We start from the raw sequence: 57,529 nt of genomic DNA on the forward strand, positions 1-57,529 counted from the left end.
CAGGCGCAGGTGCGCCGGGGAGCCGCCCTGCGCGGCGACCAGCGCGAGCTCCCGGCGCCGCCGCCGGAGGCCGACCGCGAAGGCGGGACCGGCGAGCAGCACCACCTCCAGCACGATCATGACCCCGGCGAGCCCGATCCCGGCGATCTGGTTCTCGTCGTACGAGGTGCTGAGGAACTCGTCGCCGTCGGGCGGATTCTCGACGACGGCACGGGACACGGCCAGGAGACCGGCCGCGTTCAGCCTCTGGACGACGGCCCAGGTGACCGGTCCGGGGGTGTCGGCCAGCCAGCCGGTGCCCTGGGTGGTGCCCGGCCTGTCGAAGAGGAGCGTGCCGGGAAGGCCGACGATCTCCGCCTCACGGACCCTGTGCGGAGGTTCGACCACGCCGACGACCCTCATCGGTTTCCTGTCCCGCGTGACCTCCAGCGGGGCGCCGAGGCGAGCCCCTCGCTCCAGGATCTCGGGGGTCACCGCGATCTCCTGGGCGGAGACCGGGGTGCGGCCCCTGGCCAGGCGGTACATGCCCGCCGTCAGGGGGTCCCGCAGGTCCACCTCCAGCGCGGAGACGTGATCACGGCCGTCCCGGGCCATGTAGTCGACACTGCCCTCGTACACCGGAAGGAGCCGGGTTCCGGGCTCCAGGAGCCTCGCCACCGCGGCTTCCGTCCAGGGCCGCGTCAGAGCGGTGGAGGAGCCGCTGGGACTCATCCACGTTTTTCCACTTATGTTCTGTTTCAGCTTTCCCTGGACCGCGGTCATTCTGATCCGCGCGTCGGCCGCGCCGATGTCCGCTGTGAGACCCTCCCTGGGGTTGATGTCCGCGGTCGCCACGAGGACGACGAAGGCCGTGATGACGAGGACGGGAAGTCCGATCATCAGCATGATCAGGGCGCTGCGGCCCCTGGCGCGCCGGGCGTCCCCGCGGGAGATCCGCAGCGCGGCGAGGAGGGCGCTCACCTGACGGCTCCCGTCCGCCCAAGGTCCGCGAGCGCGCCCCGAGGGTCCGTTCGCTCGCTCATCGGGCGCTCTCCAGGGGGGTGGCGGTGGAGTCGGCGATCTCGCCGTCGCGCAGGAAGACCACCCGGTCGGCCCAGGCCGCGTAGCGGGGTTCGTGGGTGACGAGCAGCACGGCGGCTCCCGCGTCGCAGCGGGTGCGCAGGAGCTGGAGGATGTCGTCACCGGTCGGGGTGTCGAGCGCGCCGGTGGGCTCGTCGGCCAGGATGAGCCGTCGCTCCCCCACCAGCGCGCGGGCGATGGCGACCCGCTGGCGCTGGCCGCCGGAGATCTCGTCGGGGAGGCGGCCGGCGACCTCGCCGAGACCGATCTCCGCGAGCACCTTCATCGCCTCGCGGCGGGCGTTCTTGAAGGCGATCCCGTCCAGCTCGCGCGGGAGGGTCACGTTCTCCAGCGCGGTGAGCGACGGGATCAGGTTGAGGTCCTGGAAGACGTAGCCCACGTGCCTGCGCCGGAGAGCTGCCAGTTCCCTGGCCGGCAGGCTCGCCAGCGGCGTGCCCTCCACGACCACGGAGCCGGAGGTGGGCAGGTCGAGCCCCCCGGCGAGGTTGAGCAGGGTGGACTTGCCGGACCCCGAGGGGCCCATCACCGCGACGAGCTCTCCGGCGCCGACGTCGAGGCTCACCCCGCGCAGCGCCGCCACGCTCCGCGGTCCGTCGCCGTGCGTGCGGGTCACGTCCGCGAGCCGTACGACCGGGTCGAGGGTCATCTGACTCCCTCCGGTGCGCGGATCGCCGAGCTGAGTTTCGGGAAGGATGTCAACTGTCTGTCTCCTGCGTCTGAGGATCCTGCGCCTGGGAACCCTGCGTCCGGGAACCCTGCGCCTGGGAATCCGGTGTGCGGGGGGAGGCCGTGAGTACGGCCTCGCAGTGGTCGAGCCAGCGTTGCTCGGCCTCGGCCTGGAAGATCATCGAGTCGAGCACCAGCCGCTGGGCGGGGCTCTCGACGCTCGCGCGCTTGGCGCGGACGAACTCCTGCAGCGTGCGCATGGTCGCGGTGCGCTGGGCCTGAATGATCGGCCGCACGTCCGCGGCGGCGGTGACCGCGAGGGCGAGCTTGATGACCAGTTCGTCCCGAGGCCGGTCCGCCTGGGCGACGGGGGTGCCGAACCATCGCGCCATCTCGGCCAGACCGGCCTCGGTGATCGAGTAGACGACCCGGCCCTGCTCGTCCTGCTCGCCGGGGCTCACCAGCCCGTCGCGTTCCAGACGGGAGAGCGTCGTGTAGACCTGGCCGATGTTGAGCGGCCATGTCGCCCCCGTCGACGCCTCGAACTCGGCACGCAACTGGTAGCCGTAACGGGGCCCCTGACTCAGCAGGGCCAGCAGCCCCTGTCGGATCGCCATGGATACCGAGTATGCATACGCAGTATCCACGGTGCAAGAGATCTGCATATTCTGGACAGGTTCCGCCCCTGGGGCCGATACTCGGAGGATGAGCTCGACGCATCCCCCGGCCCGCGCCTCCGACGGGGACCGCGATCGCGCGATCAACGAGCTTCGTGACCGTGCCGTCGAGGGACACCTGTCGCACGACACCTTCCTTGGCCGCGTCGACATGGCCCTGCGCGCACGCAACCAGGGCGAGCTCGACAATCTGGTCGCCGACCTGCCGCAGCGCGGCCGGTTCCGCCGCATGGTCACCGAGGCCGTCGCCTCCGCCTCCGACTTCACCAAGCGCGTGGAGTCGGCCTGGCGGCGCCCGCGACTACCCCGGCTCGCGCTGCCGGGCGACGGCAGGACCCGCTACGTGGTGGGCAGGGGCTCCGCCTGCGATCTGGTCCTCGCCGACCTGACCGTCTCCCGGATGCACGCCGAGCTGCGCCGCGACGAGGAGGGCTGGGTCCTGGTCGACCTCGGCTCGCTGAACGGCACCCGGCTGAACGACTGGCGCCTGGTCGGCCCGGCCAAGGTCCGGCCGGGCGACGTCGTCTCCTTCGGCGACTGCGGCTTCCTGATGATCACGCCTCAGTTGCCCTGAACGACCGCTGCTCCGAACGACCACTGCTCCGAATGGCCGCGCCACGGTCACCTCGGGCCGTGGCGCGTCGTAGCGCGTTCCTGGAACGGGAGCCGTCTCAGCCGCCCTGGGTCCCTGCGGCCTCGGCCTCCCTGATCTTCGTCGCCGTCAGCGTGTAGCGCATGGTCAGCAGGATGCCGACCCCCATCATGAACGCGGGCAGCAGCGTCGAGCCGTACAGTGCCGCCGCGGTCGCCGACGCGGGCTGGGCGACCGGCGTGGAGGGGTCGGACTCGACGAACCCGGTCGCGCCCAGCAACCAGCCGAGCACGAGCGCGCCGAACGCGAAGACCACGGTCTCCGCGGCCGTCCAGAGGCCGGTGAACACCCCGGCCCGGCGCTTGCCGGTGACCAGGGCGTCGTGGACGATCACGTCGGAGAGCATCGAGAACTGCAGCAGCTGGAATCCCGCGTAGCCGATGCCGACGAGGAGCACGCACACGTGCGCGTACGCCCAGCCGAGCGGGCCGGAGAAGGCCATCCCGACGGCGCCCGCCATGAACAGCGCCGACGCCAGGACCATCGCGCCGCGCTTGTCGTAGCGCTTGGACAGCCAGACCCAGAGCGGCATGGTGATCAGCAACGGGCCGACGATTCCCAGGAAGAGCGTGGTGGTCGCCTCCGGGTCGCCCAGCGTGTAGGTGGCGAAGTACGGGGAGCCGGCCAGCATGGTCCCGGCGGCGAACATCTGGGCGCAGCTCAGGCCGAGCAGCACCATGAACGTCGGATTCGAGCGGGCGGCGGCGAACTGGGCCCGGATCGACGGCTCCGCCTCGGCCCGCGCGATCATCGGGGCGCGAGCCGTGCCGAAGAAGGCGGCGAGCATCGACAGCAGCAGCGCGGCGCCGACGACCACCCCCATGGTCCGGTAGCCGGAGACCTCGGTGCCCGCGATCACCGGCGCGACGGCCCCGGAGAGCAGGATCCCCAGGCCGACGAAGACCATCTTCCACTGCAGGAGCGAGGAGCGCTCGTGGTAGTCGTCGGTCATCTCCGCCGGCATCGCCTTGTACGGGACCTCGTAGAAGGCGTAGGCCGTCGCGGTGAGGAAGTAGAAGAAGGCGACGTACAGGGCGGCGGAGAGGCCGGTGAGCGGGGGGCCCGCGAAGGTGAGGGCGAAGGTCACCGGCAGGGTGAGCGCGCCCAGGAGCATCCAGGGGCGGCGGGCGCCGAAGCGGGAGACCGTCCGGTCGGAGCGCTGGCCCACCCAGGGGTTGATGAACATGTCCCAGAGCTTGGGCAGGAAGACCACCACACCGGCGATCCAGGCGGGAACCGCGAGCACGTTCGTCATGTAGAACAGCAGCAGCAATCCGGGGACCGTGGAGAAGGTCGCGGTGCAGATCGAGCCGACACCGTAGCCGACGCGCACTCCGCGCGACACGGTGACGACGGCGGGGGAGGGCGCCGGGGAGACCATGCCACATTCAATCGCAGCGAGTGGACGCTTGGTAGGCCCCCGAACCCCATGATCTCCGGAAGACGAGAATATTCCAGATCTTTTCGGCACGGCACGCCGGGCGGCGGGGCCGCCCTCCGGCCCGCCTGAGCCCCCGCGACACCAACCCCTTCCGCGCGACATTTGTCCAGGCCAGACGGGCTATGAAGGGAAATATCCGGATTGATGAGCCCCTGGCGTTGACAGGAGGACCACCGGCCCCAGACGCCTGTCCGATCACTCTGGTTTACCTGGGACTCACAGTTAATGTCCGGAATTTGCTGACAAGACCGATCCGTCCCCGACAGAATGCGGAGTCATCCAGCGTCTAGCCAACCGGAGGAACCGACATGCGCAGACCGCTAGGGGCGTTGCTCTGCCTCGGGAGCCTGGCGGCCCTCAGCACGCCGATCGCCACGGCCCACGCCGCGGCCGCTCCCCAGGCCGAGTGCCGGGTGTACGCCGCCAAGCCGTACGTCACCGCGACGGGACGGATCCAGGCCTCCGCCGCCCGGCTGGGCTGCGACGACACCGCCCTGGTCCGCATCCGCGTCAAGCGCGCCGTTGCCGGGGCCGACCCGATCGTCAAGAGCGCGTCCCGCCAGGGGATCAACGGGCGAGTGACGGTGAGACTGCGCTGTGCCCCCGGCGTCTACTACGCCGTCGTCACCGACTACGAGGGAAACAGCGGCCGCTCCAAGCCCGTCAGGCTCGGCTGCTCCCCCACCGGAACCCCGGCCCCCACCCCCACCCCCGCGCCGCCGACCCCCGCGCCGACACCGGCCCCGTCGGCCAGCGCCACCCCCACCAGGCCGGCCACCCCCACCACGGCCCCCAGCTCCGCGCCGGGCTCCTCCGTGTCCGAGGAAGTGGTGCGCCTGACCAACGCCGAACGGCAGAAGGGCGGTTGCGGCCCCCTCGTCTCCGACCCGCAGCTGCGCTCGGCCGCGCAGGGCCACTCGGACGACATGGCGGCCAAGAACTACTTCAGCCACACCTCGCAGGACGGCCGTGACATGACCGCCCGCATCAAGGCGAGCGGGTTCAGCCCGATGCGGGCCTGGGCCGAGAACATCGCGATGGGCCAGCGCACCCCGGCCGAGGTGGTCACCGCCTGGATGAACAGCTCGGGTCACCGGGCCAACATCATGAACTGCGCCTACACCCACCTCGGGGTGGGCGTGGCCAACAGTTCCCGGGGCATCTACTGGACCCAGAACTTCGCCAGGCACTGAGCATCCCCGGACCGCCGGGCATCCCACCTGCCGCCCGGCGGAAAACGGCCCGTGCCCCTCGCGACGAGTTCACGTCGCGAGGGGCACGGGCCGTCGCCTTTCCCTCGGCGCCTCCTGCTCGGGCGGGCGCCGTTACTTGAGCCAGCTCATCATCGGGCGGAGCTTCGCGCCGGTCTTCTCGATCGGGTGCTCGGCGAGCTCGTCACGGTAGGCGGTGAACTTCTTCTGGCCGCCGTCGAACTCGTCCACCAGCTCCTTGGCGAACTCGCCGGACTGGATCTCGGCGAGGATGCGCTGCATCTCCTTCTTCGTCTCCTGCGTCACGATGCGCGGGCCACGGGAGTAGCCGCCGTACTCGGCGGTGTCGGAGACCGACCAGTACATCTTGTGGATGCCGCCCTCGTACATCAGGTCGACGATCAGCTTCATCTCGTGCAGGCACTCGAAGTAGGCGACCTCGGGCTGGTAGCCCGCCTCGATCAGGGTCTCGAAACCGGCCTTGATCAGCTCGGACACGCCGCCGCACAGCACGGCCTGCTCACCGAACAGGTCGGTCTCGGTCTCCTCCTTGAACGTCGTCTTCAGCGCGCCGGCGCGGGTGCCGCCGATGCCCTTGGCGTACGACAGGGCGAGGTCCAGGGCGCTGCCGCTGGCGTCCTTCTCCACCGCGACGAGACACGGCACGCCGCGACCCGCCGTGTACTGGCGACGCACGAGGTGACCCGGCCCCTTGGGAGCGACCATGGCCACGTCCACGCCCTCGGGCGCCTCGATAAGGCCGTAGCGGATGTTGAGGCCGTGCCCGAAGAAGAGCGCGTCGCCCTCGACCAGGTTCGGGGCCACGTGGTCGGCGTACAGGTGGCGCTGGATGTGGTCCGGCGCGAGGATCATGGTCAGGTCGGCCTCTTCGACGGCCTCCGAGGGCGTGAGCACGCGCAGGCCGTCGGCCTCCGCCTTCTCCCGGCTCTTGGAGCCCTCGGGCAGGCCGACCCGGACGTCCACGCCGGAGTCGCGCAGCGAGAGCGCGTGGGCGTGGCCCTGGCTGCCGTATCCCAGAACGGCGACGTGCCGGCCCTGGATGATCGACAGGTCGGCCTGGTCGTCGTAGAAGATCTCAGTCACTTGCTTAACCTTTCGGGTTTCTCGTACGCGTTACGCGGTCCGGTCCAGGGCCCGGAGAGAGCGGTCGGTGATGGAACGGGCGCCGCGGCCGATGGCCACCATGCCCGACTGGACAAGCTCCTTGATGCCGAACGGCTCCAGGACCTTGATGAAGGCCTGCAGCTTGTCCGGTGTGCCGGTGACCTCGATGGTCACCGCGTCCGAGGACACGTCGACGCAACGCGCCCGGAACAGGTTGACCAGCTCCAGCACGCTGGAACGGTTGTCCGCGTCGGCCCGCACCTTGATCAGCGTGAGCTCGCGCTGCACCGACTGCGCCGGGTCGAGCTCCACGATCTTCAGCACGTTGACGAGCTTGTTGAGCTGCTTGGTGACCTGCTCGAGCGGCAGGTCGGCGACGTTGACCACGATGGTCATCCGGGAGATGTCCGCGTGCTCGGTCGGGCCGACCGCCAGCGAGTCGATGTTGAACCCCCTGCGGCTGAACAACGACGCGACGCGCGCGAGCACGCCCGGCTTGTTCTCCACCAACACGGAGAGCGTGTGCCTGCTCATGCCTAGTCCTCGCTGTCCCAGACGGGCGCCATGTCGCGCGCGAACTTGATCTCGTCGTTGCTCGTCCCGGCCGCGACCATCGGCCACACCATGGCGTCCTGGTGCACCACGAAGTCGACGACCACCGGCACGTCGTTGATCTCCATGGCCTTCTTGATCGTCGCGTCCACGTCCTCCGGGCGCTCACACCGCAGCCCCACGCAACCGTACGCCTCGGCGAGCTTGACGAAGTCGGGGATCCGGCGGACCGTCTGCAGGTCGGTGTTGGAGTAACGCTCGTTGTAGAACAGCGTCTGCCACTGCCTGACCATGCCCAGGTTACCGTTGTTGATGATCGCGACCTTGATCGGCACACCCTCGATCGTGCAGGTGGCGAGCTCCTGGTTGGTCATCTGGAAGCAGCCGTCGCCGTCGATCGCCCACACCGTGGTGTCGGGACGGCCCATCTTGGCCCCCATCGCCGCCGGGAGGGAGAAGCCCATCGTGCCCGCGCCGCCGGAGTTGATGAACGTGCCGGGGTTCTCGTAGCCGATGAACTGCGCGGCCCACATCTGGTGCTGGCCGACGCCCGCGGTGTAGATCGCGTCCGGGCCGACCAGCGCGCCCAGCCGCTCCATGACGTACTGCGGGGCGAGGGAGCCGTCCTCGAACTCGGTGTAGCCCAGCGGGTAGGTCGCCTTGTAGGCGTTGAGCGCCGTCCACCAGTCGGCGTAGTCGCCCTTGCGCTCCTCGTTGCGCACCGCGGTGATCAGGTCGGAGATGACCTCCTTGCAGTCACCCACGATCGGGACGTCCGCGTGCCGGTTCTTGGAGATCTCCGCCGGGTCGATGTCCGCGTGGACGACCTTCGCGTACGGCGCGAAGGTGGACAGCTGGCCGGTGACGCGGTCGTCGAAGCGGACCCCGAGCCCGATGATCAGATCGGACCTCTGCAGCGCGCCGACCGCCGACACCGAGCCGTGCATGCCGGGCATGCCCATGTGCTGCGGGTGGCTGTCGGGGAAGGTGCCCCGCGCCATCAGGGTGGTGACCACCGGGATCCCGGTCAGCTCGGCGAACTCCAGCAGCTGCGCCGACGCCCCCGCCCGGTGCACACCGCCCCCCACGTAGAGCACCGGCCGCCTCGACTCGGCGATCAGCTTCGCCGCCTCGCGGATCTGCTTGGAGTGCGGCCGGGTCACCGGACGGTAGCCGGGCAGCTGCATCACGACCGGCCACTGGAAGGTCGTCTTCGCCTGGAGCGCGTCCTTGGCGATGTCGACCAGCACCGGCCCCGGACGCCCCGTCGAGGCGATGTGGAAGGCCTCCACGATCGTCCTGGGGATGTCGTCCGGGTCGGTGACCAGGAAGTTGTGCTTCGTGATCGGCATGGTGATGCCGGAGATGTCGGCTTCCTGGAAGGCGTCGGTGCCGATGGCGCCGCTCGGCACCTGGCCGGTGATCGCGACCATCGGGACCGAGTCCATGTAGGCGTCGGCGATCGGGGTGACCAGGTTGGTGGCACCGGGACCGCTGGTCGCCATGCAGACCCCGACCTTCCCGGTCGCCTGCGCGTACCCCTGCGCCGCGTGCCCCGCGCCCTGCTCGTGCCGTACGAGCACGTGCCGGACCTTGGTCGAGTCGTAGAGGGGATCGTAGGCGGGGAGAATCGCGCCGCCCGGGATCCCGAACACGGTGTCGACCCCGACGTGCTCCAGCGCCCTCACGAGGGCCTGGGCTCCTGTCATCTGTTCGGTCATCGGCTCGTTCCTTGTGGCTGAGCATGCTTGATGGCATAAAAAATGCCCCATTCCGCCTGGTCGGCGGAGCTGGGGCGGCGCGCGGGTCGGAGTACTCGGCTCAGCGACCAGCGCGCCAGCGAAGTACTACCAGGATCCCACGGTGAAGCTGCATGGCTCCACCATGGCCGACGGAACACCCTCGCGTCAAATTCATGGGACACATATCTCAGAGTCCGAGATGTGAGGTCACGCGGGAGTGCCGAGACTGGAGAGGCTGGTGCGCATCAGCGAGTCGACGCCGCGCGCGGCCATCGGGCGCGCCACCAGGAATCCCTGGCCCCGGGTGCAGCCCATCTCGCGCAGCAGCTCCAGCTGCTCGGGCCGCTCGATGCCCTCGGCGACCACGATCAGCCCCAGGTCGTGACCGAGCCGGACGATCGTACGGGTCAGCAGGGTCAGCGTCTCGTCACGGCCGAGCCCGGACACGAAGGACGGATCGATCTTGATCATGTCGACCGGGAGCTGCCGCAGGAACGCCAGCGAGGCGTAACCGGTGCCGAAGTCGTCGATGGCGAGCCGGACCCCGAGGTTGCGCAGCTCGGAAAGCCGGGTGATGGTCTCCTCCGCGTCCTCGACCAGCATCTCCTCGATGACCTCCAGGGTGAGCGCGCTGGGCGGCAGCCCGCTCTCGACCAGGGCCGCCTCGACGGTCTCCACGAAACGCGGCGCCATGATCTGCCGGGCCGACAGGTTGAGCGAGAGCCCGATCTCCCAGGCGGAGGCACGCCAGGCGGCCACCTCCCGGCAGGACTCGCGCAGGATCCACTCGCTCAGCGGCACGATCAGGCCGGTGTCCTCGGCCGGGCCGAGGAACTGCTCCGGCGGCACGAAGTCACCGCCCCGGCACCAGCGCACCAGCGCCTCGACGGCGGTGACCCGCGAGGTGGCCAGGTCGACCACCGGCTGGTACTCGATCGCGAACTGGTCCTCCAGCAGCGCCCGCTGCAGGTCCGCGGCGAGCTCCAGGCGCCGCACCACGTCGGCGTGCATGTGCGCGGCGAACACCTCGACCCTGCGCCCGCCCAGCTCCTTCGCCCTCGCCATCGCCACGTCGGCGTTGCGGATCAGGTCGGCGGAGGAGACGTCGTCGGCGGCGAAGGCCACCCCGACGCTCGCGGTCAGCGCGATGTCACGGTCGGCGACCCGGAACGGCTCGGACGAGACCGTACGGACCAGCCGCTCGGCCAGGTCGACCGCCGTCTGGGCGTCGACCGGCGCCTCCAGCAGCACCGCGAACTCGTCGCCGCCCCAGCGCGCCAGGGTGTCGTCGGCCCGCACGGCGGCGCGGAGCCTGCGGGCCGCCTGGCCGAGCAGGTAGTCGCCGCTGGCGTGGCCGACCGAGTCGTTCACCGCGGTGAAGCCGTCCAGGTCCAGGAAGACCACGGCGACGTTGCTCGCGCCCGGACGGGCCAGCACCTCCCGGGTGCGCTCCTCGAAGTAGGCCCGGTTGGGCAGGCCCGTGATGCCGTCGTGGAAGGTCAGGTGGGCGACCTGGCTGCGCAGGGCCTCCTGGTCGCTGATGTCGCGGGTGGTGACCAGGAGCAGGTCGTCGCCGCGCACGTGCCGGGTGGCCACCGACTCGGCGGGCCGCCAGGTCCCGTCGGAGGCCCGGACCCGGCAGGCGACCATGCACGCGCCCGGCCCCTCCTCGGCCTCCTCCTCCGGGCTCATCGCGCTCAGCGCCGCCTGGATCCCCGGCACGTCCTCGGGGTGGATGTAGTCGAAGATCTTCCTGCCGACCAGGTCCTCGGGGCGGTAGCCGTACGTGATCTCGACGCCCTCGCCGATCTGCCGTACCACGCCGTCGTAGTCGCACAGCATGACCACGTCCCCGGCGCTCTCGGCGAGGTCCTGCAGCTGCCGCTCGCCGAGATGGAGCAGGCTGCGCAGCCGCCCGGTCTCCATCAGCATCACGAACAGGCGCACCACCAGGACGGCGACGATCGACGCGCACACCGAGGCGAGGACCACCGGAGGTCCCTGCACCCCGCCGCTGATCACGCGGAGGAGCACGACGACGGTGGCCACGGCCACGAGGAAGAGCGGCACCGCCGCGATCAGCGAGGACGTGCTCTCGCGGACGAACGGCTCGTCGTCCGCGGGCTCGACAGACCGCGTCGCGGGCCCGCTCCACGGGACCGCGGCGAGCACGAGGAACGCGGCGGGAGCCAGCCACACCCAGGTCAGGGATGGCGTGTCACCGCTCACCCGCGCCAGCGCGGTGATCGTCTCGGAGGTCGCGACGGCGGCGAGCACGGCGAGCGCGGCGAGGCCGACCGGCCAGGCCGAGCGCCGGATCGGCACCACCGCGGGGCCCACGACGCAGGCGAGGATCAGGCAGAACAGGGGCGAGGCGAAGGTGACCGCGGCGTCTCCCGCGTCACCGCCGTCGCCGTAGACCGGCCCCACCAGCGACACCCAGATGATCACCATGATGGCGGCGGCGCACACGTAGGAGTCGGCGAGGTCGCGCAGCAGGGCGTGCCCGCGCGCGGGCCTGGCCGCCGACAGCGCGGTGCCGACCGCGAGCATGGCCGTACCCGCCAGGAGCACCAGATCGGCGAAGGTCACCACGAAGGGCGCGCCGTCCGCGATCGGCCGCACCCCCATCCCGGCCAGCCAGGTGACCGAGCCTCCCGCCAGCCAGCGCCAGGCCAGCGCCCTGCGCCGGTCGGTCACCCTGGAGGCGGCGGCGAACAGCGAGCCCGCGGCGGCCGCGGCGGTGACGACGCCCGCCACCGCCTCGACGACCACGGCGGGAGCGCCGCTGACCAGAGCGGCCACGAGCCCCACCACGCCGATGGCGGCGGCGGTCAGCGGTACCCGGGGGTCACGCCAGCGGATCAATGTCGTCTGCCCATCAGTGTCGTCGGGTGTCTCGTCGGTGTGTTTCGCTTTCGCAGCATCCCTTGCTCGCCGCACTCGCGCTGCCGCCGCGAGCACGTCGTCCTTCGTCCTCGGCGCTCGCACCGGCACAGGGCCAGTGTGTGCCGTCCGGCCCGCCCGGGTGGCGACAACGCCGTAGTCGTCACCGATCTGATAACCGCGCGGGCGACGGAGATCGCTTTTACCGACGGTACGCACCGCAGGTCACGAGGTAGCCACGGTCCGGATTCCTTTGCCGGTCAGTAGGAACCCGTGATCACATTTTTGAGCGGCTCGCCCGCGAGGTAGCGCAGCAACTGGGAGCGGAGCAGCTTCAGTGTGCGCCGTACGGAGGCCGGATTGCTGCCCGCGACGTGCGGGGTGATGAGAACTCCCGGCGCCGTCCACAGCGGGTGGTCCCCGGGCAGGGGCTCGGGGTGGGTGACGTCGAGCGCGGCGAGGATCCGGCCCCCCTGCAGCTCGGCGACGAGCGCGTCCGTGTCGACCACCGTGCCCCTGGCCGCGTTCACCAGGAGGGCGCCGTCCCTCATCGCCGCCAGGAACCCGGCGTCCACCATGCCGGTGGTCTCGGGCGTCGAGGGGACGAGCAGCACCACCACGTCCGCTTCCGGCAGCAGGCGGGGCAGCTCGTCCAGGCCGTGCACGCCGGGCCTGGCGGTCCTGGCCACCCGGACGACGTCGACCTCGAAACCGTCGAGCCGCCGCTCCAGCGCCTCACCGATCGAGCCGTGGCCGACGATCAGGACCGTGGAGTCGGCCAGCACCCCGGTGTGGTGGTAGGTCCACTCGCCCTCGCGCTGCGCGCGGACGAACCCGGGAAACTCCCGGAGCATGGAGATCATGGCTCCGACCGCCCACTCGGCGGTGCCCGCGTCGTGCACGCCCCGGGCGTTGCACAGCGTCACCCCCTCCCGCAGGTGCGGCCGGTAGGCGTCGACACCGGCCGTGACGGTCTGCAGCAGCCGCAGGCCGGTCATCCGGGAGAGCAGCCCGGGAAGGTCCGCCACCGGCATCAGCGGCGGGATCCAGACCTCGGCCTCCTCGGCCCCCTCGGGCACCGGCTCCGTGCCGTCGTAGACGACGCACTCCACTTCCGGGAGGTCGCACAGGACATCGGCGGCGGCTTTGGAGGGGACCCAGATCTTCATGGACGCATTATCCAGCCGCCCCGCCCATGACGCCGCCCCGCCGACCGCCCCGTCCCGGGGGGACGCCGTTCCCGAGGACACACCGTTCCCGGGAGCACATAGCTCCTGGGGGGCACACCGCTCCCGGTCCCGGGGGGCACATCGTGAGGGCGTGTCGGCCTCGCGGCTATTCAGGCACGCACTTCAGGTCGAGTTCGGGGCGGTAGACCGTGGTCTTCTTGACGCGCTTGATCTCCTTGCCGTCCTGCTTGAAGACGCGCCAGACGTCGATCGTGAAACCGTTCTGGCCGACCATCGGGATGCAGTCGGGGCCGCTGTCGGTCTCGCTCTTGAACGGGGTGACGTTGTATCTCTCGGAGGAGATCGACTCGACCTCGTAACGCTTGGTGCTCCAGAAGCCGACGGTGACCCCGCTGTCGTTGAAGGAGGTCTTCACCAGCACCCCGTACGGCGAGTCGTTCTTCCAGCGGAAGTCGGGCTCCGGCCAGGAGACCGTGGACTCGCGCCCGGCCGGGTAGCGGGAGATGTAGAACTCGTGCGCCACGTGCTGGACGTCCTCAAGGCCGCCGAAGAACACCGCGTTGTACATGGTGGTGACGAACTGGGAGATGCCGCCGCCGACCGAGTCGATCAGCCTGCCGCCCTGGATCATGGGGGCGGGGACGAAGCCGCGGGCCGTGTCGCGCTGGCCGATGACGCCGTTGAGGGAGAAGGTCTCGCCCGGCTTCACCAGGTAGCCGTCCAGGAGCCTGGCGATCGTCCTGATGTTGGTCACCCTGGGCGGGCAGCACTCGTAGGGCGTGGTGAACTGGCTGATCCGCTCCTTGATGCCCAGCTTGCGCGCCTCGGCGTCGGACATCCTCGGCTTCACGGTGGCCAGGAGCACCGGGATCGTCCGGTCGCCGTCGCGGGCGACCATCTCGGCCACGTCCGCGGCGAGCCGCCCGTCGTTGATGCCCTTCCCCTTGCGGCCGGGCACCAGCTTCGGCCTTCCCCCGACGATCTGGAACGTGGGGTCGCGCGGGGCCAGGACCGGATCGACCAGGTCCTTCTCCACGGAGGCCACGGCGCTCTTGGCGTCGAACTTCGGGCTCATGCCGCCGGAGCTGTCCGGCTCGAAGGACAGGTGGGCGGCGAGGGTCTCCACCGGCAGCTGGACTCGCTTACCGGCGAAGGTCAGCGTGACCGGCCCGGACAGGGCCTTCTCCGCGTCGGCGGCGGCCTTCTCGACCATCTCCTTCCCGGCTATCGGCTTGATCACCGAGACCGGGAGGCGGACCTCCTTCGCCGGGCCGAGGAAGGCCTTCGTGATCGCGGCGATCGCGGCCTCCCGCTCCAGCTCCCGGCCGTCGCGGGGCATCACGACGACGGGCTTGACGCCCTCGAACGTGACAGAGCCCTCGCGGACCTTGAGGTCGATCCTCCTGGCCAGGCCCGCGACCGCGGTCGTCATGCTCTCCAGGTCGGCGGAGACCTTGGGCTCCAGGTCGGTGCTGCCGGTGAGGGCCCGCCAGACCTCGGCGGGGTTGGGGAAGCCGCTGGGCGCCTGGTTGATGGTGGCGACCACGTCGAACTCCAGCCCCGACTTGCCGGGGTCGAAGTCGAAGCGCTTGCCAGCGGCCAGGAGGGTCATCTCCCCGGTGGCCTCACCCGCCAGGCGGTCCCTGAGCTTGTCGGCCGCCTCGGTCGCGGTCAGGCCGCCGATGTCGATGCCCCGCACGCTGGTGCCCGGCAGCATCTTGCCGGACATGACGACCGCGGGCACCGCGTAGGCGAGCCCGGCGACGAACAGCACGGCGAAGAGGATCAGGAAGAACCTGCGGGCCCCTCGGCGGGGCGGGGGCGGCTCCTCGTAGCGGAGCGCGTCGGGCTGCGGGAACCCTCCGTCGCCACCGGGGACGAGCGTGGGCTCGTCGCGCTGGAAGGGGCGTTCCGGCGGGGTGGCCATCTGCCAGGGCTGCGGGGGCTGGGCGGCGGGCGGGATCGTCGGCCCGCGGCCCGGCGCGGGGGAACCGCCCCGGCCGGGGGGTCCTCCGAGACCGGGGGATCCTCCAAGGCCGGTGGGGCCGAAGATGTCGGGCGAGACACCCGGGGGAAGGCGCGAGCCGCTCTGGGACTGGGCGACCTGCACTCCGGGAGGGAGCTGCGGGTCGCGGGCGCCCGGCGGGACGGGGTGTGAGGGAAGGGGCATCGCCTCAAAGGGGTCCGTCGGCGGGTTCACAGGCGCTCCGGCGTTCCGCACGGCCTCCGTATCCTCCTGCTTCGCAGCTTCCACCTCCGGCAACCTTAAACCACATTGGTCAGGCGCCGTCCACAATGGAATAACAAATCAGCCCGTCCAGCGGTAGCGGTGTTCGGGCCTTCCGGCGGTGCCGTACTTCGGGCGGAGCTCCGCCTGGCCCGCCGCGCACAGGTGTTCCAGATACCGGCGGGCGCTGACCCTGGAGAGACCGGTGATCGTCGCCGCCTCGGCCGCCGACAGGTCGCCGTCGCTCTCCCTGAGCGCCGCGGCGACCAGGGAGCACGTGGTGGCGGACAGCCCCTTGGGCAGTGGCGGCGGAACCCCCCTGACCGCGCCGAAGAGCCGGTCGATCTCGTCCTGGCGGGCCTCGTCCCCGAGGGTGGCGAGCCGTCTGCGGATCTCGGCGTACTGTTCGAGGCGCTCGGTCAGGGCGCGGGCGGTGAAGGGTTTGATCAGGTAGTTGACCGCGCCGCCGCGCATCGCCGCCCGGACCGTGGCCACGTCACGCGCGGCGGTGATCACCAGGATGTCCACCGGGTGCGCGGCTCCCCTGAGCTTCGTGAGGACGTCGAGTCCTGACATATCCGGCAGGTAGATGTCGAGCAGTACCAGATCGGGCCTGCGCGTGGCGGCCGACGCGATCGCGGCGCCCCCGGTGTGGACGACACCGGCGACCGTGAAGCCGGGCATCCTGGTGACGTAGCCGCCGTGGATCCTGGCCACCATGAAGTCGTCGTCCACGACCAGGACGCGGATGTCCCCCATGTGCGCGTCCCCGGTCACCTCGGCACCTTCCGTTCCGCGGGTTCCGCGGGTTCCGCGGATTTTCCGGGTTTCCCGGCGGGGGTCGGCGCGGGTTCACCGGTGCGGGACGAAGAGGGCTCTCCCCGGGGATCGCCGGTAAGCGGGAGCTCTCCCGGGGGTAAGGAGAACTCTCCGGTTGGCAGGAGCGCGGTGAAGACGGCGCCGCCCGCGTTGTGCACCCGCACCCAGCCACCCCGGCGCGCGCACGCCTGACGGGTCAGGGCCAGGCCCAGGCCGCGCGGCCCGGCGTGGGCGGCCTTGGTGGTGAAGCCCTCCCTGAACACCTCGTGGACCAGGCCCGGGGTGATCCCGGGGCCGGAGTCGCCGACCCGGACGTGCAGCCCGTCCGCCTCGGTACGGACCGAGACCTCCACCGTCCCCCCGGTCTCCTGCAGCGCGTCGAGGGCGTTGGCGACCAGGTTGCCGACGACCAGGACCGCGTCGTGCGGGTCGCCGAGCATGCCCTCCTCCACCCGGGAGTCGTCGGACAGCACCAGGGTGGCGCCCCGCTCGGCCGCCTCGGCCGACTTGGCCAGCAGCAGCGCGGCCAGCGTCGGGTCCGCGACCTTCTCCCTGACGCCCGAGGCGTGCCTGCTGTAGGCCTCGGTGGTCTGGGTGATGTAGCTGACGGCCGTCTCGTGCTCGCCGAGTTCCAGCAGGCCGACCACGGTGTGCATCCGGTTGGCGAACTCGTGGGCCTGCGCGCGCAGCGCGCCGGTGGTGGTGCTGGCCTGGTCGAGCTCGCGGGCCAGGCGCACCAGCTCGGTACGGTCCCGCAGGGTGACCACCCAGCCGCTCTGCCGTTCCCGTACCGCCACCGGGGTCCGGTTGAGCACCAGCACCCGGTCACGGTGGAGCACCACCCGGTCGTCACCGGCGTCCACGCCGTCCAGCACGTCCCGCATCCGGTCGGACAGGGGCATCTCCCGCAGGCTCCGGCCGACGTCGTGCTGGGAGAGGCCGAGCAGGTCGCGTGCCGCGTCGTTGACGAGGGTCACCCGTCCCTGGAGGTCGAGGGCGAGCACCCCCTCCTTGACGCCGTGCAGCACGCCCTCGCGCTGTTCGAGCAGGGCGGCGATCTCCCCCGGTTCCAGGCCGAACGTCTGGCGGCGTACCCTCCGGGCGATCAGCGCGGCGGCGGCCGACCCGGCGACGAGGACCGCGAGGACCGTCCACAGCAGCGGCGGGAGCGCCTCGCCGAGCTGGCCGGCGACGGTCCCCTCCAGGATCCCGACCGAGGCCAGGCCGATGACCCGCCCCGAGGAGTCGAGGATCGGGACCTTGCCGCGCACCGAGCGGCCGAGGGTGCCCGTCTGGATGCCGGTCCAGTGCTCCCCCTTCGTCATGACCTCGGAGCCATCGGTGGACAGCCTCTTGCCGATCAGGGCCGCGTTGGGGTGGGCGTAGCGGATCTGGTCGCGGTTCGCAATCACCACGTAGTCGGCGCCGGTGGCGGCCTGCACCCCGAGCGCGATCGGCTGCAGGCTCAGCTCGGGCCGGGGCAGGGCGAACGCCTCACGCACCTGGGGAAGCCCCGCCACCGACTCGGCGATCGCCAGGGCTCGCTGCTGGTACTGGCGGTCGAGGAGAACACGGGTGTGCTCCATCCAGACGCCCGCCGTACCACCGACCGCGAGGAACACGATCACGGTCTGCAACACGAAAAGCTGGGTGCCGAGCGAGGCGTTGAGTAAGCGTCGCACGAGTTAACTCCCTGGTCAGGGACCTCGATGAAAGCAGTCCGAGGTAACGGCGAGGTCGCGAGGAGGTGTGACCAATATGACCGATACGACGGCAAACACGCAAAGGATCGACAGGGTGGCCTCCTGAAGTAACCATCCTCACCACGTTTTATTTACGTTTGTTTGGAGCTGACCATGCGTCTTCGGAGACTGGCCGCCCTCGCGGTGCTGTCCCTCGCCGCCCTCACCGCCTGCGGTTCCGATGGCGCCTCGGGTACGAGCGCGCTGAGAATCATGGCTCCGGCCTCGCCCGGAGGCGGCTGGGACCAGACCTCCCGCGTCGCCGGCGAGGCGTTCAAGGCCGCCGACCCGTCCCGCAAGATCGAGGTCTACAACGTACCCGGGGCGGGCGGCACCATCGGCCTGGCCCAGCTCGCGGGCGAGAAGGGCAACGGCGACCTGCTGATGACCATGGGCCTGGTCATGGTCGGCGCGGTCGAGCAGAACAAGTCGAAGGTCACCCTGGCCGACACCACGCCGATCGCGAAGCTCACCGAGGAGTACGAGATCCTCGTGGTTCCCGCCGCGTCGCCGTACAAGACGCTCGGCGACCTGGTGACGGCGTGGAAGGCCGATCCGGCGAAGATCGCCATCGCGGGCGGCTCGGCCGGAGGCACCGACCACATCGTGGCGGGCCTGATGGCCAAGGCCGCGGGCATCGACCCCAAGCAGGTCAACTACATCGCCCACTCCGGGGGCGGCGAGGCGCTCAACGCGCTGCTCGGCGAGAAGGTCGCGATGGGGATCTCCGGCATCGGCGAGTTCGCCGAGCACGTGAAGTCCGGCAAGCTGCGCGCCCTCGGCGTCAGCTCCCCCGAGCGGCTCGCCAACGTGGACGCCCCCACCATCAAGGAGGCGGGCCTGGACGTGGAGCTGGCCAACTGGCGCGGCTTCGTCGCGCCCAGCGGGCTGGACGACGAGGCGAAGAAGAACCTCACCGACCTGGTCACCAAGATGCACGACTCCCCGGCGTGGAAGGACGCGGTGACCAAGAACGGCTGGGCCGACGTCTTCCAGACCGGTCAGCCGTTCGCCGACTTCCTCGCGGCGGAGCAGACCAAGGTCAAGGGCATCATCGCGGAGATGGGCCTCGTCTCCTGATGCCGCCAACCGAAGACCCGTCCGGCACCGGCGCCGCCGGTGCCGGTACCGGATCCGAACCCACCGCCGTCGCCCGCACGGGCGGCGGCGGTACCGGCCGTGACACCGGCGCCCCGCCCGGCCCCCCTCCCGCCCCGGACCCGGATTCCGTCCCGGGCTCCATCCCGGACTCCTTCCCGGATTCCGGAGGCGATCCGGACGCGCGTCCCGGCGCGGCGTCCGAGGCCGGGACCGGGTGGTCGTGGCGGCGGCCCGAGCTGGGGCTGGCCGTGCTGGTCCTCGCGCTGGGGGCGTTCGTGATCGTCGGAACCGCCGACGTGACCGCCGCGGGCTCCGCCCTCGGTCTCGGCCCCCGGTTCTTCCCCGCCCTGGTCGGGGGGGCGATGCTGCTGATCGGGCTGTTCTACGTGGTGGACGTGCTCAGGGGGGGCCACGGCGACCCCGAGGACGCCGAGGACGCCGACTCCGCCGCGCGGGCCGACTGGCGGACGGTCGCGCTGGTCAGCGTGATCTTCCTGGCCTTCGCCGGACTGCTCGACCTGCTCGGCTGGATCATCGCGGGCGCGCTGCTCTTCTTCGGCCTGTCCGTGACGCTCGGGGCGGCCCACCGGCTGCGCGCGGGCGTCATCGCGATCCTGCTGTCCACCCTCACCTACCTGATGTTCGTCAAGGGCCTCGGCGTGACGCTGCCGGCCGGGCTGCTGTCGGGGGTGATCTGAGTGGAGTCCTTCCAGCTGTTGATGGACGGCTTCGCGACCGCCCTCACCCCGGTCAACCTGCTCTACGCGCTGGCGGGCGTCACGCTGGGCACGCTGGTGGGCGTGCTGCCCGGCATCGGCCCGGCCATGACCGTGGCGCTGCTGTTGCCGATCACGTTCACCGTCCCCCCGGCGAGCGCGTTCATCATGTTCGCGGGCATCTACTACGGCGGCATGTACGGCGGGTCGACCACCTCGATCCTGCTCAACACGCCCGGCGAGAGCTCCTCGATGATCACCGCCCTCGAGGGCAACAAGATGGCCAAACGCGGCCGGGCGGCCCAGGCGCTGGCGACGGCCGCGATCGGCTCGTTCGTCGCGGGCACCATCGCCACCGCGCTGCTGGTCGTCGCTGCTCCCCTGGTGGTGGACTTCGCGATCTCCTTCGGTCCCGAGGACTACTTCGCGCTCGCCATCCTGGCCTTCACCGCGGTGTCGTCGGTGCTGTCCCGCTCCGTCGTGCGGGGGCTCGCCTCGCTGGGCCTCGGCCTGGTCATCGGGCTCGTCGGCATCGACCAGCAGACCGGGCAGGCGAGGCTGACCCTGGGCATCCCGCAACTGCTCGACGGCATCGACGTGGTGATCGTCGCGGTCGGGCTCTTCGCGGTCGGCGAGGTGCTCTACGTCGCCTCGCGGCTGCGGCACGGCCAGCCCGAGGTGATCCCGGTGGGCCGGGCGTTCCTCGGCCGCTCCGACTGGTCGCGTTCCTGGCGGCCGTGGCTGCGCGGCACCGCGCTCGGCTTCCCGTTCGGCGCGCTGCCCGGTGGCGGCGCGGAGATCCCCACGTTCCTGTCGTACTCGATCGAGAAGCGCCTGGCGCGCGGGGTCGCCCGCGAGGAGTACGGCAAGGGCGCCATCGAGGGGGTCGCCGGCCCCGAGGCCGCCAACAACGCCTCGGCGGCGGGCACGCTCGTCCCGCTGCTCACGCTGGGCCTGCCCACCTCGGCGACGGCCGCGATCCTGCTGGCGGCCTTCCAACAGTACGGGCTGCAGCCGGGCCCGCAGCTGTTCGACCACAACCCGGCGCTGGTCTGGGGCATGATCGCCTCACTGTTCGTGGGCAACACCATGCTGCTGGTGCTCAACCTGCCGCTCGCCCCGATCTGGGCCCGGGTGCTGCAGATCCCCCGGCCCTACCTCTACTCGGGGATCGTGCTGTTCGCGGCGCTCGGCGTCTACGCGCTGAACTCCTCCTGGGTGGAGCTGGTCATCCTCTACATCCTGGGCCTGCTCGGTTTCGCGATGCGCCGCTTCGGCCTGCCGGTGGCCCCGGCGGTGATCGGCCTGATCCTGGGCCCGATGGCCGAGATCCAGCTCCGCCGGGCCCTGGCCATCGGCGCGGGCGACGTGACGGTCCTGGTCAGGAGCCCGATCGCGGCGACGCTGCTGGTCATCTCGCTTCTGGCGCTGTTCACGCCGCTCATCAGGAAGGTGGCCGCCCGGCGCGGCGCCTGACCGGAACCGGCCGCACCGGGTGCGGCACACGCGGGCACGGACGGACGTCCGTGCCCGCTTCCGTTTCCGTGTTCTCCTACGCGGGCGTACGCCGTTCCTGACGCGGGCGTACGCCGCCCCTCGCGTGGGCCTACAAGGTTTCGCAACGCCGGGTGCTTCGTGACGCCGGAGGTCTCGTGATGGGAAACGGCCGCCCGGCCGTGGGGAACCGGGCGGCCGGGCCTGTCCCGGGAAGGGGGCTATTCCCGCAAAGTGTCGACGGCCGGACCGTCGAATTTCCGGCCGTCCTCCCTGGCCAGATAGGTGCACGAAACCCATCCCGTGGTGCCGGACGGCAGTCCCGAGGCCGACCTGGCGCCCAGCCGGAAGTTACACCAGCCGTTCGTCGAGGTCGGATTGAGAATCCGCCCGTAATCGCCGTAGTAGAGATAGCCGATAACCGTTGACCCTCCGGGACTCGACCGCAGGCGCACCCCGTCGGCGATGACCACCGCGTCCACGGCCGGAACCGCCGACAGGGTGAAAGCACTGCTCACAGGGGCCGCCTGAGCGGGAACGGCCGCTGTGGCCATTCCCGCGGCGACCGCCAACGTCGCGACGGCGAATACCAGGGACTTTTTCATTGGGTGTTCTTCCGATCGCGAGGTCAGGTCGTGCCGGAGTGAAAGGTGAGACTGTAGTGATTACTGTGCAAGCCATCAAGAATTTCGTCAATACCTATTCAGTTTCAGAAACATGAATTACCACATAAAAAAGGCCGTTCCGATTACAGGAATGAAAGCGACCGAAAGGATCTTCAACCTCCGTCGCACGGCCGGGAGCCCGGCGGGGCCGGCCCGGCCGCCGAGGCGACCACGCGCGCCGCAAGCGGGACACAAGTGGTCCACAAGTGATCATTCCTAGGTTCCTCCGCAGGACCGGGGACCGAAGGCAGGGATCCGGTGACCGGCTCTCGACACCGAGACCGGAAGCCAAGCGGGGGTCGCGGCGACGCGGCCGAGAGGAATGATCATGTCGAAGATCACGATTGACGACCTGCCCTTCGAGGGCGCCGAACTGGCCGAGGCCGAGCTGGGCCAGATCTCCGGTGGCAAGTGGTCGGTCAGCGCCTGGAAGAAGGACCTGCCGTGCGAGTGGTGGCAGTACTAGTCCGCGCACCTCACATGGCCGGACAGGAGTGATCATGTCGGAGATCACCACTGGCGGCCTGCCCTTCGAGGGCGCCGAGCCGGGCCAGGTCTCCGGCGGCCTCCCCGGTGGATGGGGGCCGACCCACCGCCCGGAGGGCCGCGTTCGCGAGTCCACCGGCTGATCGGGCCGACCCACCGGCACCGGGAGCCCGCCCGTCGCGAGACGGGCCGGGCTTTCGGCGGACGGCCGACGGCGTATCGAGCGCATCGGACGAACACGGCGCGGCGGAACGGGAGCGTTCCGCCGCGCCTTCGAGACGGGACCGGACAGTGATTCTGATCATCAGCAGGCGAGGGGACGGGGCGGTCGAGAGGGTCCTGACCGCGCTCCGGCGGCGCGGCGCTCGCCCGGTGGGACCGGTCGGCGACGCGGACACCACCGCGGACGGCCCCGGAACGCCGGTGCTGTGGTGGGACACCGGTGACTTCCCGGGCCGCAGCCGGATCACCGCGTCGTTCACCGGCGGGGAGCGACGGCTGCTGCTGGACACCGGTGCGGAGACGATCGACCTGTCCCGGATCACCGCGGTCTGGCGCAGCCGGCCGAGCGCGCCCTCCGCGGCCGGCAGCGTGACCGAGCCGAGTCACCGCGCGCACGTCGACCGGCAGGCGGAGTTCATGCTGGACGGGGTGTGGAGCCTCCTGCCCGCGCGCTGGCTGCCCGGCCGCCGGGCGGACGAGCGCCGCGCGCACAACAAGATCTTCCACATGGCACGGGCGATCGACCTGGGCTTCTCCGTACCCGACACGGTCTACACCAACGACCCCGAGGAGCTGGCGGGCGCGTACGAGTCGGCGGAACGGCTGGTCGCCAAGCAGATCACCGCCGAGCCGTTCCAGGTCGACGGCGCCGAGCACCGTGCGTTCACGACCGTGGTCACCCGCCGCCACCTGACCTCCCGGCACCGGGTGCGGCACGAGCCGGTGATCCTGCAGCCCTACGTTCCCAAGGCGGTCGAGCTGCGGGTGATCGTCGTGGGAGCGCGGGTGTTCGCCGCGGAGATCGACGTGTCGGCCTCCCGGACGGCCAGGGACGACTGGCGGCACTACGACAACGACCGGGTCAGGTACGGCGTGCACGAACTGCCCGCCGAGGTGGCGTCGCGCTGCGCCCGGCTGGTCGCCGACGTCGGCCTGACCTACGCGGCGCTGGACTTCATCGTCACCCCCGGCGGCGAGTACGTCTTCCTGGAGCTGAACTCCAGCGGCGCGTGGGGGTTCGTCGAGCTGTGGACCGGGCTGCCCGTCAGTGACGCGATCGCGGGCTGGCTCATGGATGGAGGAACACCGTGACCGATTTCGCGAGAGCCCTGCAATCCGGGGTCTCCCTGCTTCGTACGCTGCCCCGCCGAGGCGTGGGCGTCGCCGACGCCCACCGCGCGGTCGGCGAGTGGGCGGCGCGGTATCCGGAACTCCGGGCACAGCTCGTCGTCGACCGGCGCCCCGGAACCCCGGTGGTCGACTACGACCTGCTCCTCGACCATCCCGACGGTGGCACGGTCGCGCTGACCGCCTCTCCCGAGGACGGGGTGCCCTGGCTGATCGACCACTCGACGCACTGGGCGGCCGGGTATCTGGTCAGCGTCAACGACGTGGACGTGACGGTCCCCCAGGCACTGACCATGCTGCGCTCGCTCTCCCGGCCGGACGCGTCACCGTACCGGGAGATCGTCGACCAGTGCCTGCTCGTCGAGGCGGCCGACGACACCGAACCGCTCACCGCCGCCGACCTCCAGGCGACGGCCGACGAGTTCCGCAGGGGACGGGGGCTGCACGACCGCGAATCCACCCTGGCCTGGATGACCGAGGCCGGCATGTCGGGCGAGCGGTTCGAGGCGTACATCGCCGAGATCGCCCGCCGCCGCCGGTTCCGCCGGGACAAGGAGGCCGAACTCGCCCCGGGCCACCTGGCCGCGAACCCCGGCGACTTCGCCCGGGTCAGGGCCGTGTGGGTCACCTCCGGGGAGAGGGTGACCGCCGCCACCACGGCCGACCTCCTCGCCGTCCTGGCCTCACTCGGCGAGACGGCGTCGGCCTCGCCCGGAGAGATGGCGTCGGCCTCACCCAGCGAGACGGCACCGGCCTCGCCCGGAGAGGCGGCGTCAGCCCAGTCCGGCGAGACGGCCTCAGCCCCGCCTCGGGAAGCGGCGGGCTCCCCCGACGAGACGGCGCAGACTCCGCCCGTGGAGGTCGCGGTGACCTTGCCCGGGAAGGTCTCGGTGACCCCGTTCGGGGAGGCGGCGGTGACCTTCGCGACTCGCTGGGAGGCGGACCTACCGGCGGTACTGCGCGGTACGGAGTCCGGCCGGGTCGTCGGCCCGGTGGAGCTACCCGACGGCGGCTTCCTGACCGGCGCGGTCCTGTTCAGGAGCCCCGCCGTCGCCGACGCGGAGACGCTGGCCGCCGCCGGGCGCGCCGCGTTCACCGGCTGGCTGGCGGAGCGCCGCGCCGCGGCCACGATCGAGTGGCACTGGTCGTGATCGATCCGGACAGCACCCAGGCCGTCCCGGCCTCCGGCCGGCACAGGGTCAGGCACTGGGAGGACACCGAGGGGTACCGTACGCGGCCCCCCTACTCCCCTCCCCCGGCAGCCGCTACCGACCCCCGGGCACAATCCCCGGAGGCCGCCCCCACCACCCCGCCACGGCCCTCACCGACCGGCCCTCCCACGGGGAGCGGCCCTGGGCGGCTCGTCTACCGGGAGGAGGCGCTGCGCCGGCATGCCGAGGCCCGCGCCACCGCGCGGATGCCACTGGTGATCAGCGGCCCGTCGTTCCTGCTGCTGTGGATCGTGGTGGTCGCCGTCCTGGCGGCCGGTGCCGCGCTGGTCATGCTCGCGCTGGGAACAGGCGGACTGGGAGCGACCGGACTGGGGGCAGGCGGACTGGAAGCAAGCGGACTGGGGGCGGGCGGATGAGGAGCCGCGTACCCGTCCTGCTGCAGAACTCCGTCACCGAGTGCGGCGCGGCGTGCCTGGCGATGGTGCTCTGCCACCACGGCCACCGCACCACGCCGCACCAGGTGTCCGAACGGCTCCAGGTCGGCAGGGACGGGCTGAGCGCCAAGGCGATCGTGGAGGGCGCCCGCGAGCACGGCCTGAAGGCGCGCGCCTTCTCCCTCGCGCCCGAGGACCTGGCGCGGGTGCCGCTCCCCGCGGTCGCGCACTGGGAGTTCAACCACTTCGTGGTGGTCGAGCGCTGGTCGCCCGACCGGGTGGACCTCGTCGATCCCGGGCGGGGCCGCCGCCGCCTGACCTCGGAGGAGTTCGGCGCCGGGTTCACCGGCGTACTGCTGGTCTTCGAACCCGGCGAGGGGTTTCACCGCGGCACGTCCTCGATGGCGAGCGCCTGGCGGCGAGAGTTCGTCCGCACCCTGTTCCGGCGCCGTCGCGGCCTGCTCGCGCAGGTCATCGCGGCCTCGCTGCTGCTGCAACTGCTGGGGCTCGCCCTGCCCCTCCTCTCCCAGCTGCTGATCGACAGGGTCATCCCGTCGGGGGGAGCGGACCTGCTGCCCCTGCTGGGCGGGGCCGTGCTGCTGGCCGGGGTGGCCCAGTTCGTGATCGGCTACCTGCGGGCGGCGCTGCTGGTGGCGGTACGGGCCCGCGCCGACCAGGAGCTCACCGAGGGGGTGATCGGCCACCTGGTGTCGCTGCCCTACCGCTACTTCGCGCAGCGCGGCAAGGGCGACCTGCTGACCCGGGCCGCCAGCGTCTCCACGCTGCGCGACATCCTCACCGGCCAGATCGTCGCGGCGCTGCTGGACGGCCCGCTCGCCGTCGGCTACCTCGTGCTCGTGTACGTCTGGGATCCCGTCTTCGGGCTGGCGCTGACCGGGGTGGTCGTGGCCCAGGGGCTCCTGGTGCTGGTCACCACCCGCCGGATCGACCTGCTCACCCAGCAGGAGCTGGCCGCCTTCTCCGCGTCGCAGAGCAGCCTCATCCAGGCGATCACCGGGATCGAGACGCTGAAGGCGTCCGGCGCCGAGAACCGGGCGGTGGAGCAGTGGTCGGCCCACTTCACCCGGCGGCTCAACGCCGACGTACGCAGCGGCCTCACCCAGGGCCTGGTGGAGGCCGCGCTGTCCGCGATCCGGGTGGTCGCCCCGCTCGGCCTGCTGTGGCTCGGCACGTGGCGGGTCCTCGACGGGGAGCTGACCGTGGGTGCGCTGATCGCGCTCAACGCCATCGCGCTCGGCGCCCTGATCCCGCTGGGCTCGCTGATGACCGGCCTGCAGAGCCTGCAGCAGGCGGGCGCGCACTTCGACCGCCTGTCCGACATCCTGGCCTCGGAACCCGAGCCCGGCGACGGCATCGAGGTGCTGCGGCTGCGCGGCGCGGTGGAGCTGCGCGGCGTGGGCTTCCGGCACGACCCCCGAGGCCCGTGGGTGGTGCGGGACGTCTCGGTCTCCATCCGGCCGGGGCAGAAGGTCGCCCTGGTGGGCGCCTCGGGGTCGGGCAAGAGCACGCTGGCCAGGCTGCTGCTCACTCTGCACACCCCGGTGGAGGGCGAGATCCTGTACGACGGCGTCCCCGCCTCCGAGCTCAACCTGCGCACCCTGCGCCGCCAGTTCGGCGTGGTCGGCCAGGACCCCTCCCTGTTCAGCGGCTCGATCCGGGAGAACATCGCGCTGAACCTCCCCGACGCGTCCCTGGAACGGGTGGTCGCCGCGGCCGAGGTGGCGGCACTGCACGAGGAGATCATGGCCATGCCGATGAGGTACGAGACGATGCTGACCGACGGCGGCGGTCTCTCCGGCGGCCAGCGCCAGCGGCTCTCCCTGGCCCGCGCCATCCTGCCGCGCCCGAAGATCCTGCTGCTCGACGAGGCCACCAGCAACCTGGACAGCGCCACCGAGGCGACCATCGAGTCCAACCTGTTCTGGCTCACCCAGACCCGCATCGTGATCGCCCACCGGCTGAGCACGATCCGCGACGCGGACCTGATCCTGGTGGTCGACTCCGGCCGCGTCGTCGAACGCGGCACCCACGACGACCTGATGGCCGTCGGCGGCAGGTACGCGGACCTCGTCGCCGCCCAGACCGCCTCCGCCTGACCTCTCCACGCGACACGGAAGCGGTGCGCGGGGGCGGCCGTCCACGGTTCTCACCGCCGGCTCGGGGGGATCTGTGACATCGCCCGGCCGGGGTGTGTCCGCTCCCCCGGTGCCGGAACCATGACCCCGCCGAAGCGGCGGGGTCTCCGCGCGGGTTCCCCCGGAAACCCTTCGTGCCGGCCACCCACAGGCCCTTCACGTGAGCTTCCGGGAACCCCCGCGCGGGTGTCCGGGACACCGGCTACTCGGAGACGCCGAGGCGCTCCAGGATGAGTTCGCGGGCGCGGCCCGCGTCGGCCTTGCCCCTGCTGGCCTTCATGACGCCGCCGACCAGGGCGCCGACGGCGGCGACCTTGCCGTTGCGGACCTTGTCGGCCGCGTCGGCGTTGCTCGCCAGGACCTGGTCGATGATCTCCATGAGCTCGCCCTCGTCGTTGACGATCTGCAGGCCGCGGGCGGCCACCACCTCGTCGGGAGAGCCCTCGCCGTTCAGCACGCCCTCGAGCACCTGGCGGGCCAGCTTGTCGTTCAGCGCCCCCCCGGCGACCATCGCGCACACCCTGGCGATCTGGTCGGGGGTGATGCTCAGCGCGCTCAGCGGGAGGGCGGCCTCGTTGGCGCGGCGGGCCAGCTCGCCCATCCACCACTTGCGGGCGTCCGCGGGCGGGGCGCCCGCGGCGACCGTCGCCTCGACCAGGGAGATGGCGTCGGCGTTGTGCATGGCCGCCATGTCCAGGTCGGACACGCCCCACTCCTGCTGGAGCCGCTTGCGCCGCGTGCCCGGCAGCTCGGGCAGGTCGGCCTTGAGGGTGGCGACCCACGCCGGGTCGGGGGCGATCGGCACCAGGTCGGGCTCGGGGAAGTAGCGGTAGTCCTGCGCCTCCTCCTTGGACCGTCCCGAGGTGGTGGTGCCGGTGTTCTCGTGGAAGTGGCGGGTCTCCTGGATGATCCGGCCGCCGTCGGCCAGGATCGCGGCCTGGCGCTCGATCTCACCCCGTACGGAGCGCTCGACGCTGCGCAGCGAGTTGACGTTCTTGGTCTCGGTGCGGGTGCCCCACTCCGAGGAGCCGCGCGGCATGAGGGAGACGTTCACGTCGAAGCGCATGGAGCCCTCCTCCATGCGCACGTCCGAGACGCCGAGGCCGCGCACCAGCTCGCGCAGCTCGGTGCCGTAGGCGCGGGCGACCTCGGGGGCGAGCCTGTCGGTCCCCGGGATCGGCTTGGTGACGATCTCCACCAGCGGGATGCCCGCCCGGTTGTAGTCGACGATCGAGTAGTCGGCGCCGTGGATGCGGCCGGTCGCGCCGCCCACGTGGGTGGACTTGCCGGTGTCCTCCTCCAGGTGGACCCGCTCGATCTCGACCCTGACGGTCCTGCCGTCGACCTCGACGTCGAGGTAGCCGTCGAAGCAGAGCGGCTCGTCGTACTGGCTGATCTGGTAGTTCTTCGGCATGTCCGGATAGAAGTAGTTCTTCCGGGCGAAGCGGCACCACTCGGCGATGGAGCAGTTGAGCGCCAGGCCGATGCGGATGGTCGCCTCGATCGCGGCGGCGTTCGCCGTCGGCAGCGAGCCGGGCAGCGCCAGGCAGACCGGGCAGACGTGCGTGTTCGGCGGGGCGCCGAACGTGGTCGGGCACCCGCAGAACATCTTCGACGCCGTGCCCAGCTCGACGTGCGTCTCCAGGCCGAGCACCGGCTCGAAGCGCTCCAGCGCCTCGTCGTACGGCATCAACGTCTCAGCGCTCATTGTCGTTCACCACTTCCTGCCTCAGAGAAAACGTCATAGATAACCAAGTCCCTTCAACGCGTTCCTCGTCTCGGCCACCCAGTTCGCGTAGGTGGGCACCTGGGCCAGAACGGCGAGGTCGATGTTGCGTCCTATGTACTCGAAGTAGTCGCGGGCGGGCTTGCCGCGCCGGGGGACGGTCGTGGCCAGCACCCCGGCGGGGTCGGAGATCCTCTCGACGTCGCGGGGTCGCGCGGGTAGCCTGCTGAGGTCGCTGCCCTCCAGTTTCGCCCACGCGGCGGGGTCGGCGAGCAGCCAGCCCTCCGTCTCGCCCAGCCCGATCACCGGCACCAGGTAGTGGGAGTGGTAGCGCACCCCGTCCCTGCGGCGGCGCTCCCGCTCGTCGTCGTGCGTGAAGAGCAGGTGGCAGTCGGCGGCGAGCTCCTCCAGCGCGGTGACCAGGTGCTCCCGGTCGCAGGAGAGCACCTCCGTCGCCTCGACGTCGACGGCGTACGGCGACATCCAGGTGAGCTCGCGCAGCTGCCTGGAGATCACGATGCCGAGGAAGCCCTCGTCGGCCTCCCCCTCCGCGATGAGTCCCGGGACCAGCGGGCGGCTGCTCATGCCGCCGCGCCCAGGTATTTGCGGACCTGCCGGGGCGAGACGAACGTGCCCGGCTCGCCGTCCGGCTGGATCGGCTTGGCCACGGTCACCCGCGACACCCGGTCGTTGTCGGGGTCGACGCGGACCGCGGTGTCGAGGAACGTGAGCGCGTCCGGCTCGGTCCGGTAGACCTCCGCGACGACGATCGGGGACTGGCTGGTGAGGATGAGCTGCCGCAGCGGCTCGGCACCCCCCGGCACGGTGATCCGGCGGCGCACCCGCCGGAGCAGCTCGCCGAGACGAGCCGGATGGACGCCGTTCTCGATCTCCTCCACCAGCAGCGTGCCCGGGTGGTCGGGGTCGTGCAGGGCGGCGAGCAGGCCGAGGATCCGCAGGGTGCCGTCGGACAGCAGCGCCGCCGGGACCACCCCCTGGCCGTCGACGAGCAGGTCGAAGGAGCACTCCCCGCGCTCGACGCGCGGCACCAGCCCGATGACGTCGGGGACCACCCCCGCGAGGTCGGCCGCGAGGTCGGCCAGCGCCTCCGTACCGGCCATCCGCCCGAGCACCGCGGCCAGGTTCGCGCCGTCGGCCGCGAGCGGCCCCCGGTCGGCCGAGGGGCACCGGCGGCGCATCGCCGCCGGTGACGGTGAGTAGCGGCGCCACGACTGGACCGTACGGCGGGGCGTGCCCTCCGGGTCGGGGTCCTCGACCATGAGCTCCAGCAACTCCTCGGGGATCCGCTGGACCGCGTGGCTGACGACGGCCCCGCTGGATCTGGGGATCTTCAGCACCATCTCCGCGCCCACGTCGAACCTGATCGGCACCACGGAGCCCGGCTCCGGGGTGACCAGCGCCTCCACCGAGACGACGAACCCGGGCACCGCCGAGCCGTGGGCGACCCGGTGGAACTGCTCGCCCGGCAGCCCGCGGGCCGCCCCGAGCAGCCCGCCGGAGCCTTCGATCTCGGCCGCCACGAACCCCACGGCGTCGAAGAGGTTCGACTTGCCGCTCGCGTTGGGACCGACCAGCGCGAGGAAGGGCGGCACATCGAGATCGAAGCTCAAGAAGGACTTGAACCCGTCGATCTCGATCCGAGTGATCATGCCGCCGTTCTCCCTGTCACCTGTCGCCCCCTCGCCCTCGCCCCACGTCCCGGAAAAGCCCTACAGCTCCGGGGCTCTGGACAGCAGGTCGCCGCCCCACCGGCTCTGGAGGGCCTTCTCGACCGCCGCGCCGACCCGGTAGCAGCGGTCGTCGCCGAGCACCGGGGCCATGATCTGCAGACCGACCGGCAGGCCGTCCTCGTCCGCCAGGCCGCACGGCACGGAGATGGCCGCGTTGCCCGCCAGGTTGCTCGGGATGGTGCACAGGTCGGCGAGGTACATCGCCATGGGGTCGTCGGCCCGCTCGCCGATCGGGAACGCCGTGGTGGGCGTCGTCGGCGAGATGAGCACGTCCACCTGCTGGAAGGCGGCCTCGAAGTCGCGCGCGATGAGCGTGCGGACCTTCTGCGCCTGCCCGTAGTAGGCGTCGTAGTAACCGCTGGACAGCGCGTACGTGCCGAGGATGATGCGGCGCTTGACCTCGGGGCCGAAGCCCTGCGCCCGGGTCAGCGCCATGACCTCCTCGGCGCTGCGGGTGCCGTCGTCGCCGACGCGCAGGCCGTATCTCATGGCGTCGAAGCGGGCCAGGTTGGAGGAGCACTCCGAGGGGGCGATGAGGTAGTACGCCGGGAGGGCGGTGGTGAAGGACGGGCAGGAGACCTCGAAGACCTTCGCGCCCAGCGACTCCAGCAGCTCCACGGTCTCGTGGAAGCGCGCGAGCACGCCCGCCTGGTAGCCGTCGCCGCCGAACTCCTTGACCACGCCGATGCGCAGCCCCGCCACGTCGCCGTTGCGCGCCGCCTCCACGACCGAGGGCACCGGGGCGTCGACGGAGGTGGAGTCCATGACGTCGTGCCCGGAGAACGCCTCGTGCAGCAGTGCCGCGTCGAGCACGTTGCGGGCGAAGGGGCCCGGCGTGTCGAGCGAGCTGGCGAAGGCGATCAGGCCGTAGCGGGACGAGCCGCCGTAGGTTGGCTTCATGCCCACGATGCCGGTGACCGCGGCGGGCTGGCGGATCGAGCCGCCGGTGTCGGTGCCGGTGGACAGCGGGGCCTCGTACGCGGCGACCGCGGCCGACGAGCCGCCGGAGGAGCCGCCGGGGATGCGCGACAGGTCCCACGGGTTGTGGGTGACGCCGTACGCCGAGTTCTCGGTGGAGGAGCCCATCGCGAACTCGTCGAGGTTGGTCTTGCCGAGGATCACCAGCCCGGCCTCGCGCAGGCGGCGGGTCACGGTCGCGTCGTACGGCGGCCTCCAGCCCTGGAGGATCTTCGATCCGGCCGTGGTCGGCATGTCCCCGGTGGTGAAGACGTCCTTGTGCGCGATCGGCACCCCGGCCAGCGGGCCGAGCTTCTCTCCGGCGGCCCTGCGGGCGTCGACGGCGCGCGCCTGCTCCAGGGTCGTCTCGGCGTCGACGTGGAGGAAGGCGTTGACCTTCGGCTCGACGGCGGCCATCCGGTCGAGGTGGGCCTGGGCGACCTCGACGGCGGAGACCTCGCCGCTCGCGATCAGCGCGCCCAGGTCCGCGGCGGACTTGCGGATGAGGCTCATGCTTCCTCCCCGAGGATACGCGGGACGCGGAAGCGGTCGTCCTCGACCGCCGGGGCGCCGGACAGCGCCTCTTCGGGCGTCAGACTGGGGCGTACCTCGTCGGGACGGTAGACGTTGGTGAGCGGGAGCGCGTGCGAGGACGGCGGGATGTCGTCGGCCGCCACCTCGGCGACGCGGGCGACCGCACCGATGATCACATCGAGCTGGGCGGCGAAGTGGTCGAGCTCCTCGTCGGCCAGCGCCAGCCGGGACAGCCGGGCGAGGTGAGCGACCTCGTCGCGGGTTATGGCGGACATGAGTCGTTGAACCCGTTTCGTGGAATGGCAATTGGACACTGTCATCCTATGGCTCGCGACCTGAGGGTCCCGACTCATTAACACCGCCGCAACCAAGCGAAGATCTCTTACTCGAAGCGGTCAGGCCGTCCCCGGGCCGTCGGCACCGGAGGAAGCGGCCCCGGAGCCGCCGCCACGGGCCCGGACGGGCCCGCGATCATGCCCGGACGGCGTCCCGGCCGTTCCCGCTCCACGGCGAGGAATCGATTTTCCGGCGCGACTTTGACGGCAGCCGGGTCCAGCGACGGGCACCGCCCTCGCGTCCCGGTCCGGGCCGCCGGTCCCACGGTCTTCACCGACCCCAGGAAAGATCACCGGCCACGGACAAAGCGAGGAGTGTACTTCGTCGAAGTACACTCTTACTTCCACTGGAGATACTATCGCCAGCGATAGTATCTCCAGTGGAAGTATCGCTGATGGAAGTATTCGGAGGAGCGCGTGGGCCGGTTCATCGGCAGGGAGCACGAGCTGGCGGCCCTGGATTCCCTGCTCGACCGCGTCCGGGCGGAGGCGACGACAGGACGTCCCGGGCAGTGTGTGCTGATCCGAGGACGCAGACGGATCGGCAAGTCGGCCCTGGCCGAGGAGTTCATCGGCCGCAGTGGCCTGCCGTCGCTCTTCTACACCTCGGCGCGGGCGGACGCCCAGAGTGAGCTCCACCAGCTCATAGCGGATGTCGCGATGTCGGACCTGCCGGGCCGGAACGCCTTCTCCGAGATGGCGCCCAGCACCTGGAACGGGGCGTTACAGCTGCTGGCGGACGCGCTTCCCGACGACAGCCCGTCCATCGTCGTGATCGACGAGGTTCCCTATCTCATGGACCGCGTGGACGCCTTCGAGGGATTGCTCCAGCGTGCCTGGGACCGGTTCCTCAGCCGCAAGCCCGTTCTGCTGATCCTCATCGGATCCGACCTGTCCATGATGGAGGCGCTGAACAGCTACGAGCGGCCCTTCCACCAGCGCGGCACCGAAATGATCGTCGGGCCGCTCAACCCCCGTGAGATCCAGCAAATGCTCCGTCTCACCGCCGCCGACGCGTTCGACGCGGCCCTCGTCACCGGTGGCCTCCCGCTCATCTGCGGGGAGTGGCCTCGTGGGGCGTCGCTCTGGGAATACCTGCACATCGCGCTGACGAACCCGGTCTCGGCCCTTCTGGTGTCCGCCGAGCGCTCCCTCGCGGCCGAATTCCCCTCCACCGCCCAGGCGAGTGAGGTGCTGCGGGCCATCGGCAGCGGCGAACGCACCTTCACCAACATCGCCAGAAGCGCGGGCGGGATCTCACACAGCACCCTCTCCAGGGCGGCCGAGCTTCTGATCTCCAAGGGGATCGTCATCGGTGAGCTGCCGCTGTCCACCCGCCCCTCCAAGGATCGCCGATACCGCGTGACCGACGCCTACCTACGTTTCTGGCTTCACTTCCTCCGGCCGCACATGCCCGAGATAGAGCGCCGCAGGGGTGACCTGACCATGCGGCGGGTCGCCTCGCAATGGAGCACCTGGCGGGGGCGAGCCGTGGAACCCCTCATACGAGAGTCACTGGCCCGGCTACTTCCCGACGACAGATTGCCGGAAGCACCCGCGATCGGCTCCTACTGGACCAGGAGCAACGACGTGGAGATCGACGTCGTGGGCGCGGACAGGGGGCCGATCGCCCGGCGGCTGTGTTTTCTGGGGTCGATCAAGTGGCTGGAGAACGCCTCGTTCGACGACCGTGACCTCGCCGCGCTGGCCAGGCACCGGGCGGCCCTGACGGACGAGTTGATCCCGCTCGTCGCGGTCTCGCGCGGCGGAGTCTCCTGCTCCGGCCTCACCGCCGCGTACGGCCCCGACGATCTCATCCGGGCGTGGACCCAGCCGGCTCGACCCGGGGCCGGGACATCCGACGCCTGAACGTCGGCCGGTACGACGACCGGCCCCGAGGCCGGGCTACGCCCTCTGAGGGTCGAGGATCTCGGCAGGGCGCGGGAAACCGAAGTCGTGCGTGGCGAGGGCCCGATGTTCGCGCAACCACACGGTCGCGTCGGCGGCGGACATGGGTTCGGCGAACAGCCAGCCCTGACCCAGGTCGCAGCCCATCGCGGCCAGGCGGGCGGCCACCTCGGCGGACTCGACGCCCTCGGCGACAGAGCGCAGGCCGAGGGAGCGGACCAGGTCGACGATGGAGCGGACGACCCGCTCGTCGTCCTTGGACTCGCCGATGCGGCGGACGAACGAGGAGTCGATCTTGACCTCGGCGACCGGGAGGCGCTGCAGGCGGACCAGCGAGGAGTAGCCGGTGCCGAAGTCGTCCAGCGCGAGCGGCACCCCCAGCGCGGTCAGGGCGCGGACGGCGCCGTCGGTGTAGGCCTGGTCGGTCATCAGGATGCGCTCGGTGACCTCCAGCTGGATCGCCTTGGGCGGCAGCCGGTATCGCGCCAGGCCCTCTCCCAGCTGGTCGGAGAGGGCGCAGTCGAGAAGGTCGCGGGCCGAGACGTTGACGGAGATCTGCTCGTGCAGGCCGGTGTGCCACCAGTGGGCGGCCTGCTCCAGCGCCGCGTCGATGACGTATCCGGTGAGGTGACGCATCAGATAGGACTGCTCGGCCATCGGCACGAACTCCCCGGGAGAAATCATGCCCCGCTCCGGGTGGCGCCAGCGCAGCAGTGCCTCCACCCCCCGGACCTGCCCTCCGGCCAGGTCGAGCTTGGGCTGGTAGTGCAGCCGCAGCTCGGAGCGGTCGATGGCCCTGCGCAGGTCACCGAGGAGGTTGAGCCGCTCGGGACTGTTGCGGTCCTTGTCGGCGGCGTAGATCTCGACCCCGGTCCTGCTCTCCTTCGCGAGATACATCGCCACGTCGGAGCGCTGCAGGAGCATCTCGAAGTCGGGCGCGTGGTCGGGGTAGATCGCGATGCCGAACGAGGCGTCCAGGTCGAAGCTCATGCCCTCCAGCCGGACCGGCTCGGTGATCGCCACCCGCAGGCGCGCCGCCACCTCCCTGGCCGCCGCGGCGTCCCTGACCGAGGGCAGCAGGACGGCGAACTCGTCGCCGCCGAGCCTGGCCACCACGTCGCCGGGACGGACACTGTGGGTGAGCCGGTGCGCGACCAGCTGCAGGAGCCGGTCGCCGACCGGGTGCCCGAGGGTGTCGTTGATCTCCTTGAACCGGTCGAGGTCGAGCAGGAACAGGCCGACCCGCTCCCCCTCCCGCGCCTCGGCGAGCGCCTCCTCCGTGCTGAGCACGAGCATCTTGCGGTTGGGCAGCCCGGTCAGCCCGTCGTGCGTCGCCTGGTGGTCGCGGCGGAGCGACATGGTGGCGGTGAAGTAGACCGCCACCATCGGGGCCAGGAACAGCGGCACCAGGGCCGGTGAGTGGTTCATCACCACCACGACGAGCGGGGCCAGGCCGAGCAGCCCGGCGTAGACGAGGCTCTGGTGGCCGATCGTGGTCCTGATCACCCGGTGGATCGACCTGCGCTCGTGCAGCGCCACCGCGCCGGAGACCAGCAGGGCCCGGACCGTGAAGTAGGTGAGCCCGGCCAGCCCGATCGCCAGCAGGTCGGACCCCTCCGGCACCCCGGAGGTCACCGTGACGAGCCGGTCGCCGAACAGCCCGAGCACCAGCCAGGCCGCGGCGCAGGCCAGCGTCACCTGCGCGATGTTGAACATGACCCGGTGGCACGCCTTGCGGGTGACGGCCCCGTTGACGACCATGGCGACCGCCTGCAGCAGCACGGCGACGGGCAGGCCGTAGTGGAGCAGCGCGGCGAAGGTGAACATGGTCGACGGGTACGTACCGCCCACCGTCATCGACGACGACAGGACCACCGGCCGCAGCTCGCCCAGCACGACCAGGGCCGCGAGCATCCAGAACAGCGGACTGCGGACGAGCTCCGCGGCCTCGGCCACGTCTGTGCGCAGCTGGGACACGACGAGGGTGGTGAACCCGATCGTGATGACCGCGGCGAGGTAGGCCCACAGGGGCGTTCCCGGTCGCGGTCCGGTGTCGCGAGTGTCGTTTGGGTCGGCCATGAGTAACAAAACCCCCATTAGTTCACTATGGGAGAGTACGGCCTGCGGGCCACTTCGCGGAACCGATTGCGCACGTTCTGTCACTGACAATTCGCACGTTTTTGAGACACAAACGTGGACGGCCCGTTATTCCTCGGGCCGCACGGTGACCTCCGACGCCGCCTCGGGTCCCTCGGTCAGCAGAATCCGCAGGCCGGCCTCGTCGAGGATCGGCACGCCGAGCTTGACCGCCTTGTCGAACTTGGAACCGGCGTTCTCCCCCACCACCACGAAGGAGGTCTTCTTCGACACCGACGCCGAGACCTTGCCGCCCCGGCCGGTCAGGGCCTCGCCCGCCTCGTCGCGGGTGAAATCGGCGAGCGTGCCGGTCACCACGAAGGTGAGGCCGGCCAGGGTCTGCGAGAGCTGCTCGGCCGGGGGGTCGTCGACCATCCGGACCCCGGCGTCCGCCCACCGGGCGACGATCTCCCGGTGCCAGTCGACCGTGAACCAGTCGTGGATCGCCGCGGCCACCCGCGGGCCGACCCCCTCGACGGCGGCGAGCTCCTCCTCGGAGGCCTTCGCGATCGCGGGGATCGAGCGGAACTCGTCGGCGATCGCCTGGGCCGTCGGGGGGCCGACGTGCCGGATGGAGAGCGCGACGAGCACCCGCCAGACCGGCTGGCTCTTGGCCTTCTCCAGCTGCTCCAGCATCTTCTCGGCGTTCTTGCTCGGCTCGCCGCTCTGGTTGGCGAAGAAGGTGACGACCTTCCGCTCGCCGCTCTCGGGATCGGTCCTGGGCAGGCCGGTGTCGGGGTCGCGGACCACCGACCTGATCGGCAGCAGCCGCTCCATCGTCAGGTCGAACAGGTCCGCCTCGGTGCGGACCGGCGGCTCCTGCGGCGGCAGCGGCTGGGTCAGCGCGGTCGCCGCCACGTAGCCCAGCCCCTCGATGTCGAACGCCCTGCGCCCGGCCGCGAAGAAGATGCGCTCGCGCAGCTGGGCGGGGCACGCCCTGGTGTTGGGGCAGCGCAGGTCGGCGTCGCCCTCCTTCTCGTACGCGAGGGCGGTGTCGCACTCCGGGCAGCGCTCCGGCATCGTGAACTCGCGCTCGGTGCCGTCGCGCAGGTCGACGACCGGGCCGACGATCTCGGGAATGACGTCGCCCGCCTTGCGCAGCACCACGGTGTCGCCGATCAGCACGCCCTTGCGCGCCACCTCGGAGGCGTTGTGCAGCGTGGCCCGCTCGACCGTGGAGCCCGCCACGACGATCGGCTCCATCACGCCGTACGGGGTGACCCGGCCGGTGCGGCCCACCGCGACCTGGATGTCGTGGAGCTTGGTGTTGACCTCCTCCGGCGGGTATTTGTAGGCGATCGCCCAGCGCGGGGCCCGGCTGGTGGAACCCAGGTTGTTCTGCAGCTCGATGCGGTCGACCTTGACCACGACGCCGTCGATCTCGTAGGCCGGGTCGTGGCGGTGCTCGCGGTAGAACTCGATGAAGGCGTTGATGCCGTCGAGATCGTCGACGACCCGGTAGAGGTCGCTGACCGGCAGGCCGAAGCCCCTGAGCCGTTCGTAGATCTCCGACTGGGTGCGGGGCGCGGCGGCGCCCTCCCACCTGCCGACCCCGTGAACGATCATGTAGAGCGGCCGCTGCGCGGTGACGCGCGGGTCCTTCTGCCGCAGGGAGCCCGCCGCGGAGTTGCGCGGGTTGGCGAACGGGGCCTTGCCCGCCTCGACCAGCTGCTCGTTGAGCTTCCCGAACTCCTCGACGGGGATGTAGACCTCGCCCCTGACCTCCACCACGTCGGGCACGTCGTCACCGGTGAGGCGGTGCGGGATGTTGGCGATGGTGCGGACGTTGGCCGTCACGTCGTCGCCGACGCGGCCGTCTCCCCTGGTCGCCCCCCTGGTCAGCCGCCCCTTCTCGTAGAGCAGCGCGATCGCCAGGCCGTCGATCTTCAGCTCGCACAGGTAGGGGGCGGGGTCGCGCTCGGCCAGCCGCTCGGCCTTCGCCTGCCAGGAGGCGAGGTCGTCGGCGTTGAAGGCGTTGTCGAGGCTCTCCATGCGCTGCAGGTGCTTGACCGGGGTGAAGTCGCTGGAGATCGGCGCGCCGATCTTCTGGGTGGGCGAGTCGGGCGTGCGGAGGGTGGGGCTCTCCTCCTCCAGCTCGCGCAGCTCGCGCATCCACCCGTCGTACTGGGCGTCGCTCACGGTGGGCGAGTCGAGCACGTGGTAGCGCCAGTTGGCCTCCTCGACCAGCTCGGTCAGCTCCGCGTGCCGCTCCAGCGCCGACACCGGCACTCCCTCGACCTCAGCGCCCATCGCCCGCTTCTCCCATCGTCGTGGCCCACGTCAAACGTATCTTCGAGCACCGACACCGCGACTCCGCCATTGCTCCGAGTTGGACAAGCCCTCGCCGCTCCCGTACGGCGACGGGCGCGGGATCACTCGCCGGGGTCGTCGCGCAGCACGCCGGCGGCCTTGCGGCAGGCGGTCAGGGCGGCCCTGGCGTAGCCGGGCGAGGCCCCGGCCAGGCCGCAGGCGGGGGTGAGCACGACCTGCGAGGCCAGGGTCGAGCTGGGGAAGCCGAGGCGGCGCCAGAGCCCGACGGCGGGTTCCGCGACCGCGCCGATGTCCGGGATCGTGGAGTCCACGCCCGGCACGACCCCGAGGAACAGGGCGGTCCCGGCCTCGACGGTCTCGCCGATCGCGTCCTCGTCGCGCCTTCTCATGAGGTGGGCGTCCAGCGAGACGCCTCCCACGCCCGCCGCGCGCAGCACCCCGAAGGGCACGCCGGGGGCGCAGCAGTGCACGACCGTGAACGTCTCGGCGGGGAGCACCGCCCCGAGCCGGTCGGCGACGATCTGGCGGTCGACGGCGGCCAGCCGCCCGAAGCCCGAAGCGGTCGGCACCGTGCCCGCCAGGACGCCGGGCAGCCCCGGCTCGTCGATCTGCACCACGATCCGCGAGGCGCCGGGCACCCTGCGGCGCACGTCGGCGACGTGCGCGGCGAGCCCCTCGGTCAGGGACTCCACCAGGTCGCGCACCGCCCCCGGGTCGGCGAGCGTCTTGTCGCCGTGCCGGAGCTCGATCGCCCCCGCCAGCGTCCACGGCCCGCACACCTGGATTTTGAACGGCCCCTCGTATCCCTGGGCCACCTCCTCCAGCCCGTCGAGGTCGCGGACGAGGTGGTCGCGGGCGCGCTTGGAGTCTCGGCCCGGCCGGTCGGCGAACCGCCAGCCCGACGGCTGCACCTCGACGGGCAGCTCCAGCAGGAGCGACGCGGTGCGGCCGATCATGTCGGCGCCGACGCCGCGGGCGGGCAGCTCCGGCAGGTACGGCAGCGCGGGCGACTCCCCGAAGGCGACCCTGACCGCCTCGGCGTGGTCCTCCCCCGGGTGCGACCCGATGCCGGTCGCGGTCGCCTCGCCCCATGGGTACTGGCTCAAGACTGCTCCTGGTTTCGCGTCGGACGTGGGCGGTCGGACGTGGGCGGGACGTGGGGAACCCACCGGCACCTGCCCGGCTCGCCCGCCCACGCCAGCTTAGGACCGCCGGATCGTGCCTCCGGCCGGGTGGGGGAATCCCCGTCGCGCCGTGACGGCGGGCGATCAGGCTGAGTAGGGTGCTGCCCGGTATTCACCCGTTTCCGGGGGCGTCTCGGCGTGGGGGCCGTTTCGCTCGGGGACCGTTCGTTCTTGTGCTGGTTTGTTCTGGGGGCGTTTCGTGGTCGGTCGGATGCTCGTCACGGTGCTGGTGCTGGCGGCGGTCGCGGCGCCCCCGGCCCTCGCGGAGGCCACAAAGGCCACGGAGGTCGCGGAGACGCGGGCGGGGACGGCCGCGCCCGTCAAGTGCAATCCCAAACGCGGCACGACCAGCATCGGGGAGTCCTGGGCCCAGCGGCGGCTCAGCCTCCCCGAGGTGTGGGAGCTGACCAAGGGGGCCGGGGTGACCGTCGCGGTCGTCGACAGCGGGGTGGACACCCGGCACCCCCAGCTGAGGAGGACCCGGTCGATCGACCTGACCGCCACCGGGACCCGCGACTGCCTCGGCCACGGTACGGCGGTGGCGGGCATCATCGCGGCGGCCGAGATGAAGGGGGTGCCCTTCACCGGGGTCGCGCCCCGGGCGAGGCTCATCTCCATCAAGCAGACCTCGGACGGCACCGGCGACGTGGGGCGGCTGGCCGCGGCCATCGTGCGGGCCGCCGAGCTGGGCGCCGACGTGATCAACGTGTCGGTCCAGGCGAGCGACCAGGCCGACCTGCGTAACGCGGTCACCTACGCCCTCGCCATGGACGCGGTCGTGGTCGCCGCGGCCGGCAACGTACAGAAGGAGGACGGCACCCCGGCGCCCGCCTACCCGGCCGCCTACGAGGGGGTCCTCTCGGTCGGGGCCGCCGGTCCCGACGGGGCGAGGGCCGACTCGTCCAACGCCGTCACCCCCGTCTCCGTCCTGGCCCCCGGCCGGAACGTCACGAGCACCTGGGCCGGGCGGGCCTACCGGGAGGACCTGGAGGGCACCAGCTTCGCCGCCCCGTACGTGGCCGGGGTGGTCGCGCTGGTCCGCGCCCGCCACCCCGGGCTGGACAACGTGCGGGTACGGCGGCGCGTCGAGCTGACCGCCGACGGCGGCGCGGGGGCGGGCACCGGGGCGGGGATGGTGAACCCCCTGCTCGCGGTCTCGGCGATCCTGCCGTCCGAGCAGGTGGCGCTCGCGCCGCGCCAGGCGGCCCCGCTGCCGGGGAACGCGGTGCGCCCGGCGCCTCCCGAGGACTCCCGGGCCATCTCGATCTCGCTCTGGGTCGCGCTGGGGGCACTCGTCGTGGGCGTCCTGGTCACCGTGGCGGGCATCGCCGTCCCGATGGGACGGCGCAGGGGCTGGCAGCCGGGCTCCGTCGAGAACCAAACGTAACGAACGGGACTAAAAAGACGATCTAGTCCGGCAAATTTGGTTGGATGGTGCCCGATTAGCTTAAAGCGGCTTTATTGACAGCTGTGCTGGAAGGAATGCAATGGGGTATTTGCACCCATTACTGCCTGAAGATCCTCAGCGTATCGGCGTGCACATCCTGGTCGGCCGGCTCGACCCGGATCCAGGACACGCCGTCTACCTGGGACATCTTCCCGACGACGACACCATCCGCGTCATCCGCCTCCTCGCCGCCGAGCCGGAGGCTCCCGACCCCCGGACCCGGGAGCGGATCACCAACGAGCTGCACGCCGCCAAGCGCGCGTCCGGGGCGCACACCGCCAGGCTGCTGGAGGTCGGCTGGTTCGACGACCGCCCGTACGTGGTCCGCGAGCACGTCGAGGGACCCACGCTGCGGCAGGCGGTGGCCGAGGACGGGCCGCTCACCGGCGACGCGCTGGAGCGGTTCGCCACCGGCACGCTCACCGCGCTGACCGCGCTCCACCTGTCCAATCTCGCCCACGGGTCCCTCACCCCCGACACCGTGCTGCTCGGCCCGGACGGCCCCCGCGTCTTCGACATCGGGCTCGAACCCGTCACGGGCGAGCGGGAGCCGGACTACCGCGCCCCCGAGCACATCCGCGAGGAGGCCGCCGCCGACGTCCCCTCGGCGCCGGAGGCGAGCAGGCCCGCGGACCTCTTCGCCTGGGCGGCCACGGTCGTCTACGCCGCGACCGGCCGGCCGCCCTTCGCCGGTCGGCCGGAGAGGGTGCTGGAAGGTCCCGCGGACCTGACCGCCCTTCCCGCGGAGCTGCGTCCCCTCCTCGCCTCCTGCCTGGACAAGCGATCGCGGGAACGCCCGGACGCCAAGACCGCCATGCTGCGCCTGCTGGGCGAGCCGGAGGCGCAGGACGCGCCGGTTTCCCTTCCCGGCGTCGCCACCGGCCCCGCGCTCCCCTCGCTTCCCGGTCTTGTCTCCGGCACCGTCTCGGGTCCCGGAACGGACCTCGGGGCGCCGGGCAGGGAGGGCACACCGGGTACGGAGGGCACAGAAAACACGGGGGGTACCGGGAACGTCCCCGGTGCCGTCGTACCGCGACAGGCGGAGCCCGCGACGTCGGTCTGGGGAGCTCCGCAGCTTCCCCAGGGCGCGTCCCCCGCCCCCGGAGCCCCGGCCCCGGAACCCGCGAAGGCCGCCAAGGACCGCCCGAGGACGGGCAACTTCTCGATGGCGCTGGCCGCCTGCGTCGGTGTGATCGTCCTGCTCTCCGGGCTCGGGCTGTGGGCCGCCGGGCGGTACACCGCCCTGAGCGACCTGGAGCGGGCCTCCGCCAACGGCGCGCTCCCCGAGGTGTCGCTCGGGCTGGCGGACCAGTCACGAGACGAGCCGCAGGGGCAGGACCCGGTGCAGAACACCGGGGACGCCCCCACGGGCAAGGTGACCGTGCCCTGGGGTACGACGCCCGACCCCGAGGTCGCGGAGGTGGGGCCGCTGCAGCTGCCCAGCGACGCCCCCACCGGGCTGCCCCAGGTCCCGACCATCGGCCCGTACACCAACCCTCCGCCCGTGCCGACGGCGCCGCTCACCACGGCTCCGACCGTGCCCGGGGTGCCGACTCCCACGGCCGGGGTTCCCTCCACCGCCACGTCGCCCACGCCCTCGGTCCAGCCGACCCCGACGCCGACCCCGTCGCTGACCGTCGAGCCGGAGGGTCCCCCGACCGGGACGCCGACCCCGATCCCGAGCCCCACGCCCACCCCGGCCCCGCCGGGCACCCCGGGGCCCACCCCGACGCCGACGCCGACCCTGCCCCAGGGAACTCCCGGCCTGACGCCCACCCCGACCCCCACACCGACACCGCCCCCGACGCCGACGCAGCAGGCCGCGAAGCCGACGGCGTCCCCGGCCAAGCCGTCCTGGAAGCCCTCGCAGACGACCAGGCCGACCATCAGGCCGACCATCAGGCCGACGGTGCGGCCGATCTCGCCCACGGCCGTGCGGCCGTCGTCGTCCCCGCCGGCGCAGCGCATCAACCCCCACACCCCGGAGAGGGTCTGCGGGCCCGGCTTCTCGGTGCAGCGACATGCCCCGTTCAAGGGCGGGACGACCTACCAGCTCTTCAACAGCGCCACGAAGAACGTCTGCGTGGTCACCCTGAAGAACGTGGACGTGGGTGTCGCGTCCCCGCTCTGGGCCACCCTTGAGGTCCAGGGGGGCCAGACCAGGACCGACCGAGGCAACTACGAGTACTACGCGGGCCCGGTCATCCTGTCGGCCCAGGGCAAGTGCGTGCGCTTCAACGGCGGCGGTCCCGCCGGCTCCGCCGCCCTCGGCTGGGTGAACTGCGGGTAGCGCGACGAGCGCTCCTGGAAGACCCCTTCGGGGACCGGCCGTCCGACCGGACGGCCGGTCCCGATCACGAGTCCGGCCCCGGGCGAAGGCCCGGGGCCGGCTTGCGGTTGCCGCCGATCTCGCGGTAGTCGTCCCCGATGTGCTCGACGTGGCCTTTGGCCTCGTCCCCGGCCGCGAGGTGGCCCGTGCCGCCCGAGGCGCCCGCGAATCTCCGGCCCGGCCTCGTCGTCGCCTCGGAAGGCTCCCAGGACGTCAAGGTCGGCCATGGCCCGGATGAAGGCCAGGCCGGGTTCGTCCCTCTCTGCGCGGAGGTCTTCCTTTCGCCCGGACTGATGTCCGTCGGCTCCGGAGAAAAGGACACTTCTCAGTAAAGTCCCCTGAACGTTACGCACGTTCATGGAGTGAACCGGTAACGCCTCAATTCTCCGGATCGGGCTGGGGAACGAACGCGGTCTGGATGAGGCGCACGCCGCTCCTCCGGTCGGAGAGATAGGCCCGTCCCGGCGGCAGCGCGTGAGGACGCACCCCGAACAGCACGCCCTCGTCCTTGTGGCCCGACATCATGACGGCCGGGGTCGCCATGTCCTTGAGCCGCTGGAGCACCGGGTCGAACATGGCCCGTCCCGCGCCGCCCATCGCGCGGGCCAGCACCAGGTGCAGGCCGATGTCGCGGGCCTGGGGCAGCAGGTCGAGCAGCGCGCCGAGCGGGTTGGCGCCCGAGGCCACCACGTCGTAGTCGTCGACCACGATGTAGATGTCCGCCCCCTTCCACCAGCCGCGCGACCGCAGCTCCTCGGGCGAGAGGTTCGCCGGGGGGAGCCGCTTGATCAGCGACTCCCTGATCTCGCCGATGAACTCGGTCGCGGCGGTCGAGGAGGCCGCGTACCCGATGCGGTGCTCGGTGTAGGCGGCGTCCAGCAGCGAGCGGCGGTAGTCGATGACGACGAGACGGGCCTCCGAGGGCTGGTGGCGGGCCACGACCCCCTCGGCCACCAGACGCAGCAGGTTGGACTTGCCGCTCTCGTTGTCGCCGAGGACGACCAGGTGGGGATCGGCGTCGAAGTCGGCGAGCACCGGCGAGAGGGTGCTCTCGTCGATGCCCAGCGGGATGCGCGCACCGGTCTCCTCGGGTCCCGGCAGGCTCTCGGGCGCGAGGACGGCGGGCAGCAGCCGCACCCTGGGGGCGGGCGTGCCCTGCCAGGCGGCGGCGACGGACTCGACCATCGCCCGGGTGGCGACGGGCAGGTCGTCGCTCTGGTCGCCGCCGTCGACGCGGGGCAGCGCGCTCAGGAAGTGCAGGCCGTCGCGGGTGAGGCCGCGCCCCGGCACGCCCTCGGGAACCGCCATCGCGGTCCTGCGGTTCACCTCGGACTCGTAGGCGTCGCCCAGCCTCAGCTCCACGCGGGAGCCGAACAGGTCGCGGATGGACGGCCGGAACTCCGACCACTTGTTGGTCGCGGCGACCACGTGGATGCCGTAGCCGAGACCGCGGGCGGCGAGCTCGGTGATCGTGGGCTCCAGCGACTCGAACTCCTGGCGGACCGTGAGCCACCCGTCGACCACGAGGAACACGTCCCCGAAGCCGCCGGGATCCACGGCCCCCTCGGCGATCTGGCGCCGGTAGGTGGTGATCGAGTCGATGCCCCGTTCGGCGAACTCCCGCTCCCGCCGCGCGAGCAGCGCGGTGACCTCGGCGACGGTACGGCGGACCCGGTCGGCGTCCAGCCGGTTGGCCACCCCGCCGACGTGCGGCAGGCCCTCCAGCGAGGCGAGGGCGCCGCCGCCGAAGTCCAGGCAGTAGAACTGCACCTCGGCGGGGGTGTGGGTGAGGGCGAGACCGGCGACCAGCGTACGCAGCACGGTGCTCTTGCCGCTCTGCGGGCCCCCGGCCACGGCCAGGTGCCCGGCGGCGCCCGACAGGTCGAGCCAGTACGGGTCGCGCCGCTGCTCGAAGGGGCGGTCGACGACGCCGAGCAGCGCGTGCAGCCCCCCGCGCCCCTGCCAGTGCGCGGTCGTCAGCCCGTGGTCCGGGGTGACGGACAGGGGCGGGAGAAGCCGGTCCAGCGACGGCGGCTCGGCCAGCGGCGGCAGCCAGATCCGGTGCGCGGGCGGACCCTGCCCGCCCAGCCTGCGGACCACGACGTCGAGCAGCGTGTCGCGCCCCGCGGTGACGGGCTCCGGTTCCTCCTCCGGCTCGGCCTGGAGGGGAGGCGCGATGTAGGCGGGGCCGTACGGGACGATCTGCCGCCCCTCGGCGCGCTCGCGCCGCACGACCCGCCGCTCGGGGGTGTAGGGCCCGGAGACGTACGCGGCCTTGAAGCGGACCATCCCGGTGGTGTCGAACTTCAGGAAGGCGTTTCCCGGCGCGGAGGGCAGCTCGTAGGCGTCGGTCACGCCGAGCACCACCCGGCTCTCCATCGCCGAGAAGGTCCGCAGGCCGATCCGGTACGACAGGTGGGTGTCCAGGCCGCGCAGCCTGCCCTCCTCCAGCCGCTGCGAGGCCAGGAGCAGGTGCACCCCCAGGGACCTGCCGAGGCGGCCGATCATCACGAAGAGCTCGATGAACTCGGGCTTGGCCGACAGGAGCTCGCTGAACTCGTCCAGCACCACGAAGAGGGTGGGCATCGGGCGCAGGTCGGCCCCCTGCTCCCTGGCCTGCTCGTAGTCGCGCAGCGAGGCGTAGTTCCCGGCGGCGCGGAGCAGCTCCTGGCGCCGTACCATCTCGCCGTGCAGGGCGGCGTGCATGCGGTCGACCAGCGGCAGTTCGTCGGCGAGGTTGGTGATGACGGCCGAGACGTGCGGCAGGGAGTCCATGCCCAGGAAGGTCGCGCCGCCCTTGAAGTCGACGAGCACGAAGTTCAGGACCTCCGACGAGTGCGCGACGGCGAGCCCGAGCACCAGCGTGCGCAGCAGTTCGCTCTTGCCCGAGCCGGTGGCGCCGATGACCAGGCCGTGCGGGCCCATGCCGCCCTGCGCCGACTCCTTGATGTCCAGTTCGACCGGGCGCCCGTCGGTACCGACGCCGATCGGCACCCGCAGCCGGTTGCGCGGCGCCCTGGGACGCCAGAGCAGTGCCGGGTCCAGCCCCGAGGCGTCGCCGAGTCCCAGCAGCTCGGCCAGCGTGGTGTCGGCGGCGAGCGCGTCGCCGCCCCCCGCCCCGGCCGGGGAGCCGCGCAGCGGGGCGAGCCGCCTGGCGAGCCCGTCGGCCTGAAGGTAGGAGAACCGGTCGGGTTTGCCGAGCGGGGTGACGACCTCCTTGCCCGCCTGGTCGGTGGTGATCCGGCTGAACAGGTCCTCGGTGACGCGCAGCCTGAGCATCGTCTTCTCGCCCGCCGGGGTGGTGGTCCCGTCGAGGTCGATGAGGGTGACCCCCTCGATCGCGTCCGCGCCCAGCGGGGAGTCCTGCGGGACGTGCCCGCCGTCGATGATCACAATGTGGTACGGGAGCGCCTCGGCGGAGACGCCCGGCCTGAACCGGGCCCGGTTCTTGAAGTCGGCGCCCAGCAGCCGGTCGAGCTCGCCCAGGTCGTCGGTCATGAGGCGGACGGGCCCCGCGGCGTCGGCCTCGTGCGGGTGCAGGGCGTGCGGGAGCCACTTGATCCACTCCCAGTGGGCCATCCACTCCTTGGAGGCGCACACCGCGATCCTGAGCTCGTCCGGCGAGTGGAAGACGGCGAGCTGGCCGACGAGCGCCCTGACCATGTCGCGGACGGCCGCCTCGGGGCCGATGGGCCTGACCCTGGCGAAGGAGTGCAGGGAGATGGCGATGGGCAGGTCGGCCACGGTCGAGTGGGCGCGGACGAAACGGCGCAGCGCCCCGGCGGACATGGCGTCCAGGTCCTCGACCGGCTTGGACTCCGGCGGGACGAGCTGGACGGCCAGGCGCTGGGAGCCGGTGCCCACCCGGACGGCGCCGAAGTCCGGGTCCGAGGGGCGCCGCTCCCACAGGCGGGCGCTCAGCGCGATCGCCCAGAGGGCGTCGGGGTCGGGGCCGTTCCAGCTGAGCGCCTCGCGCTGCCTGCTCGCCGCGCGCCTGACCTTGGCGCGGGTCTGGGACAGGTAGCGGAAGTAGTCGCGGCGCAGGCCGTTGATCCGCTGCTTGCGCTCCCCGCCCGCCCGGCCCATCTGGCCGATGGTCATGCCGACCATGGAGAGCGCGAACATGCCGCTGGCCACGTACATGATCGGGTTTCCGCCGCCGCCCCCGGCGAACATCAGGCCCATCGCGGCGCCACCGGCCACCATCGGCAGGTACATGAGCACCTGGGTGAACCCCGCCGAGGTGGTCTCCGGGACCTCGGGCGGCGACTCCAGGAGGATCTCGCCGCGCGGCGGTACCGGAGGTGGACGCCGCTCGGGACGCCGGACGACCACGATGCCCACTTCGCCCCCGATGTGAGTTAAGCAAATATTGTCCAGTCCGGATCACCGTAGCGAAACCGTCCCCCATGTTCGACGGAATCCTCGGGAACGACTCGGCACCGATGCCGGACGATCGCCGAGGCGGATCCCCGCGCCCCGCGGACCGGGCGGGCACGGAGTGAACACCGCGAACCTCTCACCGCCCATAGAGACCGGGTGATCACAGAGCGAACACCGCGAAACCTCCCACCCCCGACGGGCGCCGGGTGATCGCGGGATGAACACCGCGCACCTCTCGACCCCGGCAGGTGCCGGGTGATCGCGGGGGTGGCTACCATGCGGCCTGTGAACCAGGTGACCGCAATCCCCCTGTGCCGCATCACCGTCGTCACCCCGCGCCGCCGGGTCGACCTGGCGGTGCCCTCGGACCTCCCCCTCTCCCACCTGCTGCCCGACCTGCTCGCCGCCACCGGCGAGAGCGCCGAGGAGGTCGCGCCGGCCGGAGGCTGGGGGCTCCAGCGGATCGGCGCGGCGCCCATGCCCTCGGGCGCGGGCCTGAACGAACTGGGCATCAGGGACGGCGAGGTCCTCTACCTGCTGCCCCGCTCCTCCCAGCTGCCCGAGGCGATCTTCGACGACGTCGCCGACACCGTGGCGACCGGTGTCAAGGAACGGACCGGCCGCTGGCAGGCCGCGCACACCAGGGGCGTGGGGCTGGGCGCCGCGGCGCTGTCGATGGTCGCCGCGGTCGCGGTGCTCGTGGCGAGCGGACCGCCCTGGGGACCGGTCGTCGCCTTCGCCGGGGCGTGCGCGATCCTCGCCGTCGTGGCGGGCGCCGCGCTCTCCAGGGCCGTGGGCGACGGCCGGGCCGGTGCGGCCATCGGCTACACCGCGCTGCCCCACGCCTTCCTGGCCGGGGCCTGCGTACCCGCTCCCCCCGCCGGTCCCGCCGCGTTCGGAGCGCCCAACCTGCTGGCCGGGTTCGCGGTGACCGCGCTGGTCGCCACCGTGACCGGCTGGATCGTCGCCGAGGGGCTGCCCAACTTCTTCGGCGTCGGGCTGGCCGCGGTGATCGGGACGATCTGCGCGGCGGTCGTGATGTTCACCGGGGCGCCCACCGCCGGGGTGGCCGCGGTGGCCGCCTCGGTGACCCTGGCCTGCGCGCCGCTCATCCCGACGACGTCCTTCCGGCTGGCGCGGCTCCCGCTGCCCGCGCTGCCCGCCAACGCCGAGGAGTTGCGCGCCGACACCGACGACATCGACGGCGCCGACATCCGGCGGCGCGCGACGGAGGCCGAGCGGTTCGCGACCGGCCTCACCGCGGGCGTCGCCCTGGTGGCGCTGGGCACGCTGCCGGTCCTGCTCACCGCGAGCGGGTGGACCGCCCCCGCGACCCTGGTCACGCTCTCGCTGGCGCTGCTGATGCGCGCCCGCGTCTTCCAGGGGACCGGTCAGCGTCTCTGGCTGATCGGCGCGGGGCTGACCGGGCTGCTGGCGCTGACCCTGGGCGTGGCGTTCACCGTGCCGGGCTCGGCCCTCGCGGTGACGATCGGCCTGGTGTGCGCGGCGGCGGTGGCGGGCGGGATGGCGCTGTTCCTCCCCCGGCGGCGGCCCTCCCCGTTCTGGGGACGCGCGGGGGACGTCCTGGAGTTCTGCCTGATCCTGGCCCTGTTCCCGCTCGCGCTCGGGGTCATGGACGTGTACGCGGCCATCAGGGGCCTGTCGGGCTGACCGGTCCGGCGCATGGCCGCCCGCAGGGTGATCGCGGGCGGCCGTCGGCGGCCATGGACGGTCAGTCGCGTCTCAGGTCGTCCAGGGTGCGGACCAGATCCTGGCCGATGTCCTCGAAGCGGCGCCGGGCCTCGGCCATGTCCAGCGGGAGCGGGTCGCCGGTGGCGGCGTGGAGCAGCTCCTCGTTCGCGCGCGCGGCGGCCTCCTGGGCGGCGCGGACCGCCTCGGTCACCGCCTCGGCGATGGCCTGGCTGTCCAGGCGCATGATGCGCGGCTCAAGGGTGATCTCCTTGATCCGCCCGGCGCCGTCCACCAGGGCGCGGGCCAGGCCACCGGCACCGGACCCCTCGCCGGTGACGGTCTCCAGCTCGCCGAAGACCCCGCCGAGGCGCCGCAGCGTCTCCTCGCTCTGCCGTACGACGGCGTCCAGGTCCTCCAGGCGCAGGTTCTCGGGGTTCTCGGGGTTGAGGGCACTCACTTGTACGGCTCCGGCATCTCTTTCTTGGGGGACAGCCACTCGAACGTCCCGCCCTTGGGCAGCTGGGGCGCCTGGCCGGGCGCACCCGTGGGCGCCTGCTGGTACGGCAGGAGCGAGGGGTCGATCCTCGCCTTGGTGAAGTCGACCTTGGCCGAGCCGGTGGGCTCCAGGTTGAACGACTGGACCCACGCCTTGCCGGAGAAGTAGACCGACATGCTCCCGGCCACCGAGGCGACGAGCTTGCCCAGCGCGCCGGTCGAGACGGCGATGACCTGGCTCGCCAGGGTGCCCAGCATCCTCAGGTTGACCATGGCACTGGCCGCGTACGGGGTCGCCAGCATCGCCGCCGCGATCGTGGCGAGGGCCAGCAGGGTCGCCGCGATCTTGGCGATGGCCAGCCAGTACGCGCGGTAGGCGTCTCCCAGCTCGTCGACGATCCCGGCGACGTTCTTGACGTAGGCGCGCAGGCTCTCCAGCGCCTCCTGCATCCGCTGGACGGCGTCGTCGAACGCCTCCCTGTCGTCGGCGATCCAGCCCTCCTTCTCCTTGGTGAGCAGGACGGCGACGTAGCTCTTCACCGCGGTGTCCAGGCGCGAGTGGACGGACTCCCAGTTGTTGTAGGCGTCGGCCATGCCCGGCACGTTCGCCACGGCGGTGCTCGCGATCGCCACGCCCGCCCAGGCCGTGGGCGCCAGCCTGGCACCGCCCTTGAGGGTGGACAGGACCTTGGTGGAGTTCGTGATCACCCCCTTCGCGCTCTTGCCCGCCGTCAGCGGGCTCGGTCTCCCGCCCGGTCTCGCGGTCATGTCAGATCCCCCTCCCCCGATTCACTCGTACACGGCTCACTGGTACACGACGGTGCTGTTGTCCTCCGCGGTCCGCCAGTTGACGCGGGCGGTGGTCAGCGCGGCCGTCCACGACTCCAGCACCTCCACGGCGTCGTCGAACTTCTCCCCGACGTCCCGCTGGACCTCCCGGTAGCGCATCCCGACCGCGAGCTCGCCGACGGCTCCCCAGCCGGGGAATCCGACCGTCGTGTCGCCGAGCATCGCGTGCAGTTCCCTGATCCTCGGGATGACGTCCTCCTCGATCTCCTTGCGAATGCTCTCGATCGCCGAGGAGGTGACGTACTTCTCCTGGGTCATGCGGCCTCCGTGATCACGTGTTCCCGGACATCTCCTACCATCCCGATCCGGCCCTCCCGCCCACCTCAAGGGCCTGTTCACGGGGTCGCCGACAGCCGGAAACGTCCGGGACCGCCACCGTTCACCATCGGCGCCCGCTGCGCCGATCGCCGATCACGCTTCTATGCTGTCGGCGACCAGGCACCCGGCGAGGCGGAGGTGGGATGCAGACCCGTCGTGATCTCTATCAGGCACACAGGCTGATGACCCAGCGCCTGGGCATGGCCCTGCTCCAGGGCGAGCCCGACGTGCCCGAGTCCCCGATGCGCAGGCACAACGTCGCGACGTTCTGCGGCGTGCTGGTCGCGGTGCTGGTGGCGGTGGCGTTCGGCATCTACGGGCTGCTGAAGCCCGGCGGCGCCACCGCGCTCACCGAGCCGGGGACGGTGATCGTCGAGGAGGAGTCGGGCGCGACCTTCGTCTACAGCGCGACGCGGGGTCAGATGATCCCTGTCGCCAACGTGACCTCGGCGCGGCTGCTGCTCGGCGGCGGGCAGAACGTGGCGGTCCGCACGGTCACCACGGCCTCACTCGCGCGTTTCCCCCGCGGGCTCATGGTCGGCATCCCCGGCGCCCCCGAGTCGCTGCCGCCCCGCGACCGGCTGGTCCGCGCCCCCTGGTCGGCCTGCGTGGTCGAGGGCGTGGACGCCGCGGGGACGCGTACCCCGCACACCTCGCTGGTCGGCGGCTTCGCGGTCGGCGGCACCCCGATCGGGCGGGACACCGCGATGGTCGTGGAGGAGGGCTCGCAGACCTGGCTGCTCTGGTCGGACCGGCGGATGCGGGTGCCGCAGGAGAGCCTGCGGGCGCTGACCGAGGAGCAGCCCCGGCAGGTCCCGGCGGCCTGGCTCAACGCGCTGCCCATCGGCCCCGACTTCCGCGCCCCGGCGCTCGCCGCCCGAGGCAGGGTGGTACGCGGCCCCGACGGCGCGCGTTCCGTCGCGGGCCGGATCTACACCGTGCGGGCGGTGTCGGGCGGCGCGGCCAAGTGGTACGTCCTGCTCCCCGACGGCCTGGCCGCGCTCACCCCCGCCCAGGCCGAGCTCCTGCTCCAGGACCCGGCCAGCAAGAGGGCGTACGGCAGGGCTCCGGTGCGCGCCGTGGAGATCGACGCGGCGACCGCGAACGGGATGCGGCGTTCGGCCACCCGTTTCGATCCCGCTGGGCTTCCCGCCACCATGCCGAGGGTCATCACCCCCGATCCGGCCTCGCCGGTGTGCGCGGTCTACGCCGACACCGAGCGCGGATCGACCCGGGCCCGGCTGACCGTCGGCAGCACCCTGCGCATTCCCGCGCCGCCGGCGGGCCGGTTCGACCAGGATTCGGTGGACCAGGTCGTGCTCCCGCCGGGCACCGCGTCGCTGGTCGGCGTGCTGCCGGGCAACGGCAGGCTGGACTCGGTCACCTCGGTCTTCCTCATCAGCGACCAGGGGCGGCGGCACGCGATCACCGCGAAGGAGTCGCTGGCGAGCCTCGGCTACACCGCCGCGGACGTCGCGCCGCTGCCCGCGCACATCGTGCACCTGATCCCGCAGGGACCCGCGCTCGACCGGACGGCGGCGGCGGTCCCGGTGCCCGTGGGACAACCGTGACCCCCGTTACCAACGGTACATTCGTTCGTTATTGGTGAGAGACACGGCGGCTGTCCACTTTGTAATGATCGAAAGTCCCATGCCAGTCGAACACCATGGAGGTGTCACGTGGTCCAGAAGACCTCCGCGTACCATTCGCGGCTTGGCGAGGCGTCGCAGAAGACCGACGACGCCAAGAACACGATCAACCAGATCAAGACCCAGCTCGAAGGCCACCGGGGCGAGCTGCGCTCCGGCTGGGACGGTCAGTCCGCGGTCTCCTTCGACGGCGTGTTCAACGCCTGGAGCACCGAGATGACCAACATCCTGCGGGAGCTCGAGGGCCTGTCCATCAAGCTCAAGAACATCCAGAAGAACTACGAGACGGCCCAGGAGAACCAGACCGCCGTGTCCAGGCGGCTCGGGGCCGACATCAACAGCTGACGGATTCGGAACGGGGATCACCATGGCTAGCGACTTCGACCGCACTCTTGTCGACTTCGGCCAGATGGACCGCTCTGCCGGCGACTTCGCCCGGCAGTGGCAGATGCTGGAAGGCACCCTCCAGAACCTGGAAGGGGACCTCGACCGGTTGCTCGGAGACTGGGAGGGCGACGCGCGCACGGCCTACTACGGCGCCCGCGCCCAGTGGGACGCCGCGTCCGGCCGGATGGCCGCGCTGCTCCAGCGCCTCGGTGGCGTCATCGAGATCGGCAGGGAGAACTTCGCGATGACCGAGAAGGTCAACGTCACGATGTTCGACGGGCGCTGATCCCGGAGGCGGAGCGGGTCACGGCGGTGCCGCGGACCCACCTCACCGGGGAGAACCAACCGGGTCGCGGCGGTGCCGCGACCCCTTAGTAACGGGGAGAGAGGTATGGCAGCTCCCGAAGACATAGACAGAGGCGCGTCCCCCTGGCCCGGCCTCGACAAGGCCCGTCCGGCCGTCGAGATCAAGCGCGACCGGATCAAGCAGCTCCTCAAGGCCCTGGAGGAGGACGTCGCGCGCCTGGAGAGCTCCAACGAGGGAGCCCTGCAGGACATGCGGTCCATGACCAACCTGACCGAGGCCCACTTCGGCACCTGGGACACCGCCAAGGATCTCGCCAGGACCACGGGCAAGGCTCACATGAAGGTCGGCGCGGTCTACCAGGAGACCATCGCCAAGTATCGGGCCGCGATCGAGCTGCTGCGGGCCGCCGCCTACAACTACCAGGACGCCGAGCAGGCCAGCACCACGAACAAGGCGAGCTGAGGCGATGGGCAACGACCACGCGCTTCACCACATCAAGTTCGACGGTGAGGGCTCCCCGGGAATCGGCAGCCGCGGCCACTACAGCGGCTACAGCGCCGACGAGATCAAGATGATGCTCGAGGCGACCAACCCTCGGGCCATCGAGGACGCGGGCCACGCCTACAGTTCCGCGGCGAGCACACTGCGCGACAGCCACCTCCTGATCAGGCAGGTCGCCGGCGAACTCGCCCAGGTCTGGAGCGGTGACGCCTCGATCGAGGCGCAGAACGCGCTCCAGCTGGTCCACAAGACGGTCAACGAGCTGTCCACCCGCTGCGGCCAGCTCGGGCCACCGCTCACCCACTACGGCAGGGAGGTCCTTCCCACCTACATCGAGGCCGCCGCCAGCAGGCCGTCGATGGGCTTCCTCGACGCGGTCGACTTCCTCCCGGGGGACGACATCGCCGTCGGGAAGGTCGGCGACATGTACCTCTTCAGCAACAAGTCGACGAACGACTTCGCCCGCGAGGACCTGATGGCGCTCAACCAGGAGCTGGTCAACCTCTACGAGCGCATTCCCGCGACCGTGGAGAAGGACCTGCCCCAGCTGAGTGCCGCGGCCGACCCCCCGCTCACCACCCAGAACTACCCCGGCACCGGAGACTACCCGGGCGGCGGGGGCGGTTACCCCGGGGGCGGTGGCATGCCCGGCTTCGGCGGAGGCTACTCGGGTGGCGGCGGCGCCGGTTACCCCGGCACCGGAAACCTGCCCGGCTTCCCGGGGGGCGTTTCTCCGGGCGGGAGCGACTATCCCGGCGTCTCCACCCCGGCCTATCCCGGCGGTCCCGGCGTTCCCGGCACGGGGGCTCCCGGCACCGGTGGCCCCGGCACAGGGATTCCCGGCACGGGCGACCCCGGCGCGGGGATTCCCGGCACCGGCGGTCCCGGTACGGGCGCCCTGCCGGGGAACGGCACCATTCCGCCCGCGTACTCCACCGACCCGGCGGCCCTGAACCCGAACGATCCGCGCAACACCCAGCTGGCGGGCTTCGAGCCCACCGTGCCGGGCGGTCCCGGCACCGGGCTCGGTCCCGGCACGGGTCTCGGCCCGGGGACCGGGCTCGGTCCCGGCACCGGCCCCGGCACCGGGCTGCCCCCCTACACCGGGGGCGGCGGGGGCGTGGGTCCCACCACCGCGTTCGGCCCGAACGGTCCCGCGGGGCCGAGTTCCTGGGTCGGCAACGGCGGCACCGCCGGGACCGGCGGTGCCTTCGGAGGCGCCGGTGGTGTCGGCGGCATGCGGGCCGACGGCCGTGGCGGCATGGGCATGGGCGGCATGCCGTTCATGCCGATGGGCGGCGCGGCGGGCGAGGGGAACCAGGACCGTGAGCGCTCCACCTGGCTCACCGAGGACGAGGACGTCTGGGGTGGCGACGGCGGCACCGCGCCGCCTGTGATCACCTGACCGGACCGCGCGGGGGGCGCCGCCTCCAGCGGCGGCCTCCCGCGCGTTCCGTTCTCCGGGCACGACCCCGGCCTCACCCCGTGTGCCACACCCCGTGCGCCACGCCCTCGTACGACTCCGGCGTGGCCTCTCCGGCCCGATCCACCGGGCACGGCCTCGCGCACTCTCCGGCCCACCGGCGCGGTCGCTCCACGGCATCGCCGCCGGGGCCGGAACGGAGGCGCGACGGCGCCGCCCCCCACGGGATCATGATCCGGCGCGCCCATAAAGTGAGGGGATGAGACTCACGAAATTCGGGCACGCGTGTGTCCGCCTGGAGAAGGACGACTCCGTCCTCGTGATCGACCCGGGCTCCTTCAGTGAGGAGTCCGCGCTCGACGGGGCACAGGCCGTCCTCATCACCCACGAGCACTTCGACCACGTGGACGCCGACCGGCTGCGCCGGGCGGCCGGGACCAACCCGTCCCTGGAGATCTGGACCAACGAGGGCGTGGCCGCCACGCTCACCGACGTTCCCGCGAAGATCCAGGTGGTACGGCAGGGCGACGCCTTCGACACGGCCGGTTTCGGGGTGAGGGTCGTCGGCGAGTGGCACGCCCCCAATCACCCGGACCTGCCGATCGTGCGCAATGTCGGCTTCCTGGTGGACGAGGAGGTCTTCTACCCGGGTGACGCGTTCACCCCGCCGGGTGTCGAGGTGCCCACGCTCCTGGTGCCGACCAACGCGCCGTGGATGAAGGCGTCGGAGATGATCGAGTATCTCCGCCAGGTCCGTCCCGCCCGCGCCTTCTCCACCCACGACGGCCTGCTCAACGACCTCGGGCTCCGTCTCGTCGACATGTGGCTGGAGATGGAGTCGGACCGGCAGAAGGCCGACATGCGCCGCCTCAAGCCCGGCGAGTCGGTCACCCTGCCGTAGGACCGGCCCCGCCGGGCGGGGAACCCCGGGCGGGGAACCGGCCTCGCGCCCGTGGGACGGGGACGTGACCGCCCGGGGACGCGGAGCACGTGCCGGGAACGCGCCCGGGAGAACGCGCTCAGGAGGCCGAGGCGATGGTGGCCGAGCCGATCACGGTGTCGCCGAGATAGAGCACGGCGGCCTGCCCCGCCGCGACCCCGGTGGCCGGGGCGTCCAGCGTGATGTGGACCTCCCCGCCGGAGAGCTGGGCGCGGCACCCGTACACCTCGCCGTGGGCGCGGAGCTGGACCGTGCAGGCCAGCGGCTCGCGCGGCTCGTCCACCGGGCCGTTCCAGACCGGCCGCTCCGCGACGATGGTCGTGACCTGGAGGGACGAACGCGGGCCGACGGTGACCGTGTTGGAGACCGGCTCGATGGACAGCACGTAGCGGGGGCGGCCGTCGGGGGCCGGGCGGTCGATGC

General features: G+C 71.7%; 48 protein-coding genes (2 of these 48 cut by a window edge). 21 read left to right on the top strand and 27 right to left on the bottom strand.

Going from position 1 to position 57,529, the window contains the following annotated elements; translation table 11 throughout:
* The 3 genes in view from ABD817_RS12270 to ABD817_RS12280 are tightly spaced (at most 58 nt apart) and all read right to left on the bottom strand, a layout consistent with a single transcriptional unit that may run on beyond the window.
* Positions 1-960, bottom strand: partial view of an FtsX-like permease family protein gene (locus ABD817_RS12270; protein ID WP_344917951.1) — the beginning only. 1,650 nt of this gene lie to the left of the window's left edge; 960 of the gene's 2,610 nt are visible here — the first part of the coding sequence; its start codon is at positions 958-960; its stop codon lies beyond the left edge, outside the window.
* A 58-nt stretch (positions 961-1,018) separates the two neighbouring features.
* Complete coding sequence (locus ABD817_RS12275) at positions 1,019-1,726, bottom strand: ABC transporter ATP-binding protein (protein ID WP_344917952.1); 708 nt, start codon at positions 1,724-1,726, stop codon at positions 1,019-1,021.
* Between the two features lie 49 nt (positions 1,727-1,775).
* Complete coding sequence (locus tag ABD817_RS12280) at positions 1,776-2,363, bottom strand: PadR family transcriptional regulator (protein WP_344917953.1); 588 nt, start codon at positions 2,361-2,363, stop codon at positions 1,776-1,778.
* An 88-nt stretch (positions 2,364-2,451) separates the two neighbouring features.
* On the opposite strand from ABD817_RS12280, the gene ABD817_RS12285 reads away from it, so the two are divergent.
* Entirely contained in the window at positions 2,452-2,997 is a 546-nt protein-coding gene (locus ABD817_RS12285; RefSeq protein WP_344917954.1) for an FHA domain-containing protein, read from the top strand.
* A gap of 97 nt (positions 2,998-3,094) precedes the next feature.
* Here the strand turns inward: ABD817_RS12285 and ABD817_RS12290 are convergent, their stop codons facing one another.
* Positions 3,095-4,456, bottom strand: a complete 1,362-nt coding sequence (locus ABD817_RS12290) for an MFS transporter (RefSeq protein ID WP_344917955.1) — start codon at positions 4,454-4,456, stop codon at positions 3,095-3,097.
* 368 nt (positions 4,457-4,824) lie between these two features.
* Here ABD817_RS12290 and ABD817_RS12295 point away from each other — a divergent pair, with 368 nt between their 5' ends.
* Complete coding sequence (locus tag ABD817_RS12295) at positions 4,825-5,709, top strand: CAP domain-containing protein (protein ID WP_344917956.1); 885 nt, start codon at positions 4,825-4,827, stop codon at positions 5,707-5,709.
* A gap of 132 nt (positions 5,710-5,841) precedes the next feature.
* Here the strand turns inward: ABD817_RS12295 and ilvC are convergent, their stop codons facing one another.
* The 8 genes from ilvC to ABD817_RS12335 all read right to left on the bottom strand — a co-directional run bounded on the left by ilvC (position 5,842) and on the right by ABD817_RS12335 (position 17,950).
* Complete coding sequence (gene ilvC, locus ABD817_RS12300) at positions 5,842-6,822, bottom strand: ketol-acid reductoisomerase (RefSeq protein WP_344918108.1); 981 nt, start codon at positions 6,820-6,822, stop codon at positions 5,842-5,844.
* A 39-nt stretch (positions 6,823-6,861) separates the two neighbouring features.
* A complete protein-coding gene (ilvN, locus tag ABD817_RS12305) occupies positions 6,862-7,386 on the bottom strand; it encodes an acetolactate synthase small subunit (RefSeq protein WP_344917957.1) in 525 nt (174 codons plus the stop codon).
* A gap of 2 nt (positions 7,387-7,388) precedes the next feature.
* The gene (locus tag ABD817_RS12310) at positions 7,389-9,176 is read right to left on the bottom strand and encodes an acetolactate synthase large subunit (RefSeq protein WP_344917958.1); all 1,788 of its coding nucleotides are present in this window, start codon (positions 9,174-9,176) and stop codon (positions 7,389-7,391) included.
* Between the two features lie 177 nt (positions 9,177-9,353).
* On the bottom strand, positions 9,354-12,014 hold the full coding sequence (locus ABD817_RS12315) for a putative bifunctional diguanylate cyclase/phosphodiesterase (protein ID WP_344917959.1): 2,661 nt from the start codon (positions 12,012-12,014) through the stop codon (positions 9,354-9,356).
* A gap of 278 nt (positions 12,015-12,292) precedes the next feature.
* Positions 12,293-13,201 (bottom strand): 2-hydroxyacid dehydrogenase, encoded by a 909-nt coding sequence (locus ABD817_RS12320; RefSeq protein ID WP_344917960.1) that lies wholly within the window; start codon positions 13,199-13,201, stop codon positions 12,293-12,295.
* A gap of 166 nt (positions 13,202-13,367) precedes the next feature.
* Entirely contained in the window at positions 13,368-15,392 is a 2,025-nt protein-coding gene (locus ABD817_RS12325; protein ID WP_344917961.1) for a VanW family protein, read from the bottom strand.
* 138 nt (positions 15,393-15,530) lie between these two features.
* The gene (locus ABD817_RS12330; RefSeq protein WP_344918109.1) at positions 15,531-16,208 is read right to left on the bottom strand and encodes a response regulator; all 678 of its coding nucleotides are present in this window, start codon (positions 16,206-16,208) and stop codon (positions 15,531-15,533) included.
* Positions 16,209-16,222: 14 nt separating this feature from the next.
* Positions 16,223-17,950 carry an ATP-binding protein gene (locus ABD817_RS12335; RefSeq protein ID WP_344917963.1) on the bottom strand — a complete coding sequence of 576 codons (1,728 nt, stop codon included), beginning with the start codon at positions 17,948-17,950 and terminating at the stop codon, positions 16,223-16,225.
* A 174-nt stretch (positions 17,951-18,124) separates the two neighbouring features.
* Between ABD817_RS12335 and ABD817_RS12340 the strand changes: the two genes are divergently transcribed.
* Genes ABD817_RS12340 through ABD817_RS12350 form a run of 3 tightly spaced genes read left to right on the top strand, consistent with a single transcriptional unit; the run spans position 18,125 to position 21,303 of the window.
* Positions 18,125-19,090, top strand: coding sequence for a Bug family tripartite tricarboxylate transporter substrate binding protein (locus ABD817_RS12340; protein WP_344917965.1), 966 nt, complete (start codon positions 18,125-18,127; stop codon positions 19,088-19,090).
* A complete protein-coding gene (locus tag ABD817_RS12345) occupies positions 19,090-19,809 on the top strand; it encodes a tripartite tricarboxylate transporter TctB family protein (RefSeq protein ID WP_344917966.1) in 720 nt (239 codons plus the stop codon). The genes ABD817_RS12340 and ABD817_RS12345 overlap by 1 nt, the downstream gene beginning before the upstream one ends.
* A complete protein-coding gene (locus ABD817_RS12350) occupies positions 19,810-21,303 on the top strand; it encodes a tripartite tricarboxylate transporter permease (RefSeq protein ID WP_344917967.1) in 1,494 nt (497 codons plus the stop codon).
* A 239-nt stretch (positions 21,304-21,542) separates the two neighbouring features.
* Here the strand turns inward: ABD817_RS12350 and ABD817_RS12355 are convergent, their stop codons facing one another.
* Positions 21,543-21,926 carry an SH3 domain-containing protein gene (locus tag ABD817_RS12355; protein WP_344917968.1) on the bottom strand — a complete coding sequence of 128 codons (384 nt, stop codon included), beginning with the start codon at positions 21,924-21,926 and terminating at the stop codon, positions 21,543-21,545.
* Positions 21,927-22,314: 388 nt separating this feature from the next.
* Between ABD817_RS12355 and ABD817_RS12360 the strand changes: the two genes are divergently transcribed.
* The 6 genes from ABD817_RS12360 (at position 22,315) to ABD817_RS12385 (ending at position 27,545) form a co-directional block, all read left to right on the top strand.
* The gene (locus tag ABD817_RS12360) at positions 22,315-22,452 is read left to right on the top strand and encodes a putative ATP-grasp target RiPP (RefSeq protein ID WP_344917969.1); all 138 of its coding nucleotides are present in this window, start codon (positions 22,315-22,317) and stop codon (positions 22,450-22,452) included.
* A gap of 34 nt (positions 22,453-22,486) precedes the next feature.
* A complete protein-coding gene (locus ABD817_RS12365) occupies positions 22,487-22,615 on the top strand; it encodes a hypothetical protein (protein ID WP_344917970.1) in 129 nt (42 codons plus the stop codon).
* 148 nt (positions 22,616-22,763) lie between these two features.
* Positions 22,764-23,786, top strand: coding sequence for an MvdC/MvdD family ATP grasp protein (locus ABD817_RS12370; protein WP_344917971.1), 1,023 nt, complete (start codon positions 22,764-22,766; stop codon positions 23,784-23,786).
* Positions 23,783-24,973 (top strand): TIGR04500 family putative peptide maturation system protein, encoded by a 1,191-nt coding sequence (locus ABD817_RS12375; protein WP_344917972.1) that lies wholly within the window; start codon positions 23,783-23,785, stop codon positions 24,971-24,973. The genes ABD817_RS12370 and ABD817_RS12375 overlap by 4 nt, the downstream gene beginning before the upstream one ends.
* A complete protein-coding gene (locus tag ABD817_RS12380) occupies positions 24,958-25,410 on the top strand; it encodes a hypothetical protein (RefSeq protein WP_344917973.1) in 453 nt (150 codons plus the stop codon). Before ABD817_RS12375 ends, ABD817_RS12380 begins: the two co-directional genes overlap by 16 nt.
* Positions 25,407-27,545 (top strand): peptidase domain-containing ABC transporter, encoded by a 2,139-nt coding sequence (locus tag ABD817_RS12385; RefSeq protein WP_344917974.1) that lies wholly within the window; start codon positions 25,407-25,409, stop codon positions 27,543-27,545. Before ABD817_RS12380 ends, ABD817_RS12385 begins: the two co-directional genes overlap by 4 nt.
* 241 nt (positions 27,546-27,786) lie before the next feature.
* Here the strand turns inward: ABD817_RS12385 and gatB are convergent, their stop codons facing one another.
* From gatB to gatC, 5 genes are read right to left on the bottom strand one after another with little or no spacing between them, the layout of a single operon-like run.
* Positions 27,787-29,292, bottom strand: coding sequence for an Asp-tRNA(Asn)/Glu-tRNA(Gln) amidotransferase subunit GatB (gene gatB / locus ABD817_RS12390; RefSeq protein WP_344917975.1), 1,506 nt, complete (start codon positions 29,290-29,292; stop codon positions 27,787-27,789).
* Positions 29,293-29,325: 33 nt separating this feature from the next.
* Positions 29,326-29,895, bottom strand: coding sequence for a hypothetical protein (locus ABD817_RS12395; RefSeq protein WP_344917976.1), 570 nt, complete (start codon positions 29,893-29,895; stop codon positions 29,326-29,328).
* Positions 29,892-30,980, bottom strand: coding sequence for an AAA family ATPase (locus tag ABD817_RS12400; protein ID WP_344917977.1), 1,089 nt, complete (start codon positions 30,978-30,980; stop codon positions 29,892-29,894). The genes ABD817_RS12395 and ABD817_RS12400 overlap by 4 nt, the downstream gene beginning before the upstream one ends.
* A 60-nt stretch (positions 30,981-31,040) precedes the next feature.
* On the bottom strand, positions 31,041-32,531 hold the full coding sequence (gene gatA, locus ABD817_RS12405; RefSeq protein WP_344917978.1) for an Asp-tRNA(Asn)/Glu-tRNA(Gln) amidotransferase subunit GatA: 1,491 nt from the start codon (positions 32,529-32,531) through the stop codon (positions 31,041-31,043).
* Positions 32,528-32,827 (bottom strand): Asp-tRNA(Asn)/Glu-tRNA(Gln) amidotransferase subunit GatC, encoded by a 300-nt coding sequence (gene gatC, locus ABD817_RS12410; RefSeq protein WP_344917979.1) that lies wholly within the window; start codon positions 32,825-32,827, stop codon positions 32,528-32,530. Before gatC ends, gatA begins: the two co-directional genes overlap by 4 nt.
* A gap of 477 nt (positions 32,828-33,304) precedes the next feature.
* Here gatC and ABD817_RS12415 point away from each other — a divergent pair, with 477 nt between their 5' ends.
* Positions 33,305-34,756, top strand: a complete 1,452-nt coding sequence (locus ABD817_RS12415) for an ATP-binding protein (RefSeq protein ID WP_344917980.1) — start codon at positions 33,305-33,307, stop codon at positions 34,754-34,756.
* A 36-nt stretch (positions 34,757-34,792) separates the two neighbouring features.
* Here ABD817_RS12415 and ABD817_RS12420 read toward each other — a convergent pair whose 3' ends face one another.
* The 3 genes from ABD817_RS12420 to ABD817_RS12430 form a co-directional block, all read right to left on the bottom strand.
* A complete protein-coding gene (locus tag ABD817_RS12420) occupies positions 34,793-36,874 on the bottom strand; it encodes a putative bifunctional diguanylate cyclase/phosphodiesterase (protein ID WP_344917981.1) in 2,082 nt (693 codons plus the stop codon).
* Between the two features lie 126 nt (positions 36,875-37,000).
* Positions 37,001-39,181, bottom strand: coding sequence for an NAD-dependent DNA ligase LigA (gene ligA, locus ABD817_RS12425; RefSeq protein WP_344917982.1), 2,181 nt, complete (start codon positions 39,179-39,181; stop codon positions 37,001-37,003).
* Positions 39,182-39,303: 122 nt separating this feature from the next.
* Positions 39,304-40,308, bottom strand: coding sequence for a methionine synthase (locus tag ABD817_RS12430; RefSeq protein WP_344917983.1), 1,005 nt, complete (start codon positions 40,306-40,308; stop codon positions 39,304-39,306).
* A 277-nt stretch (positions 40,309-40,585) separates the two neighbouring features.
* Here ABD817_RS12430 and ABD817_RS12435 point away from each other — a divergent pair, with 277 nt between their 5' ends.
* A complete protein-coding gene (locus ABD817_RS12435; protein ID WP_344917984.1) occupies positions 40,586-41,773 on the top strand; it encodes a S8 family serine peptidase in 1,188 nt (395 codons plus the stop codon).
* A 148-nt stretch (positions 41,774-41,921) separates the two neighbouring features.
* The gene (locus ABD817_RS12440; RefSeq protein ID WP_344917985.1) at positions 41,922-44,123 is read left to right on the top strand and encodes a serine/threonine protein kinase; all 2,202 of its coding nucleotides are present in this window, start codon (positions 41,922-41,924) and stop codon (positions 44,121-44,123) included.
* 64 nt (positions 44,124-44,187) lie between these two features.
* Here ABD817_RS12440 and ABD817_RS12445 read toward each other — a convergent pair whose 3' ends face one another.
* Both ABD817_RS12445 and eccCa read right to left on the bottom strand, forming a co-directional pair.
* Complete coding sequence (locus tag ABD817_RS12445) at positions 44,188-44,379, bottom strand: hypothetical protein (protein ID WP_344917987.1); 192 nt, start codon at positions 44,377-44,379, stop codon at positions 44,188-44,190.
* 161 nt (positions 44,380-44,540) lie between these two features.
* A complete protein-coding gene (gene eccCa / locus ABD817_RS12450; protein ID WP_344917988.1) occupies positions 44,541-48,506 on the bottom strand; it encodes a type VII secretion protein EccCa in 3,966 nt (1,321 codons plus the stop codon).
* Positions 48,507-48,830: 324 nt separating this feature from the next.
* On the opposite strand from eccCa, the gene eccD reads away from it, so the two are divergent.
* Positions 48,831-50,216: a type VII secretion integral membrane protein EccD gene (gene eccD / locus ABD817_RS12455; protein ID WP_344917989.1), complete on the top strand. Its 1,386-nt coding sequence runs from the start codon at positions 48,831-48,833 to the stop codon at positions 50,214-50,216.
* Positions 50,217-50,277: 61 nt separating this feature from the next.
* Here eccD and ABD817_RS12460 read toward each other — a convergent pair whose 3' ends face one another.
* Genes ABD817_RS12460 through ABD817_RS12470 form a run of 3 tightly spaced genes read right to left on the bottom strand, consistent with a single transcriptional unit; the run spans position 50,278 to position 51,839 of the window.
* Entirely contained in the window at positions 50,278-50,694 is a 417-nt protein-coding gene (locus tag ABD817_RS12460) for a YbaB/EbfC family nucleoid-associated protein (RefSeq protein ID WP_344917990.1), read from the bottom strand.
* Positions 50,691-51,500, bottom strand: a complete 810-nt coding sequence (locus ABD817_RS12465) for a hypothetical protein (protein WP_344917991.1) — start codon at positions 51,498-51,500, stop codon at positions 50,691-50,693. Before ABD817_RS12465 ends, ABD817_RS12460 begins: the two co-directional genes overlap by 4 nt.
* Positions 51,501-51,536: 36 nt before the next feature.
* Positions 51,537-51,839 (bottom strand): hypothetical protein, encoded by a 303-nt coding sequence (locus ABD817_RS12470; protein WP_344917992.1) that lies wholly within the window; start codon positions 51,837-51,839, stop codon positions 51,537-51,539.
* 203 nt (positions 51,840-52,042) lie between these two features.
* Here ABD817_RS12470 and eccB point away from each other — a divergent pair, with 203 nt between their 5' ends.
* From eccB to ABD817_RS12500, 6 genes are all read left to right on the top strand, one after another.
* Positions 52,043-53,470 (top strand): type VII secretion protein EccB, encoded by a 1,428-nt coding sequence (eccB, locus tag ABD817_RS12475; RefSeq protein ID WP_344917993.1) that lies wholly within the window; start codon positions 52,043-52,045, stop codon positions 53,468-53,470.
* Positions 53,471-53,578: 108 nt separating this feature from the next.
* The gene (locus ABD817_RS12480) at positions 53,579-53,893 is read left to right on the top strand and encodes a WXG100 family type VII secretion target (protein WP_344917994.1); all 315 of its coding nucleotides are present in this window, start codon (positions 53,579-53,581) and stop codon (positions 53,891-53,893) included.
* Positions 53,894-53,915: 22 nt separating this feature from the next.
* A complete protein-coding gene (locus tag ABD817_RS12485) occupies positions 53,916-54,221 on the top strand; it encodes a WXG100 family type VII secretion target (RefSeq protein ID WP_344917995.1) in 306 nt (101 codons plus the stop codon).
* A gap of 105 nt (positions 54,222-54,326) precedes the next feature.
* On the top strand, positions 54,327-54,704 hold the full coding sequence (locus tag ABD817_RS12490; RefSeq protein ID WP_344917996.1) for a hypothetical protein: 378 nt from the start codon (positions 54,327-54,329) through the stop codon (positions 54,702-54,704).
* Positions 54,705-54,708: 4 nt separating this feature from the next.
* Positions 54,709-56,148 carry a WXG100 family type VII secretion target gene (locus ABD817_RS12495; RefSeq protein WP_344917997.1) on the top strand — a complete coding sequence of 480 codons (1,440 nt, stop codon included), beginning with the start codon at positions 54,709-54,711 and terminating at the stop codon, positions 56,146-56,148.
* 277 nt (positions 56,149-56,425) lie between these two features.
* Positions 56,426-57,067: an MBL fold metallo-hydrolase gene (locus ABD817_RS12500; protein ID WP_344917998.1), complete on the top strand. Its 642-nt coding sequence runs from the start codon at positions 56,426-56,428 to the stop codon at positions 57,065-57,067.
* A gap of 118 nt (positions 57,068-57,185) precedes the next feature.
* Here the strand turns inward: ABD817_RS12500 and mnmA are convergent, their stop codons facing one another.
* A protein-coding gene (gene mnmA / locus ABD817_RS12505; protein ID WP_344917999.1) for a tRNA 2-thiouridine(34) synthase MnmA crosses the window boundary here: on the bottom strand, positions 57,186-57,529 show its 3' portion. Its footprint extends 727 nt past the window's final position; 344 of the gene's 1,071 nt are visible here — the last part of the coding sequence; its start codon lies off the right edge, out of view; its stop codon occupies positions 57,186-57,188.

It is taken from the genome of Streptosporangium oxazolinicum, assembly GCF_039537505.1.
GTDB classification, from domain to species: Bacteria; Actinomycetota; Actinomycetes; order Streptosporangiales; family Streptosporangiaceae; genus Streptosporangium; species Streptosporangium oxazolinicum.

Bases quoted from the DNA above. Each gene is read 5' to 3' on its own strand.
- ABD817_RS12465 (WP_344917991.1), bottom strand. From the start codon at position 51,500: ATGACCGCGAGACCGGGCGGGAGACCGAGCCCGCTGACGGCGGGCAAG.
- ABD817_RS12345 (WP_344917966.1), top strand. From the start codon at position 19,090: ATGCCGCCAACCGAAGACCCGTCCGGCACCGGCGCCGCCGGTGCCGGT.
- ABD817_RS12275 (WP_344917952.1), bottom strand. From the start codon at position 1,726: ATGACCCTCGACCCGGTCGTACGGCTCGCGGACGTGACCCGCACGCAC.
- ABD817_RS12385 (WP_344917974.1), top strand. From the start codon at position 25,407: ATGAGGAGCCGCGTACCCGTCCTGCTGCAGAACTCCGTCACCGAGTGC.
- ABD817_RS12290 (WP_344917955.1), bottom strand. From the start codon at position 4,456: ATGGTCTCCCCGGCGCCCTCCCCCGCCGTCGTCACCGTGTCGCGCGGA.
- ABD817_RS12365 (WP_344917970.1), top strand. From the start codon at position 22,487: ATGTCGGAGATCACCACTGGCGGCCTGCCCTTCGAGGGCGCCGAGCCG.
- ilvN (WP_344917957.1), bottom strand. From the start codon at position 7,386: ATGAGCAGGCACACGCTCTCCGTGTTGGTGGAGAACAAGCCGGGCGTG.
- gatC (WP_344917979.1), bottom strand. From the start codon at position 32,827: ATGTCCGCCATAACCCGCGACGAGGTCGCTCACCTCGCCCGGCTGTCC.
- ABD817_RS12320 (WP_344917960.1), bottom strand. From the start codon at position 13,201: ATGAAGATCTGGGTCCCCTCCAAAGCCGCCGCCGATGTCCTGTGCGAC.
- ligA (WP_344917982.1), bottom strand. From the start codon at position 39,181: ATGGGCGCTGAGGTCGAGGGAGTGCCGGTGTCGGCGCTGGAGCGGCAC.
- eccB (WP_344917993.1), top strand. From the start codon at position 52,043: ATGCAGACCCGTCGTGATCTCTATCAGGCACACAGGCTGATGACCCAG.
- ABD817_RS12355 (WP_344917968.1), bottom strand. From the start codon at position 21,926: ATGAAAAAGTCCCTGGTATTCGCCGTCGCGACGTTGGCGGTCGCCGCG.
- ABD817_RS12280 (WP_344917953.1), bottom strand. From the start codon at position 2,363: ATGGCGATCCGACAGGGGCTGCTGGCCCTGCTGAGTCAGGGGCCCCGT.
- ABD817_RS12500 (WP_344917998.1), top strand. From the start codon at position 56,426: ATGAGACTCACGAAATTCGGGCACGCGTGTGTCCGCCTGGAGAAGGAC.
- ABD817_RS12330 (WP_344918109.1), bottom strand. From the start codon at position 16,208: ATGGGGGACATCCGCGTCCTGGTCGTGGACGACGACTTCATGGTGGCC.
- ABD817_RS12400 (WP_344917977.1), bottom strand. From the start codon at position 30,980: ATGATCACTCGGATCGAGATCGACGGGTTCAAGTCCTTCTTGAGCTTC.
- ABD817_RS12490 (WP_344917996.1), top strand. From the start codon at position 54,327: ATGGCAGCTCCCGAAGACATAGACAGAGGCGCGTCCCCCTGGCCCGGC.
- ABD817_RS12285 (WP_344917954.1), top strand. From the start codon at position 2,452: ATGAGCTCGACGCATCCCCCGGCCCGCGCCTCCGACGGGGACCGCGAT.
- ABD817_RS12310 (WP_344917958.1), bottom strand. From the start codon at position 9,176: ATGGGGCATTTTTTATGCCATCAAGCATGCTCAGCCACAAGGAACGAG.
- ABD817_RS12420 (WP_344917981.1), bottom strand. From the start codon at position 36,874: ATGGCCGACCCAAACGACACTCGCGACACCGGACCGCGACCGGGAACG.
- ABD817_RS12295 (WP_344917956.1), top strand. From the start codon at position 4,825: ATGCGCAGACCGCTAGGGGCGTTGCTCTGCCTCGGGAGCCTGGCGGCC.
- gatA (WP_344917978.1), bottom strand. From the start codon at position 32,531: ATGAGCCTCATCCGCAAGTCCGCCGCGGACCTGGGCGCGCTGATCGCG.
- gatB (WP_344917975.1), bottom strand. From the start codon at position 29,292: ATGAGCGCTGAGACGTTGATGCCGTACGACGAGGCGCTGGAGCGCTTC.
- ABD817_RS12485 (WP_344917995.1), top strand. From the start codon at position 53,916: ATGGCTAGCGACTTCGACCGCACTCTTGTCGACTTCGGCCAGATGGAC.
- ABD817_RS12340 (WP_344917965.1), top strand. From the start codon at position 18,125: ATGCGTCTTCGGAGACTGGCCGCCCTCGCGGTGCTGTCCCTCGCCGCC.
- ABD817_RS12495 (WP_344917997.1), top strand. From the start codon at position 54,709: ATGGGCAACGACCACGCGCTTCACCACATCAAGTTCGACGGTGAGGGC.
- ABD817_RS12325 (WP_344917961.1), bottom strand. From the start codon at position 15,392: ATGCCCCTTCCCTCACACCCCGTCCCGCCGGGCGCCCGCGACCCGCAG.
- ABD817_RS12395 (WP_344917976.1), bottom strand. From the start codon at position 29,895: ATGAGCAGCCGCCCGCTGGTCCCGGGACTCATCGCGGAGGGGGAGGCC.
- ABD817_RS12470 (WP_344917992.1), bottom strand. From the start codon at position 51,839: ATGACCCAGGAGAAGTACGTCACCTCCTCGGCGATCGAGAGCATTCGC.
- ABD817_RS12360 (WP_344917969.1), top strand. From the start codon at position 22,315: ATGTCGAAGATCACGATTGACGACCTGCCCTTCGAGGGCGCCGAACTG.